Source organism: Kitasatospora nipponensis, from assembly GCF_039528135.1.
Classification (GTDB): Bacteria; Actinomycetota; Actinomycetes; order Streptomycetales; family Streptomycetaceae; genus Kitasatospora; species Kitasatospora nipponensis.
In genome coordinates this window covers 1-55,781 of sequence record NZ_BAAALF010000027.1, presented here as the reverse complement: position 1 = coordinate 55,781, position 55,781 = coordinate 1, and the positions used below count along the sequence as shown (strand labels likewise).

Sequence of the window (55,781 nt, the reverse complement as noted above, 5' to 3'; positions counted from 1 at the left end):
GTGAGCGGGGAGTTGGGCCGGCGCGCGGCGGAGGCCTTGGCGGGGGCGAGGTCACGGAGCAGCCGCCGGGTGATCGACGGGGAGATCAGGGCGTCCCCGATGCTGGCGGCCCGCACGGCGGCGGTGAACAGGGTGGGGTCGCCGTCCTTGAGGACGAATCCGAGGGCTCCGGCCTGGAGGGCGCCGTGGACGTACTCGTCGAGTCCGAAGGTGGTGACGATGACGACCCGGAGCGGGTCGGCGACGCCCGGGCCGGCGAGGGCGCGGGTGACGTCGATGCCGTCGAGGCGGGGCATGCGGATGTCGATGAGGCAGACGTCGGGCCGCAGTTCGCGGGCGAGGGCGACGGCCTCGGCGCCGTCGCGTGCTTCCGCGACGACGGTGATGCCGGGCTCGTCCTCCAGGATCAGGCGCAGGCTGGTGCGGATCATGGCCTGGTCGTCGGCGACCAGCACGCTGATGCTCATCGGTGGTCTCCGGCTTGCAGGGGCACGGTGGCGCGGACCGACCAGCCGGTGACGGGCCGCGGACCGGCGTCGAGAGTACCGCCCAGGGCCTCGACGCGCTCCCGCATGCCGACCAGGCCGTAGCCGCCGCGCGGGGAGGCGCGGATCGGGGGGTGCGGCGGAGCATCGTCACCGATCTCGACGGTGATGTCCGTGCGGTCCTGGGCGATGGTGACGGTGGCCGCGCGGGCGCCGCGGGCGTGGCGGGCGATGTTGGTCAGGGATTCCTGGACGACCCGGTACACGGTGCTGGTGACCACGGGCGGCCAACTCGGCGCCCCGGTGGGCAGCCGGAGGTCGACGGGCGGTCCGTGCTCCTCGAAGCGGCGGACCAGGTCGACGAGTTGCTCCGGTCCCGCGGTGAAGGCGGCGCCGTCCTCCACGTCACGGAGCAGGGCGACCACCCGTCGCATGGCGTCCATGGCGTCGATGCCCGAGCGTTCGATGTCCGCCAGGGCGGCGCCGAGGTCGTCGGGCCGCTTGCGCAGCATGATCTGGGCGGCGTGGGCGTGCATCACGATGCCGGAGACATGGTGGGCCACGAAATCGTGCAACTCCCTTGCCAGGGCCAGGCGTTCCTCTCGCCGCACCGCCTCGACGGCGGCCTGGCGACGATGCTCCAGGAGGCGCAGCACGAGCCCCGTGCCCAGGCCGACCAGCCAGCCCTGGACACCCGCGTGGAACGAACCGCCGGGAGTCGAGGTGGTCGCGAGCCGGCCCAGCGCCGTGACCGCCAGTCCGGCCGCGGCGACCAGGGCGGCCCGCCACGGCGGCAGCACCCGGACCGCCGAGCCGGCGAGGACGGCCAGCGCCAGGGACGCGGCGACGCCTGGCTGCCCGGTCAGGTACCCCGTGCCGGAGGAGGCCAGGGCGGCGGCAGCCACGACGGACAGGCCGACGGCCACGGCGGCCAGCCGGTGGCGGCCCCGCAGCAGCGCCGCGAGGCACACCACCGCACTGACGCCGCAGTCGAGCAGCCAGTCCCGGCGCCCCGCCTCGGCGCGGTGGTAGGCCGTGGCCGCCAGTACCGCCGCGAAGGCGAGCCCGAGCAGGACGTCGGTTCGTCTGGCGGCCAGTGCACCCAGTGCGGCCAGCCGTTCCCTCACACTCACGGCGCTCAGACTACGGAACCGGCCACGGCCGGTGAACCGGCCAAAAGGACCGCTCCGATCCGCCCGATCAGTACTTTCGGCCGGTCCCGGCCGCGGTCGACGCGAGCAGTGTTGACGGCATGCAACGAGACCTTGAGACACCCTGCGACGACGCGGGGCCCGCACGAGCCGGCAGGTGGACGTGAACCGGTCCACCTGGGCCCGCCTCCGTCTGGAGCTGCGGGTCATCGGCATCGCCGCGCCGGTGACAGCGCTGGCGGGACCGCTGGGCGGCGCGATCCTGGTGATCGTCATGCGGGCCACCGGGGCCGGCGCGGAGCACCTCGACCTCGCCGCCGGCGCGGTCCTGGCGGGCTTCGCCCCGCTCGGCACCGCCGTCGCGGCCTCCTCGATCGTGGGGCGTGACACCGGCGCCGAGCTGGTCATGACCTCGGGGGTCTACCGCCGGGTGCTGTTCCTGCGCGCCGGCCTGGTGGTGGCCCCGGCGGCCCTGGTCACCCTGTCGGACGCCGTCGTGTTCCGCGCCCTGAACGCCTGGCCCGTGGGGCAGGGCACGGGCGGTTACGTCCTGGTGTGGGCCCCGCCGATGCTCTGGCTGGTCGCCCTGGCGATGCTCGTCGCGATCGGCCTGCGCGGCCCGGCCGCCGCGAGCGGCCTGATCGGAGGCCTGTGGCTGGCCCAGTACCTGATGACGCGCGCCATCCGGGACAACACGGTGCTGCGGTCGCAGTACGTGTTCATGGGCGTCGCCACCAAGGTCCCGGCGCACGACTGGACCGTCAACCGGATCGCCCTGCCCGCCGTCGGCCTCGCCGCCCTCGTGGCGGCCGGCCTGCTCCTGGGGCGTCCCGAACGGTTCCTGGGGAGCGATGCCGCATGACCGCCGTCCTTCAGCGAACCGCTCCGCCGACGACGGCTCAGGGCTGGTGGGCCAAGACCGTCGCGGCCGCCCGCTACGAGTACCTGATGCAGGTGCGCCGCCCGGCCCTGTGGCTGGTCGTGCTCGGGCTGATCGCGCTGCGCTGCGCATCGCCCTTCCCGCCGGGTTTCACCAGCACCACGGACCACACCTTTCTGGTCGCGGACTGGGCCGGCAACTTCATGCTGTGCCCGATCGGCGTCGGCGCCGTCCTCGCCGACCGCGCCCGGCGGGAGGCCCGGCTGGGGCTGAACGACCTCCTGACCTCGACGCCCACCGGCATCGGCCCGCGCCTGTGGGGCAAGGCCGTCGGCGCCGGCGCGGCGAGCACCACCCCGGTCGCCGTCGCCTGGGTGGCCCTGCTCGGCTACCTGACCGCCCAGCGCGGGGCCGGGGTGATCCCGGTGGGCCTCGCGGCGTTCGCCGCCATCATCCTTCCCGGGCTGGTCTTCGTCGTGGCCTGCTCGGTCACCGTCCCGTACCTGACCGGGCCCGTGCTGTACCGGCTGGGCCTGTTCGGCTACTGGATCTGGGGAAACATGGTCGGCCCGCGCTTCGGGATCCCCACCCCCGCCGGCACGCCCTTCGAAGCCATCGGCGAGTACCCGGCCGGCGCCTGGTTCCACGGCACCCTGTTCGACGCCAGGCAGCGGGGCATCACCCCGACCGGCGGCGAGGCCGTCCTCAGCATCGCCTTCCTGCTGCTCACGGCGCTCGCCGCCCTCGTGATCACCCAACTCGTGCTCACCAGGAGGAGCCCGTCATGACCGCGCCCGACGTGACCATCAACGATCTGACCGTCACCTTCCGGCGCGGCGGGGTCCGCGCCCTCGACGGCATCAGCCTGCGCCTGCCCGCCGGCATGGTCGGTCTGCTCGGCCCCAACGGGGCCGGCAAGACCACCTTCCTGCGGGTCCTGACCGGGGTGCTGCTGCCGACCTCGGGCACCGTCGCGGTGGACGGCACCGAGCTCACGTCGCGCGGCCGACGCCGAGAGGTCAGGGCCACCACCGGCTACCTCCCCCAGGAGCTCGGCCTGTACCCGGACTTGACGGCCCGCCAGTTCCTCGACTACCTGGCCCTGCTCAAGGGCCTCACCGACCGGCGCGCCCGCCGCGCCCGCGTCGAGGAGGTCCTCGACCTGGTCTCGCTCGGCGAGGTCGCCAACCGGAAGCTGAAGACCTACTCGGGCGGCATGAAGCGTCGCGTCGGCATCGCCCAGGCCATCCTGAACGACCCACGGCTGCTGATCGTCGACGAACCCACCGTGGGGCTGGACCCCGAGGAGCGGCTGCGCTTCCGCAGCCTGCTCGCCACCCTGGCCGGCGACCGGACGGTGCTGCTCTCCACCCACATCGTCGACGACATCGTGCAGACCTGCCCGAACGTCGTGGTGATCGAGCGCGGGCACGTCGCCTTCCAGGGCGCCATCGGCGACCTCGCCGCCCGCGCCGAGGGCACGGTGTGGCACGTCACCCGGCCGGCCACCGCCCCACCGCCCGACCTGCCCACCGTCACCGTCACCCCCGGCATGACCGGCGCCACCTACCGGGTCATCAGTTCCGCTCCCCCCGCCCCCGATGCGGAGCCCGTCAGCGCCACCGTCGAGGACGGCTACATCGCCCTGATGCACGGCGCCGCCCCGCAGCGGGCCCAGCACCCCGGCTCCAACCTCCACGCCATCTGACCCCCGCCCCCTCGACACCCAAGGACCACACGATGCCCCACCGGCCACTCACCGCCGTCCTGGCCACCGCCGACACCACCGGCTTCCACCCCGGCCCCGCCTGGTTCGTGTTCTGGGCCCTGGTCATCGGCGCCGTCGTCGGCACTCCCGTCTACGTCGTCCGCCTAGTGCGCAACCGCCGCAACCGCCGCTGAACACCGCCTGAGCACACGATGGTGGCAAGCGGCGTACCCCCGGACCGACATCGTCGATCGACCGGACCGGCCCTAGCGTCGCCGGCAGCGGGTTGTGCCACGGCGCGCCGGCCGGCGCTGCAGCAGGCCCATCGCCATGCCGACCTCACCCGCGAGCAGTTCCAGCACCGTGGTGGTGGGGACCTTGGCCACGGTCAGGACCGAGGCGAGGACCAGGATGACGATCAGCACGACTTGGTCGGCCGACCCGAGTCGGCGGCCCGGCGGAGGAGGAACGGACGGCGGTGTCGGACGGTGGTGCGAGCGGGTCATGACGGGCTCCTCAGGGTTTCGTAGGGTGGGAAACGGCAGCGGCAGGCCACCGGGCGGCGGCGAAGGCCGGCGGAGCGGACGACGGCCGGCAGCGGACGACGGCCGGCAGCGGACCGCAGGCAGCGCGGCAGCGGACCGCAGGCAGCGCGGCAGCGGACGGCCGACGGATCGACTCAGCCGCCCGTGCGGCTCAGCAGATCCTCGACGGTCTGCGCGCGGCGCAACGTGGTGAATCGAACGATCCCGTCGGCCGTCACGGTGACCCCGTGCACGGCGGGCTCCAGCAGGCTGTTGTAGGAGAACGGGGTTGAGGCGTAGTAGGCCCCGGTGTCCAGCAGGGCGACCAGGTCGCCGGCGAAGCACGCCGGCCCTGCGACGTCCTGCTCGACCGGCTCCCCGCGCTTGGCCGTCCCGGTGGCGTCGTGCGCGGCGACCCGCAGCGGCCAGGATTCCGGGGCGAAGACAGTCCGGGCGGCCACCTGCACCCCGGCGAAGGTGATCGCGATCGCCCGGCCGCCGGAGTTCTTGGTGTATTCCACGTAGGCGGCGGTGAAGCCGTTCTTGGCCAGCACCGACCGGCCGAACTCGGTCACCAGCTGGAACTTCCCGGAGAAGAGGTCGGGCGCGTGCGCCCGCAGCCGCTCGACGTACTCCTGGTAGCCCGGGGTCACCTCGTCGCCGGCGAAGTTGACCGGCAGGCCGCCACCGATGTTCAGGCCCACCACCTGATCGCGGCCCAACTCGTCGTTGATCTCCCGGGCGAGGGCGACGGTCGCGGCCACCCCCTTCGCCATCAGGTCCAGCGGGCAGCCCTGGCTGCCGACGTGACAGTGCAGCCAGCCGAGCCAGGGTCGGTCCCGGAAGGCCTCGACCAGCCGCTTGGTGTTGCCCTCATCGGTCAGCGTGATGCCGAATTTGGAGGTCGCGGTGGCCGTGCTCATCGCTCCGATGGCGCCGGAGCCGATCTGCGGGTTGACCCGTACCCCGATCCTGGACCGGGTCCGTCGAGTCGTCAGCAGCTCGTCGATCCGGGCCAGTTCCTGCCAGTTGTCGACGTTGACCGCCACCCCGAGCTCCAGCGCCCGCGCCAGCTCACGGCGGGTCTTCGCCGGGGAGTCGAGGACGATCCGCGCCGGCTCGACCCCGGCCGCGAGCGCCTGGGCGAGCTCACCGGGACTGGCCACCTCGCACCCCATGCCCAGTTCACGCAACCGCTGCAACACCGGGACCAGGCTGTTGGCCTTGGTCGCGAAGGCGTGCAGCACATCGAGGGAGCCGGGGAAGGCCCGGTGCAGCGAGTCCACGGTCGCCGCCACGGCGTCCAGGTCGAGGAAGCCCGCGAGCTGCGCGTCCTCGGGGTGCAGCAACCCCTCGCGGACCGCCGCACGCAGGATGAGCTCGCGCCGCTCGGGGCTGTGCAGGGCATTCAGCTGATGGTTCGCCATGGTGGCACGCTCCGTCTGGTCGCCTCGATCGCACGACCCCGGACGCTCCGGCGGGCCGTACGACCAGAGTGCCCGCGGGCGACCAGCGCGTCTTCATCCCGCGACACGGGTTTGCGACGGAGCCTTGGTGCGAGGCGGCCTCGTACCGGAGCGGCAGCCATCCACCTGTGCGGTGTGGCGACAACACGCGGGCGGTCCTTGTGCCGCCGGGTGCCGCACGGCCGCGGCCCGCCCCTCCTCGTGCCGAACGACGAAGCCGGCGCGCCGTCCTCGTGCGGGGCGACGAACTCAGTCCTCGTCAGCCACTTCACCTCTGAGCAGCAGCAGTTGGAGCTGGGCCAGCAGCCGGGCGTCGGGATCGTCCAGGTCGATGCGGCTCTCCCGTACCACCGTCTGGTCCAGGCGGTACGCGTAGGTGGCGCCGGCCACTCCCATGGCCTTCGCGGCCTTGGCCTTCTCCCCCGGTTGGTCCAGATAGGCGCTCAGCGTGTCGACCAGCGAGACCCCGCCCTTGCGCGGGGACGTGAGAAGCCGGGTCACCGGTGTCTCCACCGGCAGGTGCCGCGCCGTGCGCAGCGCGTCGAAGAAGTGCAGCAGCGCCACGGCGCCGGCGACCTCCTCGACCCGGGCGAAGTCCGGTGAGTTCCGGCCGAACAGCAGGCCGCCCAGCGCCAGATCGGCCGTCCGGCGGGAGTCGGGCGCGCCGTCGAGCCGCTCCTGCACCTCGCCGATGCCGACCCGCACCCTCTGCCCCAGCTGCCGCGACAGCTCCCCGGCGAGCGAGCCGGCCAGCAGCCTCACCTGCTCCTGAGCCTGTGCGCGGTCCTTCGCCAGTCTGCCCAGCAGCACCAGGACACCCCTCGTCGAGGGCACCACCACCGACACCTCGCCGTGTCTGGTGCAGTGCTGGAACGATGCCTCGACCAGCCGGCCGCGCGCCTGGGCGTCCACCTGGCCGCCGCCGCCGACCGACAGCACCGCGCACCGCTGCGCCATCGGCAACCCGGTCCGTGATGCCAGCAGTTCGGCGGACCCCTGGCCGTCGAGAAGCACCCGGACCGCCTCCAGTAGCAGGTGGTCCCGCCCCTCCCGCCGCGCGCGGTCGTGCAACAGGTGGGGCGCGGCCGCCAGGGCCGCCACGCGCAGGACCTCGCGGTTGGCCGGCGTGTCGAGCGGCCGGCCCCCCTCGGCCGCCACCCAGATCGAGCCCAGCGGGATGCCACCCGCCCGGACCGGTACCACCAGGCGCTCGGGAGCCTCTCCCTGGGCCTTGCGGTACAGCACCTTGTCCGACCGCAGCAGGTCGCGGTCGAATCCGGCACTCCTCATGTCGTCGCGCCGCTCGACCGGCGGCTGCTGCCCCAGGATGGTCCAGATTCGGACCCAGTCCACGTCCTGGCCGGTGGGCGAGTAGGCAAGGACGTTGAAGGCCATGTCCTCGATCGTCACCGAACCGTCGACCTGCAAGGCGATCGCCTTGGCCAACTGGGGCAGGTCGCCCAGCAGCACACCGGCGATCCTGGGTTCGGGCACCATCGACAGTCCTGCGTGCAGGATCCCGATCACCGTCGGCCAGTCGGTCCACCGGCTGCGAAAGAGCACCGCCGTCCCCGCCTCGACGGCGACCTCGCCCAGCGCGTCGCTCCCGGAACCCGTCTCCACCGGGCGGAAGAGCACCCCCGCCGCTCCGGCCTCCCCCGCCCGGCGGACCAGGTCGATCGCCTCCTCGGTGTGCGGATCGACCCCGACCGCCACGAGCAGATCGTCCTGCGACACCGGGGGCTCCAGCTCGTCGAGCACGATCAGCCGACTCACCGGCCGCTCCAGCGCCCCTACCGCGAAATCCGTGACGACTGAGTCTCCCGCCAGCTTCAGCAGGCCTAGCAGGGTCGGCCTCGACCCGGGCCGATCCGCCTGTGGTTCCTCGGACATGGGCAACCCCTCCCCGGGCGCGCACCGAAGTGACCCTGCGTCAACTACGGTTGGCCATCCACCGATTCGCCTAGCGTAAGGCGTGCCGCTCGTGTGCACCTACGTCCTCGATCCGGCGAGCAGGTCCTACCGCGAGGGCGACGTGTCCGCGGGCACGGTCAAGGCCGTCGCGCCCTTGGCCGTGGAGATCGACCTCGGCAGCGACTGAGCGCAGCCGTCCACCGGGTCTCCACCCGTGGGTTGAGGTGGAGGATCAACCCGGTGGCCCACCCGGGGGCTGATGTCGTGGGGGTGGGGTGGGCGGGAAGCTCTTTCCATGAACACCACCGAGTACTGCGTGCAGCTGGTCCTGATCCTCCTCGTCGTCCGCCAGATCAAGGGGGGCCGCCTCGACCTGGCGGGTCTGGTGCTGCCGATCGTGCTGATCGCCGCCACGGCCGCCTACTACCTGCGGTCGATCCCCACCGGTGGCGGCGACCTCGCCCTGGAGCTCGGACTGGCGGCGCTGGGTGCCGGGCTGGGCATCGCGGCGGGGTTCACCACCCGGGTCTGGGCCACCCGGGACGAGGGGGTGCACGCCAAGGCCGGCCTGGTGGCCGCGGCGCTGTGGGTCGGCGGGATCGGTGCCCGTGTCGTCTTCGTGCTGGCCGCCGAGCACACCGGCTTCGGCACCGTGGTGGCCGACTTCAGCCGCGACCAGCAGATCACCGGCTCGCAGGCCTGGGTCGCCGCCTTCGTCCTGATGGCGCTGAGCGAGGCCGTCGCCCGCCTGGTCACCGTCCGGCTGCGGGCCCGCACCGCCCAGCGCAGGCTCGCCGCCCTGGACCTGGCCGCCTGAGGCCTGCCGGCCACCGGCCAACGACACCCGCCGCGCCGACCACCGACCACCGACCACCGACCACCGACAGCAGCCCGGCCACCCCGGCCGGGCCTGCGGTCTGTCCGCCGCCGGTGGGTCCGGCGGGCCGGGTGGGCTACCTCCGGGCCTGGACGGCGGGTGGGCGGGGTCCCTTGCCGCGCCAGGCGGCGTACATGATCGCCAGCGCGCCGCCTTCGGCGGTGACCGTCTGGGCGGACGCGTGTCCTGCGCGGGTGAGGAGCAGCAGGGTGGCGAGGGCGGCCAGGTAGGCCGGCAGGTCGTGGTGGTGCGGTGGCCTGCGGAGCGGTGGCCTGCGGAGCGGGTGGTTTCGACGGGGGGCGCGCATGGTCCTCGAACTTTCAGGGGCGGCCGCGTCCGGGTCGAACCCGCGTGTCGAGCAGGGCGCCTGGCGCCGGCTCTGGCTGCTGCTGATCCCGGGGCTGCCCCGCCGGCGCGACCTCCTCGGTCAGGTGCGCCGGCTGCGCGCCGACTGCGCCGAGGCCCGCGCCGAGCTGGAGACCCTCCGGGTGCGGCTCGAGATGGAGATCATCCGCCGGGAGGCGGTCGAGGCCCGCGTCACCACCTGACGCTCCGGCCTCCCGCGGTGGCGACCGCCCGGACCCGACCCGGCGGGTCAGCCGCCGAGGATGACCGGGTCGGTGGCCAGGTCGGCCAGCAGGGCGTCCAGTTTGGCGCGGTCGACGGAGGACATCAGGAAGACGTGCACGTAGCTGCGGCGGGTGCTCTCGTCGCCGGGGACGGTCAGCACGTCCTGCGAGGAGAGGGACCACTTGGCCACCAGCTCGGGGCTGGGCTTGCGGAACCGGACGGTGATGGCGCCGGGGGTGCGGGCCGGCCAGAGGTCGACGTCCTTCTCCAGCTCCAGCAGGCGCAGTTGCTGCTCCAGGTAGGCGGCCAGCTGCTGGGAGCGGCGGATCCGGTTCACCTGGTCCTGGTGGGAGTGGCGGGAGAGGTGGTCCCACAGGACCAGCGGGGAGAAGCCGTTGCGGGAGCCGGCGAAGGTGGTGTCGGGCGCGCCGGTGTACTCCGGCTGGGAGGGCGGTGCGACCTGGTACTTGACCTTCGTCATGTAGATGCCGCAGGGCCAGGGGGCACCGGGCCACTTGTGGCCGCTCATGGCGATCGAGGAGACCATGTCGATCTCGCCGAACTCCCGACTGGGCAGGGTGATGCCGAAGTCGAACTCCGGGAGTTCGGTGTCGGGGGTCCGGTCCGAGCCGGTCGCACCGCTGCCGGTCGCGCCCGTGTCGCCCATCCGGGTGAACGGCACGTAGCCCGCGCCGAGCGCGCCGTCCACGTGGATCCAGAAGCGGCGGCGCAGGTCCACCAGCGGTTCGCCGGTGACCCGGTCCCGGCCGTAGACCACCTCGCCGCGGACCAGGCCGTGCTTCTCGAAGATCGGCAGCAGGCGCTCGCACGCCCGCCGCACGTCGTCGTGGGCGCCCTTGAAGGTGCTGCCGAGGTTGAGGCTGACGAAGACCGGGTGCCCCTTGGCGGCGAAGAACTCCACCAGCGCCGCCAGCGCGTCGATGTCGATCTCGCCGGTGCCGTCCCAGGAGTGTCCCGAGGGGCCGCTGCGCGAGGGCACCTCGGTGGGCCACTCGCCCGGCTCCCCCGCCGGCCCGCGCAGCGGGCACTCGCCGGGGTACTGCTCGGTGCCCACCGCGTGGAAGGTCTCGACGCCCAGCACGTGCACGGCCTTGGCGAAGGAGTAGTGGGTGTCCTCGGAGTAGAAGGCCACCGGGCGGCGGGCGTTGGGGTTGGCCGGCCCGGACGCCGGGACACCGGTCGGCGGCTGGATCAGCGGCTTGCCGCTCAGGTAGTCCCGGGCGTTCCACAGGGCGTACATGTTGCCCTCGGTCGAGCCCATGGAGAGCACGTAGCCCCAGTACGACTCGGGGTTGGCCGGGTCGTGCGGCCCGGTGGCGTGCCACAGGTCCGCGTAGTAGTCGAGGACGGCGCACTCGACGGCCTTGGTGTTCGGCTTGTAGCCGCCGCTGCGGAACGGGTCGCCCAGGTTGTTGATGTTGTGCTGCATGAACCGGCCGAGGTCGAAGGCGCTGCCGCCCATCTCCTGGGTGGCCTGGAACCCGAGCAGGTGACGGCGCTTGCGGGTCAGGTACTCGTCCATCCGGTTGAGGGCGCGCAGCCGCTGCTCCTCGTCCAGCCCCCCGGCCGGTATCGCGAACTCGCGAGCGTCCGGCTCCAGCCGGGCGGGCTCGTCGTGGGTCGCGAAGGCGGGCGGGGCGTCGGTTCGGATCATGGCAGTCAGGATGGAACCTGTGGCGGCTCGGGGGGAAGAGTTCCGCAGATCATTCGGATCGGGGCCCGAATTTCTTGCGGATCGACGGTCCGGGCGGCCACCCTGGGTGCTGTGCCGAACATTCCTCACGCCCAGCGGGCGCCGATCGACGACGTGGACCGGGCGATCCTGCGGATCCTCGCCGAGAACGCCCGCACGCCGAACAACGCGCTGGCCGAGGCGGTGGGCATCGCCCCCTCGACCTGCCTGGCCCGGGTGCGCGCACTGCGCGAGCGCGGGGTGATCCGCGCGTTCCGGGCCGAGATCGCGCCGGCGGCGATCGGGCTGCCGCTGCAGGCGATGATCTCGGTCCGCCTGCGCGCCCACACCCGGGAGCAGAACGAGAGCTTCCGGGCCACCGCCCCCGATCTGCCCGGCGTGGTGGCGGTCTTCCACATGGCCGGGTCCGACGACTACCTGCTGCACGTGGCCCTCGCCAGCCCGGACGCCCTGCGCGACTTCGTGGTGGACCACCTCACCACCCACCCGGCGGTGGCCCAGACCCGGACCAACCTGATCTTCGAGCAGATCGCCGGCCGCCGGCAGCTCACCCCGGAGCTCTGAGCCGAGGTCCCGCGACCGCCGGACGGCCGGCTCAGCGGCGGCCGCCGAGCCGAGCCCGGCGGACGAGCTCGTCGACCTCGGCGCGGTAGAGCAGCCCGGGGTCGATGCCGGTGGAGACCAGGTGGTGGCCCAGTTCCAGGCTGATCACTCCGTGCAGCCTGGTCCAGCAGAGGAGCCCCAGGGTGAGCACCCGCACCGGCAGGTCCGGCATTCCGGTGCGCTCGGCCCAGGCACGGACCTGCTCGCCCAGCTCGGGGCCCTGCGGATCCCGGTCACCCTCGCCCCCCTCACCGTCCCCCTCGCCCTGCGCCGCCGCGGCGACGGCGGACAGCGCGTCCAGCAGGGCGCCCATGCTGCGCGAGGCCGCCGGAATGGTGCGTTCGGGAGCGAGGTCCTGGCCCGATCCGCTGGTGGTCTGGAAGATCAGCCGGTACGGGTTCGGGTGCTCCAGCGCCCAGGAACGGCTGGCGTGCGCCACCGCGGCGAGCCGCTGCTCCGGCGTGCCGGCGCCCCGGGCGGCGGCCTCCAGCGCGTCGGCCAGCGAGTCGTAGACCTCGACGACGAGGTCGGCCAGCAGCGCGTCGCGGTTGTCGAAGTACCGGTAGACGGCCGCGGGGGACATCGCCATGCTGCGCGCGATGCCGTTGAGCGAGACCGCGTCGGGGCCGCCGCCGGCGATCTGCTCCATGGCCAGCGCCTTGATCTCCTGCAGCGTCTGCTCGCGCCGCTGCTCACGCCGGCTCGGCCGGGCCGTCTCCGCCACCATTCGTGTCACCCTCCACTTTCTGCGATACCTATTCACTCTGTGACTGCCTTGACAGCGTAACAGTCCCTCCATACTGTGATGGCTATTAACTTTGCTACATGCGTTAGCGAAGCGGCGACGGGACACAGGACAGCAGAGGTGTGGGCCATGAACAGCCAGCAGCAGTCGAAGAGCAGCACCGGCACCACGGTCACCGGGGCCGGGACCACCACCGAGATCGTGCTCCCGGGCCTCGTCGAGCCGGACGGCCTGCTGGTCCGCCGGCGGCCGACGCCGGCACCGGCCGCCGGGCAGGCGCTGGTGCGGGTGGAGGCGAGCGGGGTCTCCTTCGCCGAGCAGGGGATGCGCCGGGGCCGCTACCCGGGCCAGCCGAAGTTCCCGTTCGTGCCCGGCTACGACCTGGTCGGCGTGGTCGCCGCGGTCGGTGCCGGCGTCGACCCGGCGCTGGTCGGGACCCGGGTGGCCGCCATGACCAAGATCGGCGGCTGGAGCACCCACGCCGTGCTGGCCGCCGACGGCCTGGTGCCGGTGCCGGCCGGGGTGGGGGCGGCCGAGGCCGAGACGGTCGTCGTCAACGGCCTCACCGCGTGGGGGATGCTGCACCGCAGGGCCAAGGTGCGCCGCGGTCAGACCGTCCTGGTGCACGGCGCGAACGGCGGCGTCGGCACGGTCCTGATCCAGCTCGCCCGGCACGCCGGGGTGCGGGTCATCGGCGTCGCCTCACCGCGCCACCACGACGCGCTGCGCGCCGCCGGCGTCGAGCCGGTCGACTACGCCGACCTGGACGCGCTGGTCGCCCGGGTGCGGGAACTGGCTCCCGGCGGGGTGGACGCGGTCTTCGACAACATCGGCGGGCAGACCGTGCTGCGCTCCTGGCAGTTGCTGGCCCCCGGCGGCACGCTGGTCAGCTACGCCATCGCGTCCTCGTCGCACGACAAGCGCGCGCTGCTCCCGCTCTTCTTCGCCCTGCTGGGCCGGCTCACCCTGTGGAACGTCCTGCCCAACGGTCGCCGGGCGGGCTTCTACGACGTCTGGCACGGCAAGCGGGTCAGCCCGGCCCGCTTCCGCGCCCGGATGCGCCAGGACCTGAGCGCGGTGCTGGGCCTGCTCGCCGACGGGGTGCTGACCGCCGAGATCGCCGCCAGCTTCCCACTCACCGAGGCGAGCGCGGCGATGCGGCTGGCCGAGTCGCACACCGTCCGCGGCAAGGTCGTGCTGGTCCCCTGAGACCCGCGCGACGGCGGGCCGGAGGGGTCCGTCAGCCGAAGCGGCCGTTGACGTAGTCGGCGGTGCGCGGGTCGGCGGGGTGGCCGAACATCGCGGCGGTGGGCCCGTGTTCGACGATCGCCCCGGGGGTGCCGTGCTCGGCCAGGAAGAACGCGCAGCTGTCGGAGACCCGGGCGGCCTGCTGCATGTTGTGGGTGACGATCACGATGGTCACCTCGTGCGCCAGCTCGCGGATGGTCTGCTCGATCCGGCGGGTGGAGGTGGGGTCGAGGGCCGAGCAGGGCTCGTCCATCAGCAGGACCCGCGGCCGGATCGCCAACGACCTTGCGATGCACAGGCGTTGCTGCTGCCCACCGGAGAGCGCGCCGCCGGGCTGGCGGAGCCGGTCGGCGACCTCGCGCCACAGGCCCGCCTTGGTGAGGCACTCCTCGACCAGCTGGTCCTTCTCGGCCCGGCCGGCCCTGGTGCCGGTGAGCTTGAGGCCGGCCAGCACGTTGTCGTAGATGCTCATCGCCGGGAACGGGTTGGGCTTCTGGAAGACCATGCCGATGTCGCGCCGAGCGTCGGTCAGCCGGCGGGCCGGGTCGTAGACGTCGGTGCCGTCCAGCAGCACCTCGCCGGCCAGCGAGGCGCCGGGGATCAGCTCGTGCATCCGGTTCAGCGTGCGCAGGAAGGTCGACTTGCCGCAGCCGGACGGGCCGATCAACGCGGTGACGCGGCCGGCCGGCATGGTGAGCGAGACCTGCTCCAGGACCTTGCGGCTGCCGAACCAGGCGGAGACGGCGAGCGCCTCCAGGGTGCCGGCCCGACTGGGCACGCCAGGAGCGGCGTTGGCCGCCGCGGCGGCGGCAGCGGCCACGGCGGTGGCCGGAACGGCGGTGGCCACGGCGAGCGGGCCGTCGGGCGGGGTGAAGTCCGGCAGGGTGGTCATGCGGGGTCCTCTTCGGTGGACGGGGAGCGGGCGGGTCAGATCAGGTTCGGCAGCAGGCGGGCGACCTGGTCGGCGACCGCGAGGCCGAACGCGGCCAGCACGGGCACCCCGACCACCCAGCTCTGCGCCCGGCCCCAGCGGGCCCGGAGCAGGGTGAGGCCGACCACCGCGAGCAGCAGGCCCTCGCCCCAGAGCACCAGCGGCACCCAGGCGGCGGGGTCGGTGCCCATCGACCGCTCGGCCGCCGGCAGGGCGGCGGCGGTGAGCGGGCGCGGATCGGCGTCCTGCACGTCGGTGACGAGGTCGGCGTCGACCAGCAGCACCCCGGACGGCTCGAAGGCCGGTCCGTCGCCGGTGACCAGCAGCAGCCGGCCGGCGCCGGCCGCCGGCGGGTCGGGCACGGGGTCGCCGGCGCGGCGCACGTCCAGCACCCGGAAGGTGTGCACGCCCTGACCGGTGGTCACCGTGAAGGTCTCGCTCGGCCGGAGCTGGCCGATCGAGCCGAACGGGCCGCCGAAGCCCGCCTGGCGGCCGAGCAGCACGCTGGTGCCGGCCTGGCCGGGCATCGGCGAGTCGCGCCGGTGGCCGGGGCCGGCGGCCAGCACGTCGCCGGCGGTGCCCTGGCGCACCACCTCGCGCAGGCCCAGCTGCGGGATCTCCAGCAGGGCGACGGGGGTCCCGGGGGTGACGGCCTTGCCGGTGTTGTCGCGCTGGCCGATCGGGGTGGTGCCCTTGGCCAGGGTCTCGCGCAGCTGCGCGTAGCCGGTGTCGTTGTCGCGCAGGTGCTGGATCGCGCCGACCGGGCCCAGGTCGAGGACCAGGCCGAGCAGCAGGGTGGCCAGGATGGTCAGCCCGGCGCCCACCAGCTGGGCGGTGTCGGGCCGGTGGGCGCCGCCCGGCCGCGGCCCGGGGGCGGGGGGGGGGGGGGGGGGGGGGGGGGGGGGGGGCCGGGACGAGGCGGGGGGCGCCTTGGTCAGGACGGTCGAGGTCACGCGTCGGCCTCCGTCCCCGCAGCCGCGGCGGCTCCGGCTCCGCGGCGGCGACCGCGCAGGTGGGGCAGGCCGATCCAGCCGAGCAGCAGGGCGCCCAGGCCCATCGCGACCCAGGCGGCGGTCGGGGTGCCCGACGCGGGGGCCGGACGGGCGGCCACCGGAGCCGACCGCAGCGCCGCCGCCGGGCCGGGCGCCGGCTCGGCGTTCGCCGCGTGGATCACGCCGTCGGGGGCGACGCTCGCGGTCTGCCAGGTGGTCGGCGTGTCGAAGTTCAGCACACCGGTGAAGTCCAGCACCGAGGCCGGGTTGACCCGCCCGCGGCAGCTGGCGGTCAGCGTGTAGGGGCCGTGCAGCTCGGTGACGCCGTGCCCGGTGGCCACCGTGCGCAGGGTCGTGGCCAGCGGCAGCACGTAGCCGCCGTTGGCCGCGACGTGGTAGATCGAGGCGGCGGCCGTGCCGTTCAGCGGGGCGCCCTCGGCGGGGAAGCCGGCACCGGTGATCCGGACCGTCAGGTAGTCGACCGTCGGGTGCGGGCACGGGCCGGAGGTGAGCAGGTCGACGGGGTCGTCGTCGTGGCCGGTCGGGTAGTCGAAGGCGAGCGTGCCCGGGAGGCCGGGGACCGCGACCACCGGCGCGGCCGGCGCCGAAGCGGCAGGTGCAGAGGCGGCCGGCGAGGCCGCCGGGGCGTCCGCGACGGCCCGCGGCCCGCCGGCCAGGCCCGCCGCCGTCAGCGCGAGCAGCAGCAGCGCCAGCGCCGCTCCCCCGGTGACCACCGCGGCCGGCGCAGCACCCGCAGCCGGCGCAACACCCGCGCCCGCACCCGGCGCAGCGTCCGGATCCGCACCCGGAGCAGCACCCACCCCGCCGCCGCCCGGGGCCGGCCGGCGGCGCCGGGGGGCGAACTCGGCCAGCGCCAGCGCCGGGACCAGCACCGCGAGCAGTGCCCACGGGATGCTGGCGAAACGGTGCTTCTCGGTGCTGCTGGAGAGCTTCGGGTCCCGGTCCCCCGCCACGGCCAGCGGGTCGACGGTGATGCCGGCGGTCGACCAGAGCGTGGGGTACGCGCCGGAGACCTCCAGGTGGTAGCGGACCGTGTTGCCGGGCAGCAGTTCCTGGAGGTCCGGCGAGCCGGCCGAGGTGGCCAGCGTGCCGAACGCGTTGGTGACCCGGACCGCCTGGCGCCCGGCGAGGCGCACGTTGCCCGCGTTGCGCACCGTGTAGCTGATGGTGGTGTGGCCGGAGTCGATCGGGTTGACGCTGGGGTGGTAGACGGTGCGCACGTCCTCGACCCGCAGGTCGGCCCGCAGGTCGCCGGAGACCCGCAGGTTGACCCGGGCGCCGACCCGTTGGTCGACCGTCACGGTGTTGCCCTTGGCGTCCTTGGTGTCGCGGCGCAGCGCCACCACGATGCCGGCCGGGTGGTCGCCGGGCGAGGCGTCGGCCGGCACGGCGAGGGTGAACGGGAAGACCTGCTGGCTGTGCGCGGGCAGGGTGAGCTGGTCGGTGCCGGTCCGCAGCCAACTGCCGGCCTGGCTGGAGGGCTTGCCGGCGGCCAGCACGTCGTAGCCGCCGGTGTCGGTGTTGAAGGCGTCGGCGGCGTAGAGCTGGAGGGTGAGCGGCTGGTCGCTGTAGTTCGCCACCGCGACCTGGTCCTTGAGCGTCGCGCCGGGGGTGGCGGAGTAGGTGAAGGCGCCGCGGGTGTCGGGCTGCCCGTCGGTGGCGGGCTGGATGCCGAAGGTCTGTGCGCTGCCCGGCTGTTGCGGCTGCGCGGGGGTGCCGCCGGCCGGCTGCGCGGCCGGGGCCGACGACGGGGCGGCCGGGGCCGACTGCTGCGGGCCGGGCGCCGCCGGGGTGCCGGGATCGTCCGCCCGGGCCGGGCCCGCGCCGGGGCCCAGGGCGAGCAGGGCGGCCGCCAGGGCCGCGGTCAGGGCCGGCAGGAGACGGTTCATCGGGGTACGGCGGACTCGCGGCATCGGCGGCACATCCTCGAACGGGTACGGAGGGGGTGGGCCCGGCGGGTCGTCACACGACGACCCGCCGGGCCGAGGGGGTGTCAGATCGCGGTCAGCGTCAGCACGCCCTGGTACGTCCCGGCCTGGGTGGAGGTCGGGGCCAGCAGGGTCAGGTCGGCGCCGAGCTTCGCGGTGCCCAGACCGGTCGCGGTGGCCAGCGTCCGGGAGGACTTGAGGCCCTGCGCGCCCGTGTCGCTCGCCTCGACCGCGTTGGCCGGGGCGACCTGGCCGCCGAGGTTGAGCTTGACGGCGTCGCCCTTGGAGACCAGGTTCGGCGCCCAGCCGAGGTTCTCCGCGTTGATGGCGTTGCCGTTCGAGGAGAACTGCGCGACCTGGCCGCTGACCGACCAGCCCGGCGCGCCGGCGCGGGTGTCGGTGACGGTGACGGTCTGCAGCGCACCGGCGGTGGCGAAGTAGGTGCTGGTGCTGTTGAGGGTCAGCGCCGGCAGCGTGACGTTGCCGTCCGCCACGCTGATCACCAGGCCGCCGGCGGCCACCGTGGTGGTGATGGTCTCGCCGACCGGGGCCGGCGGGGTGGGCAGGCCCGGGTTCGGCGGGAGCACGACCGGGGTGACCGCGAACGGCACCGCGGCCGAGGCCGAGGCGGCGAACGCGGTGGCGTCGGCCGGGGTGAAGGCGGCGGAGAGCTGGTGGTCGCCCTCGGTCAGCGAGGTGACGGAGAGCTGGGCGGAGCCGGCCGCCACGGTCACCGGGGCGCCGAGCGGGGCGCCGCCGTCCAGGAACTGCACGGAACCGGCGGCACCGGCCGTCACGGTCGCGGTCAGCTGGACGGCGGTGCCGTGGCTGGCCGAACCGGACGGGGACAGGGCGAGCGCGGTGGTGGTGGGGAGCGCACCCTTGGGGCTGACCGTGTAGGCGGTGGCCGCCGAGGTCGAGCCCGCGAACGCGGCGTCGCTCGAGGTGAAGACGGCCGACAGGCTGTGCGCACCCTGGGCGAGCGCGGCGGTGGTGAGCGCCGCCGTACCGCCCGCGACCGCGACCGGCGCGCCGAGCGCGGTGGTGCCGTCCAGGAACTGCACGGTGCCCGCGGCGGCCGGGGCGACGGTCGCGGTCAGCGTGACGTTCGCGCCGACGGTGGCCGAACCGGCGGGGGTGACCGCCAGCGTGGTGGTGGTGGCGGTGGCGACCGGCGGGGCCACCACGACGGTGCTGTACGCGGTGGGGCTGGTGAAGTTGATGCTGCCCACGAAGTCACCGAAGTACGTGGTGCCGATCTTGGCGCGGCAACGCAGGTGGAAGTCGTACTGGCCGGCGAGGGTGCTGAAGCCGTTCTTCTGCGCGAAGCTGCGCATGGTGTCGCTCAGCGGCAGGTTGATGTGGCCGTCCGCGTCGGGCGGGGTGGTGCCCTGCGACTGGTTCGGGGTGACGCCGTAGCCGTCGACCGGGAAGCCCTGGCCGAAGACCAGCACCTGGAGGTTGGTGCCGCCGGGGCAGGCCGCGGAGGAGACCACGTTGATCAGCGTGTCGTCCGCGCCGGAGGCGGGGTTGACGGTCAGGGTGCCGATGGTCGGGCTGGGCGCGTCGGCCTGGGCCGCCACCGCCGAGAGCAGGGTCACGCTGCCGGCCGCCAGCATGGTGGCGGCGCCGAGCGCGACGGTGCGCGAGATACGGGTGAGCTTCACGGTGGAACTCGCCTTCGGGACGTCGATGGGCTGAGCGGGGAGGGAGGAGGAGCGCGACATCAGCCGGTGGTCTTCGAGGTGTCGCCGCAGCTGGTGTGCACACCGAAGCCGTACTGCTTGATGATCGTGGACTGCTGGCAGACCAGGGAGTTGGCGCCGACGAAGGCGTCGCTCCACGGGCTGGTGCCGATCTTGCTGGTGGGGATCACGTTGTAGACGTCACGGGTCGCGGCCGCACCGGTGTTGAGCAGCAGCGAGGGGACGCCGTTGATGTTGCCGAGCTGCGCGGTGCCGCGGATGTCGGCCAGCGTGGTGGAGGCCTGGGCGATGTACTGCGCGATGGAGAACGGCACCAGCGAGGTGGTGTCCAGGACGCGGCCGTCGTGCTCCTCGATCGGCTTGCCGCCCTTGGTGTCGCTGATGCAGGGGTACTTCTTGGCCACCACGTCGGCCTCGGTGATGCCGACCACGCTCTCCCAGAACTTGCGGGTGCCCGAGCCGGCCTGCGGCAGCAGCGGGTGGATGCTGTAGTTCGGGCCGGCGCCGACGTAGCCGGGGTCGCAGCTGTAGATCGCGTGCAGGTCGGCGGTCGACAGGTCCATCGGCAGGCTGCTGCCGGCGCTGACGGCGTAGGTGACGCCGTCCACCGCGAACGGGACGTAGGTCAGCGGGACCGCGGCCGCGGAGAGGTCGAGGCTGGAGGAGCGCGAGAAGTCGATGCAGCCGCTGTTCTTGCCGAGCTCGGAGAGCAGCGCGGTGCGGCCCGCGCCCGAGCCGTTGGGCCGGGCCAGGTTCTGGCAGGCGGCGGCGGCCTTGGTGTTGATGGTGGCCGAGCCGGTGGCGTCGTAGGAGCCGAGCACCTTCTGGCCGTTCAGCACGGCGGCGTTGGCGATCGCGTTCATCACGCCCTGGGTGGTGTCCGAGCCGACACCCGCCAGCGAGCGGAAGGTGGGCGCGCCCGACGGGTCGGCCTGCGCGGTTCCGGCACCGGCCACGAGCAGGCCCAGACCGGCGGCGACGGCGAGGCACTTGGTGACGGAGTGCTTGGTCCAGTTCTTCTGCACGGTTTTCTTCCTTCGAGGTGGTTCGAGGTGAGCGGTGGAGTGAGACGAACCGTGGTGCGGGCCGAGCCGGTCGGTCCGCTCCTGACTGGCCGTCAGGAGCGCTTGCCGCGCATCAGCCGTGGAACCGCGAACCCCCCGGCCGCCGCGAGCAGTCCGGCGACCAGGGCGCCGAAGAGCACGTAGCGGAGGCCGCCGACCGGGGCCCGCACGGTACGGGCGGCCGACTGGGCCCGTACGGTCGGGGAGAGCGTGACCACCGAGTGGGTCGGACTCGGTGCGGGGCTGCCCGGCGCGTCCTGCGCACCGGCCGCGGGGGCGGCGGCCGCGAGGGGCGCGGCGGGCAGGCCGGGGCAGGCCTCGGGGGGGGGGGGGGGGGGCGGCGAGTAGAGCTGGACCGGCACACCGCCCTGCCCGACGGTGCCGGTGGTGACCGTGCCGTTGGTGACCGCGGTGGTGGTGGCCGGGGTGGCGGCGCCGCTCGGCGCGGTCACCGGGGTGGCGATCGAGGAGGGCGGCGGGCCGGTGGGCGCACCGGTGGCGCCCGGGTCGGGCTGCCCGGCGCCGTCCTGCACGGCCTGGGCCGCGGCGGCCAGCCGGTCCCGCATCGCCTGCGGCAACGGCGCGTAACCGTCCGGCAGTTGCCCGGCCGCGACGCCCGTCTGCTGGCCGGGGCCCGCCGCGTAGCGCAGCAGTTCGGCGTAGGAGGCGCCGTCGCTCGCGCTGAGCGCCGAGGGCACCGTCGCGGCGTAGGTGATGGTGGTCAGCGGGTAGCCGTCGGTGACCTTGGCGGTCGGGTCGACCACCGGGACCCCGCCCGGCTCGGCCGGGGTGGCGGCGGCCGCCTCGGCGAGCATCGCGTCGGTGTCCGGGCCGACGAACTTCCCTGCCGGGTTGAGCAGTTTGGCCGTGTTGAGGCCGAACCGGTCGGCCAGCGCGGTGGTGGTGACGGCCATCACGCCCCGCAGCCCCTGGGCCTGCGGCGCCCCCTTCTTCAGCGAGCCGGGGGTGGTGGTGGCGTCCCAGACGGACTTGGCCAGGGTGTCGCCGCGGGCCGAGGCCCGGGCGCCCTCGAGCATGGTGGCCGAGAACGGGTGCGAGTCGAAGGTGCACCACGGCGGGCGGCCGTTCGGGTCGTCCGGGAAGGGCTGACAGTAGCCGTCCGCCTTGGGAAAGCTGTCCCGGTTGAAGTCGACCTTGCCACCGAGGTAGTTGGGGTTGATCGAGTCGTGCCACTGCGGGCTGACCTGGCCGCTGAGGAAGGCCTTCGCGTCCGGGTCGGCCAGCAGCCACTGCCAGACCGCCGTCGCGGTGTCGGAGTTGGTCGAGGGCAGCAGCAGGTCGGGGATCCGGGAGGGGAAGTAGAGGCCCGCGAACTGCGGGTTGAGGGCCAGGAATTCGGGGTCGGAGGTGAGGTCCAGCGGGTTACCCTTGGGCACGTCCGGGTCACCGGGGCTGACCGCGTACTGGTAGCTCTGGGTCAGCAACTTGGCGACCAGCCGGGGCGTCAGGCTCATCTGCGGGATCCGCTGGCCGTCCAGCTTGCGCTTGTCGTCCGGGGTGAGCGAGTAGGACTGGCTCTCGATGTCGAAGGCGATGGTCAGGCCGGAGATCGTCAGCGGCGCGTAGAGGGGGGTGCGCCCCGGTGTCTGGTCGGCCTTGGCCAACGGCTTGCCCAGGTAGACCAGTCCGGGCGAGCCCAGATCGGTCAGCTTCCGCCGGGCCATCGTGTCGGGCAGCATCAGGTAGTTGAAGAGCCGCCCGGACTGCTGGCAGAGCACGGGCTGCCAGCGGGAGACCGCCTCGGAGGCCACCTCGGTGCCCAGCGTGGGCCGCTCCGAGCTGCCGATCGGGCAGGAGACGCCGATCGGCTCGAAGTGCAGCGGGACCACCAGGCGGTTGTTCCAGTTGGTGGTGGACAGCGGCGAGGACTGCAGCATGCTGGAATTGCCCACCGGCGGCTTGCCGTCGACCTCCAGCTCGCCGCGCGGCACGATCACCAGCCAGCACGCGCGGCCCTCGGTGAACGGGCCGCTCCGGCCGACCGGGGTCTGCCCGCAGCCCAGGCCCGGGGCCTCCTGGCCGGTCTGCATCTCGAAGAAGAGCTGCCCGGTGCCGTCCGAGCGGGTCGGCGCGAAGGGCACCTCGTTGGTCGCCTGGGCGTCGAAGTAGGCGCTGTTGGCGCCGGTCTCCGGCGGGTCCCCGGTGACCGGAGCGAACGGCACGTAGACGTTCTGCGCCGGGTCGGTCTGCTTCAGTGGCTCGGCCGGATCGCTCAGCGTGCGACCGTAGTTGAGCTGCCGGCTGGGCACGTAGCCGCCGCCCCGCCCGTCGCCCTTCAGGCCGCCGTACTGGCACTGGGTGCGGTCGGGCCCGGTCGGCGCGTCACCCCAGCACTGCATGACCTCCAGGAAGTCCTGGCCGAAGCTCATCGGGCTCGGCTTGGTCTGGGTGCCGCCCTTCCAGCTGACCGCCACCACCTGGTCGACCAGGTGGGTGGTCTGGGCGACCGTCACCTCCAGGTTGGCGAAGGCGCCGCTGCCCTTGACCGTGACCGGCACCGGGGCGCTGTCCGCGGCCGGCGCGGCGGTGGTGCCGGTGGCGCCGCCGAGCGGTACGGGCGTGCTGGTGACCGGGTCCACCGCGATGGACGGGCCGGCCGAGCCGGTGGCCGCCACCTGCTGCGGCGGCTCCGGCGAGCCGCCCGACAGCGCCACGCCGGCCGCCGCGGTGAGCACTACGGTCAGCGTCAGCGCGGTCCGCAGCGCGCGCCGGGCCAGCGAGGCCCGGGGACGGGCGGGCGCGGTGCGGCGCCCGGTATCGGTCGAGGTGCGGCGCGTCATCGCTGGTCCCCCCGCCCCGAGAGCCGGCGGGCCAGCAGCGGCGGCAGCACGATGACCGCGCCCAGCAGCAGCGCCGAGATCACCATCAGGGTGTGCTGCAGACCGCTGCCCGCCGCCGCCCCGATCGCCACCGGGTCGCCGGTCAGCCGCGGCGCGCCCGCGCCGCCCTGCCCGCCGGTGCCGCCGCCCGAACCGTCGCCGGCCAGCGCCGGGTCCGGCGCCGGGTCGCCGCCCGTGCCACCCGCCACCGCACCGCCGGTGCCCGCCGCGCCGCCGCCGGAGCCGTCACCCGCCTGGGCGCCGGTGCTCCCGCCGCCGGTGCCGCCGACCGCGCCGGTGCCCGCTCCGGTGCCGCCGGTGCCGACGCCCGTCGCGGTGCCGGTCGCGGCGCCGGCGGTGGCGGTCTTCGCGCCGGTGGTCCCTCCGGTGGTGGTCTTCGCCCCTGTGCCGGTCCCGCCGCTGGCGGCGCCGCCCCCCGACCCGCCGCTGGCGGCCGCCCCGGTGCCGCCGGTGCCGCCCGTCGTACCGCCGGTGACAGCCCCGGTCGACCCGCCCGAGACCGGGGTGTCGAACCGGGCGCCGCCGGTGCCGGTGGCGCACTGCGTGGCGCCGCCCTTCTTGTCACAGCCCGGTGGTGTCGGGGCGCTGTCCGCGAAGGGGTTGTGGCCGTCGGCGGAGAAGGTCGGGTTGCTGCACTTGCTCCGGTCGAAGGCGCGGCCCTCGCTGCCGGGGATCTTGGCGAGTTGCTGGAACCCGGACTCGACCAGGTTCGCGGTGAGCGGCGAGTACCCCAGGCTGTCCGCCTGGTTCTGCCCCTCGCAGAGGAAGTAGTAGCCGAAGGCGGCCAGCGTGTGACCCTTGGCCGGGGTGAAGGTGGTGCCGTCGGTGGAGGTGTGCACCAGCATGTAGCTGTAGCTGGAGAGCGGGTAGGAGCGCGGGTCGGGGTTGTGGTAGACGGCCTGGAGCTTCTGCGTCAGGTCGGGGTTGATCTGCACCTTCTCCAGCGCGACCGAGACGCTCGGCCCGGTCGGCTCGACGTAGTAGCCCGCGTCGTTGAGCAGCTTGACCACCGGGTAGTTGTTGCCGCGGGCGTAGGAGTACTCGACGTAGGTGATGGTGCCGACGTTGGCGTCCTCGGCCACCGTCTTGGCCACCGCCACCGAGGTGCCGAGCGCGGGCCAGTTGCTGCCCGGCAGCAGCGGGTAGAACGAGGTGAAGCCGCAGGGCGCCGAGCGGCCCGAGCGCCCGCAGTAGTCGTTCCACAGGGCCGGCTGGCTGTCGGCCATCCAGGCGGTGAACTGCGCGGTGGTGCCGGAGCCGTCCGAGCGGACCACGGGCCGCACCGGGATCGCCGGCATCTTCAGGCCCGGGTTGTCGGCCTGCACCGCGGGGTCGTTCCAGACGGTGATCTTCCCGGTGAAGATCTTGGTCAGGGTCTCCGGCGAGAGCCGCAGGTTGGTGACCTGGCGCCCGCTGATCCGCAGGTTGTACATGAACGAGGTGCCGCCCGCCACGATCGGCAGGTACGCCATGTCCCAACTCGGCTTGGGGTCGACCTGACCCTGGTCGGTGAGGCCGTAGGGGATCTCGGAGACCCCGAAGTCCACCGCGCCGGCCTTGAACTGGGCCCGGCCGTATGAGGATCCCTGCTCGTCGTACTCGACCGTCATGCCGTACTGCTTGACGTTGCTGGTCCAGGCGTCCAGGGCGTTGCCGCTCCAGGTGGAGCCGGCGCCGGTGATCCGGAAGTAGTTGTCGGCGGCGGCCCGCGGGGCGCTGCCGAGCAGGATCGAGGCGGCCAGGATGCCGAGGACGGTGAAGAACGCGAAGAGGCGCGGGCGCGGGCGCTGGCTGGGCACCGGGGTTTCCTTCCGTACGGTTCCGGGCGGCGACGACGGCCGGAGGTGGGCCTGGTCGGCGGCGGACTGCCGCATGCGGTGCTGGTCGGCGGCGGACTGCCGCATGCGCACCTGGTCGGCGGCGGACTGCCGTGCCCGGCGGGCGAGTTGGCGGCGGGAGAGGTCGCCGGGGGCGCGCCCGCCGAGCGCCCTGGCCACCGCGAAGAGCAGCAGCACCAGGGCCAGCAGCAGCGCGGCCGCGCCGAACCCCCGGGCCACCTGGGCCGGTTCGGGGGACTTCACCAGCGTGAAGGCCATCAGCGGCAGCGACGCCTGCGGGTTGTGGAACAGGTCGAGGTTGAGGCTCTTGCCGTAGCCGGAGCAGAGCAGCACCGGCGAGGTCTCGCCGATCCCGCGCGCGGCGGCCAGGATGATCGCGGTGGCCAGCCCCGAGCGGGCGCTCGGCAGGGTGACCGTCCAGACCGTCCGCCAGCGGCTCGCCCCCAGGGCGTACGAGGCCTCCTTGAGCGAGGCCGGCACCAGGCGCAGCACCACGTCGGCGGCCCGGATCAGGATCGGCAGCATCATCACCGACAGCGCGACGCCCGCCACGAAGCCCGAGCGCGGGCGGTCCAGCGCCAGCACCACGACCGCGTAGACGAAGAGCCCGGCGAGCACCGAGGGCAGCGCCGTCATCGCCTCCACCACGGTGCGCACCAGGGTGGCGAACCGGCCGGGCACCTCGCCGAGGAAGATCGCGCAGATCAGCCCGAGCGGGATGGTGATGGCCAGCGCGATGGTGATCTGGCAGAGCGTGCCGGCCAGCGCGTGCAGCGCGCCGCCGTGGCTCAGCGGGTCGAGCGGGCCGGTGATCGAGAGGTCCTGGGTGTAGAAGTTCACGTGCCGCAGCGCCTTGAAGCCCTGGAGGAAGATGTAGCCGACCATCCAGACCAGCACGCCCAGCAGCAGCGCCGCGATGCTGTGCACCACGGCCGCGGCCAGCCGGTCACGCACTGCGGGACCACTCTCATCACGGGAGACCACCAGCGCGTACAGCGCCAGGAAGGTCACCCAGCTGCAGATCACGAACCCGATCGCGCCGTCGAACGGCGCCAGGCGCTGGAACAGCAGCGCGTTGGCGGCCAGCGAGCCGGCCAGCGAGCCCCAGAGCGCGTACCGGTCGCCGGGGCGCTGCCCGCCGGTGCGCCGGCGCGGCGCGGTGGCGAGCGCCTGGGCCCCGGCGGCGGGGCGGGGCACCACGGTGGTGGCGGCCGGGGGCTCGACCCGCTGGGCCGGCATGGTCCGGTCGGTCTCATGGATCGTCACGAGGCGGCTCCCGAACGGCTGCGGGCGACCACCGCGGCGGCGGCGAAGTTCACCACGAGGGTCAGCAGGAAGAGCGAGAGCCCGGCCGCCATCAGGGCCGAGATCGCGAACGGTGAGGAGTCCCCGTAGCGCAGCGCGATCAGCGGCGCGACCGCGCTGCCACCGGTCTGCAGCACGTGCAGGCGGATCTCGAAGTGCATGGAGAGGATCAGGTAGACCGTGATCGTCTCGCCGAGCGCGCGACCCAGGCCCAGCATCGTGCCGCCGATCACGCCACCGCGGCCGAACGGCAGCACGACGGAGCGGATCATGCCCCAGCGGGTCGCGCCCAGCGCGTAGGCGCCCTCGCGCTCGCCGGGCGGGGCCTGGTCGAAGACCTCGCGCATGATCGAGCACATGATGGGCGTGATCATGAAGGCGACCACCGTGCCGGCCATCGCACTGGAGGCCACGTAGAGCGTGGGCGGGTTGAGCGGGTCGTCCGGGTCCGCGCCGGTCACCCGCAGCAGCGGGATCCAGCCGAGGTACTCGGAGACCCAGCGGGCCAGCCCGGCCAGCTTGTACTGCAGCAGGACGAAGCCCCACAGCCCGTAGACCACGCTGGGCACCGCGGCCATCAGGTCCACCAGGCCGATCAGGGTGCGCTTGAGGCGGCGGGGCGCGTACTCGCTGATGTAGAGCGCGCTGCCCAGCGCCATCGGCAGCGCGAGCGAGACGGCGATGCCGCCGATCAGCACGGTGCCGGTCAGCACGGCGGCGATGCCGAAGTGCCCGTGCCCGGCGTCCGGGTTCCAGCTCTCGGTGGTGAGGAAGGACAGGCCCGCGGTGCCGAGCGCGTCGCTGGCCCGCAGCGCGAGGTACCCGCCGAGCGAAACCATCACCAGCAGCACGAAGGCGCCGCCGGACCGGGCGACCAGCAGGAAGAGCCGGTCCGCCAGCCCCGCCCGGGTGACCAGGGCGCGCGGCCGGTCGGTGGCCGAGGCGGGGTCGGGCTGCGGTCGGACGGTGCCGCTGTCCACGGGCGCGCTCAGCGGCCCCTGCGTGCTCACAGGCCACCGCGCCGGGCCCGCGGGAGCATCCGCGCCCCCGAGCGGTTGCGGGGCGGCTCGCCGGTGCACGCCCCGGCGAGGAAGCCCGCCAGGTTGTACTGGCACTCGCGCTGGCGACGGTAGGGGCGGGCCGAGACCGCCAGCACCTGGCCGTCCAACTCCAGCCGCCAGACCCAGAGCTGACCGCTGTCCACGGCGTGCAGCGTCGGCTTGCACTGGGCCAGCCGGTTGACCAGCCGTCGGATCGCCGCCTGGCAGGAGGGAACGTCGCCGAAGGAGCCCTGACTCTGGCCCAGGCTGCGGTTGTTGGCGCCGACCAGCCGCCAGACCGTCTCGGTGCGCCAGGCCTCGTCCGGCGCCGGCCCGTCACAGCGCGCCGGTCTGCTGACGATCAGAAATCTCGGCTGTCCCATGTCGCAGTCCGCCCTCCGCGCCCGGATTCGGCCTCGCTACGCGCGTCGCCGCACTCCGCGTGCGCGCCCAGCGTTGCCGGAGCGGGTGCTCCGTGGCCGGAAACGAACGGTCCCGGCCACGGGCGGACTTCCAGGTTCCGTTAAGCAAACGCCGGACACCACGCTCATGAACGAATGGTGGCCCAGGAGCGCATAAGATGTGCACGCGACAACTGGTTCTGATGAACCGTCAGCTAAGATCTCGGCGATGCCACACCGGCCTCTCGCGCACCAGCCCGCGCCAGCACTGAATCACCCGCGCCGTTCACCGCGCGACGGGCCCGTTCGCCCCACGTCACCCTGCGCTTTACCTTCGTCGGTTCCCTCCCGAGCCGGACGAATGCGCACCTCATGAGAGTTGCCTCGCAACCTGAATGCCAGCTCCCAGGACCCGCGCCGCTCGAAGCCCTCCAGTACGCCCAGCTCCGCCTCCGGCTGCGACAGCACGCACCCGAGCCAGGCGCGCTCGTGACGGTCCAGTGGGAGCAGTTGCAGCGAACGCCACGCGGCGGCCAGCGCGTCCGGCACCCGCGCGAACGCCGCGGGCTCCGCGATCCCCGTCAGCTCCACCGTCACCGGCCCGACCACGGGACCCGTCGACCGCCCGGTCACGCGGCCTCCTCCGTGCCCTCGCCCGCCGCCGGACCCACAACCGCCCAGACCCGCTTACCCACCCCCGGACGCGCGCCGCACCCCCACGCCAGCGCCAACCCGTCCACCAGCCGCAGCCCCCGACCGGACTCCTGGTCGGCGGCGGCCTCACCCAACTCGGGCTTGCCGCCACCCGCGTCGTCGACCTCGATCACCAGCCGGTCCGCGTCGAACCCGAAGCCGACCCGGATCAGCCGACCCGTTCTGGTGCCGTGCCGCCAGGCATTGGTGACCAACTCGGACACCAGCAGCTCCCCCACCTCGGCGAACCGCCCACCACCCTCGACGCGCGCCAGGAACTCCCGCAACCGCCGCCGCGCCAACCCCGGCGAACGCCGGCTGCACGGCAGCCAGATGTGGTCCACCCCCGACGGGTCAGTTGGTCTGTCGAGACTGTCGGACATGGCCAAGCTCCCTTGCGGTACGGCGAATTGGACGCGCTGATCAACGGTCGGCAGGCTCTGGCGTTCGGCAACAGGACGAGACCGGGCGACATCACGCCCGGTGGTACGGCCTGGCGATCAGCCGCATCGAGCAGGGGTTCGATGTGAAGCCCAGCGACACGTAGAGTTCTCTGCCCGCGTCACTGGTCGCGAGGTTCAGCAGAGTGCAGCCCTGGCCGGTCAGCCACTCCACCAAGGCACAGGTGACCGCTCGGCCATAGCCACGCCGGCGGAACGGCTGCTCGGTGACAACCGTCTGTACCTGCCCGAAGACTCCGACGTGGTCGGGGCCCGGCAGGCCCTGGTGAACGACGCCGATCGCGCAGGCGGCGAGACCGCCTGCCGGGGCGTCGATCACGAACGCGGCGACCAGTTCGCCTCCCAGCCGCTCACGCAGATGGTCGGCCAACCGGTCTCGCCATGGGCCGGCGATGTCGACGCCCACCATCTCGGCGTGGATGCGGGCGAGTTCGGCGGCGTCGGCAGGGGTCCCAGGCCGTACGTTCAGGTGGTCACCCCGGTCAGCCGGTCGGCGAGATCATCAGCCGTGGGCCGCTCGGCGGCGGGCGCGATGAGCACGTCGGCAAGCACGGCTTGGAGCTGCGGCCACGGCCGCCCGACGGTCAGGGGGATGCCGGCGGCGATCGCCTTCCTCAGCTCCGCCGGGCTGGTGTCCTTCACTCCTATCCCGGCCGCGTCGTAGTCCAGCGGCCACCCGCCGGTAGTGCAGGTCCACAGGACGCCGGCGAGTGCGTACACGTCCGCCGCCTGCGACGGTTTCACCGGCTGCGGTCCGGTGGTGATCCATGCTGCCAGTTCCGGGGCGACCAGGTGTGTGATGCCGCCATTGAACTCCCGCCACGGGTCCGTTCCCATACGCCACGACCACGCGAAGTCGATCAGCTTCACGCCGCCGGCGGTGTGGATGCCGTGGGCCGGCTGCAGGTCACCGTGGACCCAGCCGCCGGCGTGGAAGGCCGCGACCGCGCGGCAGAGCGCGACCGCCCCGGCGAGAGCGGTGCTCCGGACGTCGGAGCCGTCCCGTACCGGCCGGAACAGCTCCCAGGTAGAGAGGCCTGCCAGCCACGGCGTGACGTACCAGACATCGGGGCCGGAGCGGCCGGCGGTCACGGTGTACTCCGGCAGGGCATCGAGAACGGCGGCCTCGCGCGCCGTGATCTCCGCGCCCTCACCATCGGCGCCGTGCCCCAGCTTGATCGCCACCGCGCCGAGCGGCCCGGTGGCCTTCCACACGGCCGAACCACGTCGGTCGGTGATCTCTCTCAACTCCACGGACCCGCAGCAGGCCTGCGCTGCCATCACTGCCTCAGGGGGACAGGGAGCGAAGTCGCCCATGCCCGCACCGCCTTCCAATCGCAGGGGATGTGCTGGAACACGTCCCGGCCGTCGTCGTCGGCCACCGCCACTGCCCGCGCCAGATCGGGCGTGTCCGACAGGAAGTATGAATCGCGGGCGCGCACAGCGGCACGCACCGGCAGGAACGAGAACGGCGGTGGCGGGATGTTCCGCCCGAACCTGTCGCGCTCATGGGCACCCTGGGCGAACTTGCCGAACATCACGCCCACCGGCCCGTACAGGTGCTTCAACGCCCAGTGCGGCCAGGCCATCAGCTCGCGGTGCTCGGCTTCCGGAAGGGCGCCCGTAATGACGAGGTTCTCGCAGACGAGCGCACCATGCGGTCGACCCATCAGCGGCCGGATCCACTCCGCCGCCTGAACGCCGGCATGGAACAACTCGGCCTCGACCGCGCAGCGGTCCGCGCCTGCTCCGATCTCGTACACCGTCCATCCGGTGCTCCCATGCAGGATGGACGATTTGAGGAACGGGCAGTGGTCGAACATCGAGACGGAGTAATCGGTGACGTCCACGGTGCTTGGGTGGGACGTCCGGGGCTCGACAAGGCGGAGCGCCCCGGCGGTGGGGCGGGACGCTCCGTCGGCATGCGTGGCGATCAACAGGTCACCGGGCTGCCTTGACCGGCATGTTGCCGTCGTCGTCACCGGGGGCCGGCGAGCAGTTCCACTCGGCGACGACGCGCCCGGTCTCTCGGTAGGCGGCCAGCGCGGCCACGTCGACAGTGCCGTTCGCGTCGGCGAACCACACCTCCGGCAGCGGGCCGTACGCCTCCTCATAGCCGGCGACCCACGCGACGTGCCCGCGCCCGGACGTCTCGACGTGGACGATCTCGCGTCCGGCGTACTCAGCGGTGAACTCGCTGTGCGCCTGCGGGTCCTCGGCGAGCTGGTGCCACACGGCGTCGATGGCCGTGCTGAACATCTCGGGCGCACTCTGCCCGGTGTCGAAGCGGCGAGCGGTGATCTTGAAGAACCTTCCGAGCTCGATCAGCTCCATGCTGAGTGCGGTTGCGGTGTCCATGCGCCCCTCCTGTGGGTTGGCGATGTCCTCCGGCCGATGGCCGGCGACTGCACTCAGTGAACCGTCGATTACGCAACAGGAGTACGGTTGGACACTGGGAACCGTGTTCAAAGCGTTCAAGATCCAACCCAGGGGAACACCTTGACGGAAAGCCAGACACCCGATCAGCAAAGACTCACACTGGGCGTAGTGGTGTTGACCATGGGGGACCGCCCCAAGGAGTTGCACGCTCTTCTGGCGTCGGTGGCAGCACAGGAGGGCGATCCCGCGAAGGTCGTCGTACTGGGCCAAGGCGTGCCCCTTCCCGAACTGCCCTCGGGAATCGCAGCCGTGGAACTTCCCGAGAACCTCGGCATCCCCGGCGGCCGGAACAAGGGCGTGGAACTGCTGCGCGAGAGCGGCGGCGTGGACGTGGTCGTGGTGCTGGACGACGACGGCCTGCTGCCCCGCACCGACTCCTTCCGCCTCGTCCGCGAGGCTTTCGCAGTCAACTCCCGGCTGGGTGTGGTGAGTTTCCGGATCGTGGACGAGGAGGGGCTGACCGCGCGCCGGCACGTCCCCCGCCTGGGCGCCTCCGACCCACTGCGCTCGTCCGAGGTCACCACGTTCCTGGGTGGCGCCCACGCCATCCGGATGAGCGTGATCGACCAGGTCGGGGACTTCCCCGCGCCGTTCTTCTACGCGCACGAGGAGACGGACTTCGCCTGGCGCGCGCTGGATGCCGACTGGGAGATCCACTACCGGGCCGACCTGGTCCTCAGGCACCCCCGCACCGACCCGGCCCGGCACGCCACCTACTACCGGCGCACGGCCCGCAACCGGGTCTGGCTGGCCAAACGGCACCTGCCCGCCGTCCTGGTGCCGGTCTACCTCGCCTCGTGGACCGCCTACACCCTGGCCCGCAGGCCACCCCTGCCCGGCCTCCGCGCCTGGTGGGCCGGCTTCTTCGAGGGGGTGCGGACTTCGTGTCCGCCACGCCGGCCGATGCGCTGGCGCACGGTGTGGCGGATGACGCGCCTAGGACGGCCTCCGGTGATCTGACAGCCGGCCACGAGCGCCCAATTCGTTCAATCTGTTCAAGATCGCTTCAGGGGGTCGGAGTTGGCAGCTCGCAGGGAGCCGAACGAGCGGCTGGCGGCCGTCATCGCGGAGGCCGGGTGTACGTACGAGGCGCTGGCCAAGCAGGTACGGACCACCGCCACCGAGGCCGGCGAGACACTGCACACCTCGCGGTCGGCCGTCTTCTCCTGGGTGAACGGCGGCACTCCCACCGGCAGTACAGCGTCCTACCTCGCCGAGGCGCTGAGCAGATTGGCGAAGCGAAGGGTGACGGTCCCCGAGATCGGCCTAGGCTGCGACGGGATCGGGGAGGAGATGAGTGCTGATCCGCTGGCCGCTGCCGCAGACCTCGGGAGATTCGCCATGCTGCACCGCAGGGACTTCCTGACCACCACCTTCACAGTTGCCGCTGTCGGCCTGCCCCTCACCTACGACCACCGCGCTGTCGCTGCCACGCTCAGGGCAGCCAGAAGCGGCGGCAGGATCGGTGCCGAGGAGGTCTCCTCCGTCCGTCAACTCACCGAGATGTTCAGGATCACGGACGACCGGCTCGGAGGTGGTCACGGCTTGACTGCGGTCACCGTGTACTTCTCCGACACCGTCATCCCCTTGCTCTCCTGCCGGTTCCCCAGCGACCAAGTCCGCCGTGAGGCCTACGGCGCAGCGGCCACCCTGGCCTGCCTGGTCGGTTGGAAGCACCATGACCTTGGGCGCGAGGGCGCTGCCCAGCGGTTCTACCTCCTGGGCTACCAACTGGCCTGCGAGTCCGAGCCGGACGGGCACGGGGCATGGATGATGCGGGCGTTGACGCACCAGGCCCTCGACGTGCGGCAGCCCGCGCACTGCATCGAGTTGGCCGAAGCGGCACTGTCCCGGGCGCGGGGAAAGGTGGACCGGAAGACGGAGGCGCTGCTGTTGGTGACAGCCGCTCGGGCCTACGGCGCCCGTGGCGAGGGAGAGAAAGCCGCCTCCGCACTGATGTCAGCAGAGGACGCCATGCTCGCCACCGACGATGCTGTCCCGTCCTACGCCGCCGCTTCCGGACCGGTCGCAGCCACGGTCGCCTCGCACACGGCCAAGACTCTGACCGAGCTGCGCGACCACCGGGCTGCCGAGCGTCACTACCGCATGGCGCTGGCGGACCGCACGCCTGAGACGTACCAGCGCGTGCACGGCCTGACGATGGCGAACCTCGCGAAGTCAGTGGCAGCCCAGCGGCGCCACGACGAAGCCCTGGAGCTGTGGAGCCGGTCCCTCGACTTCATGGGCGGTGTCGCCTCCGACCGGAACAGGAAGGAGCTCACCATCATGCGGTCGGTGCTGGTCGGCTACCGGCAGCGCGGAATCCCCGGCGCCGCAGCCCTCGACCAGCGGGCGGCGGGCATGCTCCGAGCGATGGCGTAGCACGCGGAAGCGATGTCGCCGTCCAGGGCAATGTTCGTCCATTGCCGAGGCCCGCAGCCACCTCACACGCGTTCTCGATCATGCCCACAGGAACGTGACTCTGACGATCACCATTCGACAGGGTCGACAGGAAGCAGTGACGATCGACATTCACGAGTACCCGCGCCTGAACCGGCTCGCGGAGCAGATCGAGGAGTCCTGGCTCAACCAGTTGGCCGACGAGGCCGAGTCCGAAGGAACCGAAGGGTCGGTCTCACTCGAAGAGATGGTCGCCCTGCTCCGTTCCCGCCACAGCTGATCCCCGTGGGATGCACCCGTGTCCATCACAACCTGAGGACATGGCAGGCATTCCAGCCGGACCGGTGGAAGCCGAGCAGCCTCGCACCGGATGAGAGGAACACCCCGTGAGCCGGCTGGCACATGACGGAGTCCACCTCATCCCTCGCCCTGAGCAGACCCCCGCTGCACTCAAGGCTGCCCTGACCCTGGTCGCCGCGGACCGTCTTCCGGAGATGATCGACGGGCAGACCCAGGCCATGGCCGAAGCCATCGCCAGCGGCGGTGTCCAGCCGATTCGCAGCTTCGTCACCCACTGGGCGGCCGTCGTCGAAATCGAACGTCGCCCGGCCACCGCTCAGGCCTACCACCGGGCGAACTACCTCGCGAACCACGGCGAGAGCGTGCTTGAGTGCCGCGAGTACGCTCTCATCGTGGCCGAGCTCTACCGCGAGGCCTTCGAAGCGGTGAGCAGGTGACCTGGACCTGGGAGTACCTTCCCAGCGCCGAGCACCTGAGCATCCGCACGTGACGACGGTGCCAGCAGTCGGGAGTCCAGGTTTGACCGAGCAGCGCACGCCCTTCCTCTACGTCGTCGTCTGCGCTTCGGGCATCGCCGACGGTGTGGGCACGCTCATCACCGCCGCCCACCGCGACGGCTGGAAGGTCGGCGTGGTGGCCACCCCCACCGCGCTCGGTTTCATCGACCGGGACGCCGTCGAACTCCAGACCGGCTACCCCATCCGTTCGGCCTGGCGCACGCCCGGTGTCCCGCAGCCGCTGCCGCGGGCTGACGCCATCGCGGTCGCGCCCGCCACCTTCAACACCATCAACAAGTGGGCCGCCGGCATCTCGGACACCCTCGCGCTCGGCATCCTCTGCGAGGCGTACGGGCTGGGCATCCCCACCGCGGTCCAGCCGTACGTGAACTCCGCCCAGGCGGCCCACCCGGCCTACGGCGAGAGCCTGACCCGGCTCCGGGCGATGGGCGTCCTGATCGGCGACTCCGTGCCGCACCAGCCCAAGGCGAACGGCAGCCGTGACACCTACAACTGGACCCACGTCCTGGACCTGCTCCGCCCAGTGGTGCGGTCGAGCACGGAGCAGTAGACCGGCAGTGGACTGACGCAGAACAGCGGCCCGGGTGCACGGGACGTGGCGACCGCCGTGGGCCTGCGCGACTTCCGCGGATGGATGGCCGCACTGCGACGCGTTCACGGGGGTCAGGGCAGCGAGTAGGCGTCGGCAGCGTGCCCCCGGGCCGGGTCCGCAGCCAGCTGGCGGAAGCCCTCGATCATGCCCGCAGGGGCGAGTTCCCGACCGTCACGCCACGGCGCGGCGGGCAGGAAGCCGTGGTGATCCACGGCAGCCCCGGCCGGGTCGCCCGGCCGGGGCTGCCGCTCTCTCTGAGCTCCGCTCAGCTCAGCTCAATCACCCTCACGGGTACGACACCACCGCCGACGGGGTGGTCGTGGTGCCCGAGGTGGGGGCGCCCGTGGTGTTGACGACGTGGGCGAACTGGCCGTCGCCGCCCAGTGAGACCACCAGCGCGTCGTGCAACTTCACTCCCGCCGTGGTGGGCACCTCGAAGCCGTGGTCCACCACGATCGTCGGGTCGACGTTGAAGTAGCAGTAGCTGCCCACACCCCACGCCTCGTGGGTGATCACCGAGTCGTCCACCTTGTAGGCCGCCCAGCCGCGGGTGGCGCCGTTCTGCACGGCCGCCTGGTTGGGGGCGTCGTAGGCGATCTCGTTCTGGAAGAAGATCGTCCGCCCGCGCTCGCCGGACCACTCCACGTCGTACTTCTGGAAGTGTTCGACGAACAGGCCCGTGGTCAGCACGTCGTTGCCGTGCACCACCAGGCCGTAGTCGGCCGGGTTGACGGTCCAGCCCACGCCGGTGCCGTGGTCGGCGCGCCAGATCCAGGTGTGGTCCACGATGGTGTTGGCGCTGTTGACCTCCACCGCCGTGCCGGCCGAACCGGCGCCCGCGCCGCCGACCCGCACGAAGACGTCCTGCATGGTGGTGGGGTCGGCCGCGTGGCCCGCCGAGGCGCCGGGCTGGCCGATCTGCAGCAGCACCGGCGACTTGACCCCTCCGGCGTCGATCAGCAGTCCGGCCAGCCGCACGCCGTCCACGTCGGCCACCTTCATCGCGCTGACGCCGTTGTCCGGCACCACGGTGGCCAGGCCCAGGCCCAGCACCACGGTGTCCGGGCGGGTGATGTTGATCGGCTGGTCGACGTGGTAGACGCCGGGTGTGAAGAGCAGGTTGAGGCCCTGGGCCAGCGCCTGGTTGATGGTGGCCGCGGTCGCGCCCGCCTTGACCAGGTAGAACTGGCTGAGCGGGAGCGAACTGCCGGGCGTGGCACCGTTCGCCCAGGAGGCGCCGCTGGCGTTGGTGCGCAGGCTCGGCACGAAGACCCGGTAGCCGGTGGCGTCCTGGTAGAGGTAGGGCTTCTCACGGGACTCGGGCGTGCTGGGCAGCGTGGTGTACGGCGGGTTGGGGAAGCTCTGCGCGGGCGCGCCCTGCACGCCGGAGAAGACCTGGTTCCAGACGCCGTTGGAGAATCCGCCGATCGAGCTGTCCCGGGTGTACCACTGCTGCTGCGAGTAGTTGCCCACCGAGCCGTCGATCCTGCTGTCGGCGATGTACCCGCCGCTGGCCCAACCGTAGCCGGACGGCGCCAGGTTGAGGCCGCCCTCGATGTGCATCCGGCGCAGCGGCGCGGCCTGCGCGACCGCCCAGCGGTCGGTGCCGTTGGAGGGCCGCACCGCCAGGTTCTCCGCCGAACGCCAGAAGTTCTGGGTGGCGTTGCCGTTCGCCCAGCCGGCGTCCACGGTCACGTCGCCGTTGATGGTGGTGTCGTCGGGGTTCAGGCCCAGGCCCGCGATCGAGGTGTAGAAGCCGATGTTGGCGTTGAGCCCGTTGTAGGTGCCGGGCTTGAAGAGCAGCGCGTAGCGGCCGGTTCCGAACTGCGCCGACTCCTGCTGTTGGAAGACGCTGTCGAGGCTCGCCTGGATGGTGGCGCTGGGCGTCGACGGGTCGAAGACCAGCACGTTCGGACCGAGGTCGCCGCCGCCCTGGACCGGCGGCACGCCGGAGCCGGTGTGCACGGCCAGCTCCCAGAGCGAGTAGCCGTAGGCGGTGCCGCGCGCGGTGGCGTTCAGCCGCAGGTAGCGGCCGGAGCCGGTGACGTTGAGCGTCTCGGTGCCACCCGTACCGCTGCCGGTGGCGTACACGGTGGTCCAGTTGCTGCCGTCGTTCGAGGTCTGCAGCTGGTACGCCTTGCCGTACGCCGCCTCCCAGTCGAGCACCACCTGGCAGATCTGCTGGGTGCTGCCGAGGTCGACCTGCAGCCACTGCGGGTCGCTGAAGGCGCTGGACCAGCGGGTCCCGGTGTCGCCGTCCACGGCGGCCGAGGCCGGGGTGCCGGCGCTCTCGGTGGAGGAGGCGGTGGCGGGCCGGCCCTGGGCGGCGTCCGCGGTGCCGCAGGTCGGCTGGGTCGCGCCGGGGGTGCCGTAGACCTGGAACTCCCAGAGCGAGTAGCCGTAGGCGGTACCGCGCGCGGTGGCGTTCAGCCGCACGTAGCGGCCGGAGCCGGTGACGTTCAGCGTCTCGGTGCCACCCGTACCGCTGCCGGTGGCGTACACGGTGGTCCAGCTGCTGCCGTCGTTCGAGGTCTGCAGCTGGTACGCCTTGCCGTACGCCGCCTCCCAGTTGAGCACCACCTTGTCGATGCTCGCGGCGGCGCCGAGGTCCACCTCCAGCCACTGCGGGTCGCTGAAGGCGCTGGACCAGCGGGTCCCGGTGTCTCCGTCCACGGCGGCCGAGGCGGAGGTGGTGGCGCTCTCGGTGGACGAGGCGGTGGCCACCTTGCCCTGCGAGAGCAGGGTGTCGGCGGCGTGCGCGGTGGTGGCCGGCAGGGCGAACAGGGCGCCCGAGAGCAGTGCCAGGCCGAGCAGGGCGGCCGGCCCGCGGCGACGCGGACGGGTGCCGAACAGCGCCGAACGGCCGTGGGGGGCCGGACGGGGGCGTGCTGAAGTGAGCCTCATGCGGCTTCTCCTGCGGGTGGGGGTGGGTACTGCAGGTGGTGAGGGTGGTGAGGGTGGGGTGACGCGGATGAGATGGTGCGGGTGGTGCGGGAGCGCGCGCGGAGACGTCGGCGGGTGGACCGGCGATGGGGCGCTGACCTGACGCGGCGTGACGACGCCGAGGGGCACGGGTGTCGTGGAGCAGTCGTCGGCGGTTCCCGCCGAGGCTCGAAGAGCACTCCCAGGTGGAGTCTCGGGGCCCCGCTTCCCGGCTGTCAACCCCCACGACTTCGCTTCCGATGCGAAGCAACCACACTCACCCGCACGGCGTCTGACGCCACATCACCGCACATCTGCGCAGCTCAGGACCATCGTCCGACCGGCCTGGACAGGCTCACGTCAGCGCGCCACCGCCACCGCCGTCCCGCGGCGCGCCAGCTCGCCGCCGGAGTCCAGGAACTGCGAGAGCGGCAGGGTGGCGGCGCCGAGGGTGACCGCGTCCGGACCCAGCCCGCTGAGCTCGATCACGGTCTGTGCCCGCGGGAAGGTGAGCGCGTACTCGGTGGCGGCCTGCCGGATCCCCGGCAGCAGCTGCGGGCCGAGCAGCAGTCCGGCCCAGCCGCCGATCAGGATCCGCTCGGGGTTGAAGAGGTTGATCAGGTCCGCGATCGCCGCCCCGAGGTACTCGGCCGCCTCGCCCAGCAGCGCGACCGCGGCCGGCTCCCCGGCCCGGCCGGCCGCCAGCAGGGCGGCCAGCCCCGCCTTCTCGCTGCCGCCCAGCGGCGCCCGTCCCCAGCGCTCCACCAGCGCCTCGGCGCCGACGTACGCCTCCAGGCAGCCGCGCGCCCCGCAGCGGCAGCGCCGCCCGCCGACCTGCACCTTGGTGTGGCCCAACTCGCCCGCGCTGCTGGTGGCGCCCCGGAAACGCACGCCGTCGACGATCACGCAGGCCCCGACGCCGGAGCCGAAGAGCACCACCACCGCGTGCCGGGCGCCGCGTCCGGCACCGAACCACATCTCGGCCTGGCCGAGCGTCTTGGCGCCGTTGTCGACGAAGAGCGGCAGGTCGGTGCCGGCCCGCAGCAGCCGGCCCAGCGGGACCGCGTCCCAGGCGATGGTCTGCCCGTGCACCACGGCGCCGGCGCCCTGCTCCGCCCCGCCGGCCTCCCCCGCACCCCGCTCCGCCGCGCCCGACCCGACCGCACCCCGCGCTCCCGCGCCCGCTCCCACCGAGCCCTGCTCGACCACGCCCGGCACGCCGACCCCGACCCCGAGCACCGCGCCCTGGTCCACGCCGGTGACGGCCAGCACCTCGGCCAGCCCCGCCAGGATCGACTCCACCACGTGGTCGACGTCGTGGCCGCAGTCGGAGAGCGGGTGGTCGCTGGCGGCGAGCTCGGTCAGCGCCAGGTCGAAGAGCGCGACGCGCACCTGCGTCTCGCCGACGTCCACGCCCACCAGGTACGCCAGCCGCGGCGCCACCCGCAGCAGGATCCGCGGCCGCCCCCCGTCGGACTCCACCGAGCCGCACTCCTCGACCAGGCCCTCGGCCAGCAACTCCCCCGTCACATTGCTGATCGATCCGGCGCTCAGCCCGCTGATCCGGCCCAGTTCCTGACGGCTCAGCGGACCCTCGAAGTACAGGTGCCGCAAGAGTGCCGCCCGACTGCCCCGGCGCAGGTCACGCACCGTCCGTCTGCCTCGCTCTGCCATGGGTTCTCCCTCCTGGGAAACGAATCTAGCCGTGCACGGGGTCTTGACGCCAGATTTTCTCACGCGTTAAATCACGCCGTGAACTAAAGCGTGGCCAGGGCGGATCGCCCCCGTCGCGACCGCCCGCTGCCGTGCGCCCACCCTCGCCGACCCGCAGCGTCCTCCACCCACACTCCCGCAGCCCGAGAGGGACAGGTCCATGCGCACCTACCGCCTTGCCGCCGCCACCGCCCTGGTCGCCGCACTCACACTCACCGCCACCGCCTGCGGCGGCGGCTCGACCGGCGCCGGTGGCGCGAGCGGCGGCAGCCCCAAGACGCTGACGTACTGGGCCTCCAACCAGGGCACCAGCCTGGACAACGACAAGCAGGTGCTGGAGCCCGAGCTGAGAAAGTTCGAGCAGCAGACCGGCATCAAGGTGAACCTCGAAGTGGTCCCCTGGTCCGACCTGCTCAACCGCATCCTCGCCGCCACCGCCTCCGGCCAGGGCCCGGACGTGCTGAACATCGGCAACACCTGGTCCGCCTCGCTGCAGGCCACCGGCGCGCTGCTGCCCTTCGACGACGCCACCTTCGCCAAGATCGGCGGCCGGGACCGCTTCCTGCCCGCGACCCTGGCCTCGGCCGGCGCGGCCGGCAAGGACCCGGCCGCCGTCCCGCTCTACTCGATGGCCTACGGGCTGTACTACAACAAGAAGCTCTTCCAGCAGGCCGGCATCGCCACAGCGCCCGCCACCTGGGAGGACCTGGTCGCCGACGGCAAGAAGCTGACCACCGGCTCGACCTACGGCCTGGCCGTCGAGGGCGGCAACATCTCGGAGAACGTGCACAACGTCTTCGCGCTGGGCCGCCAGCACGGCACCGGTTTCTTCGACGCCGCCGGCAAGCCCGCCTTCGACAGCCCGGCGGCGGTGGCCGCCGTGAAGCAGTACGTCGACTTCATCGCCACCGACAGGATCGCCGCGCCCGGCGACGCCGAGTACGCGGCCAACCAGTCGGTCACCGACTTCGCCACCGGCAAGGCCGCGATGCTGATGTGGCAGTCCGCCGGCGCCAACCTCAAGTCCCACGGCATGAACCCGGACGACTACGGGGTCGTCCCGGTGCCGGCGCCGGCCGGCGCCTCGGGCGAGACGGCCATCAGCTCGATGGTGGCCGGCATCAACCTCGCGGTCTTCAAGAACACCCACAACCTGGGCGGCGCGCTGGACTTCGTGAAGTTCATGACCGGCGACGACGAGCAGAAGCAGCTCAACGCCAGCTACGGCTCGCTCCCGCCGGTGCGCGCCGCGCAGGCCGATCCCGCCTTCGCCACACCGGAGTTGAAGACCCTCGCGGGCGTGCTGGCGACCAGCGCCGCGCCGCTGCCGCAGGTGCCCGCGGAGAGCCAGTTCGAGACCCTGGTGGGGACGGCGGTGAAGAACCTGCTCGCCTCGGCCGCCGCCGGCAAGCCGGTCGGCGACGACGCGGTCAAGGCCGAACTGACCAAGGCCCAGCAGCAGATGACGGCCAACTGAGATGCTCCAACGCTCCCCCACCCGAACCCGGCAGGGCCCGGCCGGCCGTCCCGCGAGCCGCCGGGGCCTGCGCCGCACCGCACTGCCCTACCTGCTGCTCCTACCGGCGCTGGCCCTGGAACTGCTGGTCCACCTGGTCCCGATGGTGGTGGGCCTGGCCATGAGCTTCACCCACCTCACCCAGTTCTTCATCCGCGACTGGTCCACCGCGCCCTTCACGGGCCTGGCCAACTACCGTCTGGCGCTGGACTTCCACGCCCCGGTCGGGCAGGCGCTGCTGCACTCGTTCTGGGTGACCTGCGCCTTCACGGTGCTCTCGGTGGGCCTGTCCTGGCTGATCGGCACCACCGCCGCGATCATGATGCAGGACGCCTTCCGCGGCCGCGCCCTGCTGCGCGCCGCCTTCCTGCTGCCGTACGCGCTCCCGGTGTTCGCCTCCGTGATCACCTGGTCGTTCATGTTCCAGCGGGACACCGGCCTGATCAACCACGTGCTGCACGACCAGCTGCACCTCACCTCCGGCAAGCCGTTCTGGCTCATCGGCGACAACAGCTTCACCGCGCTGCTGACCGTATCCGTCTGGCGCTCCTGGCCGTTCGCCTTCCTCACCCTGACCGCCGGCCTGCAGAACATCCCGCGCGAGCTCTACGAGGCCGCCGCCATGGACGGCGCGGGCGTCTGGCAGCAGATCCGCCGGATCACGCTGCCCTCGCTGCGGCCGGTCAACCAGGTCCTGGTGCTGGTGCTCTTCCTGTGGACCTTCAACGACTTCAACACCCCGTTCGTGCTCTTCGGCCGGGCCGCCCCGCCGGCCGCCGACCTGATCTCCCTGCACATCTACCAGTCCTCCTTCGTCACCTGGAACTTCGGCTCCGGCTCGGCGATGTCCGTGCTGCTGCTGCTCTTCCTGCTGCTGGTCACCGCCGGCTACCTGTTCGCCACCAACCGCCGTGGGAGCGCCGATGATTGAGCAATCCGTCGGCTTTCGCCGGCTGCGCCGGGCGGTGCTGCTGCTGCTCGCCGTCTTCACCCTCACCCCGGTGGCGGTGATGGTGAGCTCCTCGCTCAAGCCGCTGCGCGACGTCCAGGGGCCCTGGCGCTGGCTGCCCAGCCACCTCACCGTCCGCCCCTACCTGGACATCTGGACCACCGTCCCGCTGGCCCGCTACTTCACCAACTCGCTGATCGTGGCCGGCGGCGCGACCGTCCTGTCGGTGCTGGTGGCGGTGCTGGCCGCCTACCCGGTCAGCCGCTACCGCTTCCGCGGACGCAGGCTGTTCACCGTCACCGTGCTCTCCACCCAGATGTTCCCGGGCATCCTCTTCCTGCTCCCGCTCTTCCTGATCTTCGTCGACATCGGCAACTCCACCGGCATCGCGCTCTACGGCAGCCGCGGCGGCCTGATCCTGACCTACCTGACCTTCTCGCTGCCGTTCTCGATCTGGATGCTGACCGGGTACCTCGACTCCATCCCGCGCGACCTGGACGAGGCCGCGGCGGTGGACGGCTGCGGTCCGCTGCGCACGCTGCTGCGGATCATCGTGCCCGCCGCCCTGCCGGGCATCGTCGCGGTCGCCGTCTACGCCTTCATGACCGCCTGGGGCGAGGTGCTCTTCGCCTCGGTGATGACCGACGACCAGACCCGCACGCTCGCCGTCGGCCTGCAGGGGTACGCCACCCAGAACGACGTGTACTGGAACCAGGTGATGGCCGCCTCGCTGGTGGTGAGCGTCCCGGTGGTCGCCGGCTTCCTGCTGCTGCAACGCCACCTGGTCGCCGGACTCACCGCCGGGGCCGTCAAATGACCCTCCTCGAAAGGCTCACCGTGAACGACCTGCGTGCCCTGCCCGACGGCTTCCGGTGGGGGGCGGCCACCGCCGCGTACCAGATCGAGGGCGCCGCGGACGAGGACGGCCGCGCCCCCTCCATCTGGGACACCTTCGCGCACACCCCCGGCGCGGTGGCCGGCGGCGACACCGGCGACACCGCCTGCGACCACTACCACCGCTGGCCCGAGGACCTCGGCCTGATCGGCCGGCTCGGCCTGGACTCCTACCGGTTCTCGATCGCCTGGCCGCGGGTGGTGCCGCAGGCCGACGGCCGGGTCAACGCGGCCGGGCTGGACTTCTACGACCGGCTGGTGGACGCGCTGCTGGCACAGGGCGTCACCCCCTTCCCCACCCTCTACCACTGGGACCTGCCGCAGGCCCAGCAGGACCGCGGCGGCTGGCCCGAGCGCGCCACCGCCGAGCGCTTCGGCGAGTACGCCGCGGTGGTCGCCGACCGGCTCGGCGACCGGGTCACCCACTGGGCCACCCTCAACGAGCCGCTCTGCTCCGCCTGGATCGGCCACCTCGAGGGCGCCATGGCCCCCGGGCTGCGCGACCTGACCGCCGCCGTGCGCGCCTCCTACCACCTGCACCTGGGCCACGGCCTGGCCGTCCAGGCGCTGCGCGCCGCCGTCCCGGGCGCCCGGATCGGCATCGTCAACAACCTGAGCACCATCACCGCGGCCAGCGACAGCGAGGCCGACCGGGCGGCGGCGGTGCGCGCCGACGGCCACGTCAACCGCTGGTGGCTGGACCCGGTGCACGGCCGCGGCTACCCGCAGGACATGGTCGAGCTCTACGGCGTCGACCTGCCCGTGCGGACCGGCGACCTGGAGCTGATCGGCGCCCCGCTGGACTGGCTGGGGCTCAACTACTACTTCCGCCAGATCGTCGCCGACGACCCGGGGGGCCCGCTGCCGCGCTTCCGCCAGCTGCCGGGCCCCGGGCCCGAGCGCACCGCGATGGACTGGGAGGTGCACGCCCCCGGGATCGAGCAGCTGCTGCTGCGGCTCACCGAGGAGTACGGCGCGCGCGAGCTCTACGTCACCGAGAACGGCTCGGCCTACCCCGACACCGTCACCGCGGACGGCCGCGTCGAGGATCCCGAGCGGACCGCCTACCTGGAGCAGCACCTGGCGGCCTGCGCCCGCGCGGTCGCCAAGGGCGCGCCGCTGGCCGGCTACTTCGCCTGGTCACTGCTGGACAACTTCGAGTGGGCCTACGGCTACGACAAGCGCTTCGGGCTGGTGCACGTCGACTACCCGACCCAGCGGCGCACCGTGAAGGCCAGCGGCCACCGCTACGCCGAGCTGATCAGCGCGCACCGCGCCCGCTGACCGCCGGCCGCGGCCGGCCACCGCGGGCTACTCCTTGGGCTGCTCCGGCTCCTCGGCGAAGTCGATCCGCTTGAACTGCGAGTTCATCGACTTCAGCAGGAACCAGGTGGCCACGCCGAGCGCGGCGAAGACGACGAAGCCCAGCAGGCCGGGCGTCACCTTGGTCTCGTCCAGGGCCAGGGTGGCGGCGGCGTGGGTGAGGTTCACGGGGGTGCTCATTCCTCCATGGTGACCCGGCTCCCTTCGGGCCGGGCCACCGGGGTGGGGCGTGTCGCGTGCGACCCGCCCCACCTGCGATCGGCTACTTGCTGGGCTCGCCCGCCAGGCTGGCGGCGCGCAGCCCGGCGAACAGGTCGTCCTCCGGGAGGTCGGTGTCGACCAGCGAGCGGGCCAGCTCGTAGTCCTCGGTCGGCCAGACCTCGCGCTGCACGTCCAGCGGCACCCGGAACCACGGGCCGTCCGGGTCGATCTGGGTGGCGTGCGCGATCAGCGCCCGGTCCCGGGTCTCGAACCAGTCGCCGGCGTGCACCCGGGTGGTGATCTCGCGCTCGGCGCGCCCGCTCTTCTCCCAGCCCGCGATCCACTCGCCGTAGGGCGAGTCGAGACCGTTCTCGGTGAGGTAGGCGTGCAGGGCGCGGATCCGGCCCATCGGGAAGCCGTGGTTGTAGTAGAGCTTCAGCGGCTGCCAGGGCTCGCCGGCGTCCGGGTAGCGGTCCGGGTCCCCCGCGGCGTCGAAGGCCAGCATGGTGATCTTGTGGGTCATGATGTGGTCGGGGTGCGGGTAGCCGCCGTTCTCGTCGTAGGTGGTGATCACCTGCGGCTTGAACTCGCGGATCAGCCGCACCAGCGGCTCGGCCGCCGCCTCGACGTCCAGCAGCGCGAAGCAGCCCTCGGGCAGCGGCGGCAGCGGGTCGCCCTCGGGCAGGCCCGAGTCGACGAAGCCGAGCCAGGCCTGGTCGACGCCCAGGATCGCCCGCGCGGCGTCCATCTCCTTGCTGCGGACCTCGTGGATGTTCTCCTCGATATACGGGTCGCCCTGGAGCTTGGGGTTGAGCACAGAGCCGCGCTCCCCGCCGGTGCAGGTCGCGACCAGCACCTCCACGCCCTGGGCGACATACATGGCCATGGTGGCGGCACCCTTGCTGGACTCGTCGTCCGGGTGCGCGTGCACCGCCATCAGTCGCAACTGCTCAGTCAACGCCTGTTCCTTCCGGGAATGTCCGGGCTCAGCATCGTCCCCCTATAGTGACGGACTGGAAGGCCCGCGCATTCCCCGCTCCAACCCGTGGATCCGCGCCCGATCGCCGCGGCCTGCCGGGAAGGACTGATCAGCCATGGCCGCCACCAGCAGCAAGGCGCCGACCGGCGTGCCCGAGGGCCGCTACGGCGGGCGCACCGACCAGGAGGCGGACCGCAGGCTCAAGGTGGCCGGCGCCGTCTGCGCGCTCCTGGTCCTGGGCCTGGTCGCCTGGCTGGGCGGCTCCTACCTGCTGCGCGAGACCAAGCTGAACGGCACCGTGCCGACCTTCCAGGTGGTCTCGGACAGCGAGGTGCAGGCCCAGCTGTCGGTCACCAAGGACTCCGGCACCGGCGGCGTCTGCACGGTCCGCTCGCAGGCCGCCGACGGCTCGGTGGTCGGCCAGCTCGACATCCCCGTCCCGACGGCCGGCAGCAGCTTCGTCCAGGTGGTCACGATCCGCACCACCGCCCGCGGCACGACCGCCGAGCTGCTGGGTTGTACGCCGACGAAGTAGCCCGACACGACGGCCCCCCGTCACCCGTCCCGGTGGTCCGCCGGGCGCATGAGCGTGCTCCACGGCGGGCACTGCATCACAAACAGGCCGTTAACGCACCACCAACGGCACTCCCGTCCACGCCCGGACATTGTTAGGCTCGTGGTTTCGCCCCCTCCGCGCCGGACGGCTCGCAGGCGGGCGTTGCTTTGTAGAGAGCTCCGGCTGCTCTGCGCGGCACCAGCACCACCCGTACCCCTCCTGCTGACGACAACCCTCAGCACCGCCCAGCACCGACGAGGAGCACCCGTGACCCAGACCAGCGAGAACGTGACCTGGCTCACTCAGTCCGGCTACGACAAGCTGAAGGACGAGCTGGAGCACCTGACCGGTCCCATGCGCATCGAGATCACCCAGAAGATCGAGGCCGCGCGCGAAGAGGGCGACCTCAAGGAGAACGCCGGCTACCACGCCGCCCGCGAGGAGCAGGGCAAGATGGAGCTGCGGATCCGCCAGCTCACCCAGCTCCTGGAGCGGGCCAAGGTCGGCGAGGCCCCCGAGGACTCCGGCGTGGTGGCCCCCGGCATGCTCGTGACGGTGGCCTTCGACGGCGACCCGGACGACACCATGGTCTTCCTGCTCGGCTCGCGCGAGGTGGCCGGCGACGGCCTGGACGTCTACTCGCCGCAGTCGCCGCTCGGCCGCGCCATCGACGGCAAGAAGATCGGCGAGGACGCCGGCTACGAGCTGCCGAACGGCAAGAAGGCCAGCGTGCGGATCCTGGAGGTCAAGCCCTACACCGGCTGACCCGGCCCGTTCTGCCTGCCTGCATGCCTGCCTGCCTACTGGACCGCGGAGCGACACCTTTTCACTGGACCGCGGAGCGACACCTCTTCACTGGACCGCGGAGCGGTACTTGCGCACCGAGAGCCAGGAGAACAGCGCCAGGATCAGCAGCGAGGAGACGATCGACACGCCGACCGCGTGCTGCATCGGCCAGGCGGAGTCGACCGGACCGATCTGGTTGCCGAAGAGCGTGCGACAGGCCTGCACCGTGGCGCTGAACGGGTTCCAGTAGGCGATCGGCTGCAGCCAGCCGGGCATGCTGCTGATCGGCACGAACGCGTTGGAGACGAAGGTCAGCGGGAAGAGCCAGATCAGGCCCGCCGAGGTGGCCGCCTCCGGGCTGCGCACCGACAGGCCGATCAGCGCGCCGATCCAGGAGAACGCGTACCCGAGCAGCAGGAGCAGCCCGAAGGCGCCGAGCGCCTTCCAGAAGCCCTCGTGGATCCGCCAGCCCACCCCCAGCGCCACCAGCGCCAGCACCACCAGCGTGAACGCGGTCTGCACCAGGTCGGCCACGGTCCGGCCGACCAGGACCGCCGAGCGGGTCATCGGCAGCGAGCGGAAGCGGTCCACCAGCCCCTTGGTCATGTCCTCCGCGATGCCCGCCGAGGCGCCCGCCACCGCGAAGGTGACGGTCTGCGCGAAGATGCCGGCCATCAGGAACTGGGTGTAGACCGACGAGCTGGCCCCGGCCATCGGGATCTCGATCGCGCCACCCATCACGAACGAGAAGAGCAGCACGAACATCACCGGCTGCATCAGCCCGAAGACCACGATCTCGGGGATCCGGGTCATCCGCCGCAGGTTGCGCCGGGCCACCACCCAGGAGTCGTGGGCCATCGCCGCCACGCCGTGGCGCTGACGCGGGACGAGCGCGCCGATGGCGTGCTCGGTCGCACTGGACGCACTCATCTCAGACCTCCCTGTCGCCGGCACCGCGGACCACGCGCTCACCGCGGTCGCCGCGATCACGGCCGTCGCCGCCGCCGCGATCACCGCTCTCGCCGTTCGTCCCGTTCCCCCCGTTCCCCCCGTTCTCCTCGCCCTCCTCGGCCGCGGTCGCGTGACCGGTCAGCGAGAGGAAGACGTCGTCCAGGGTGGGCCGCCGCAGGCCGATGTCGTCGATCTCGATCCCCCGGCCGTCCAGCTCGCGGATCACGTCCGCCAGCACCCGGGCGCCGCCGCTGACCGGGATGGTGATCCGGCGGGTGTTCCTCTCCACGCTGGGCTCGCCCACCGCGAACCCCTTGAGCGCCTCCACCGCGGTCGCGATCAGCTCGCGCTCGTGCACCACCACCTCCACCCGCTCGCCACCGATCTGCGCCTTCAGCTGGTCGGCGGTACCGCGCGCGATCACCCGACCGTGGTCGACCACCGCGATGTCGTGCGCGAGGCGGTCGGCCTCCTCCAGGTACTGGGTGGTCAGCAGCAGCGTGGTGCCCTGCTCCACCAGGGTCTCGATGACCTCCCAGAGCGCGAGCCGGTTGCGCGGGTCCAGCCCGGTGGTCGGCTCGTCCAGGAACATCACCGGCGGCCGGACCACCAGCGCGGCCGCCAGGTCGAGCCGGCGCCGCATGCCGCCCGAGTAGGTCTTGGCGGTGCGGTCGGCGGCCTCGGCGAGGTTGAACCACTCCAGCAGCTCGCGGGCCCGGGCCTTGGCGTCCCGGGTGCTCATCTGGTAGAGCTCGCCGACCATCTGCAGGTTCTCCCGGCCCGTCAGGTACTCGTCGACGGCGGCGTACTGGCCGGACAGGCCGATCAGGCTGCGCACCCGGTTGGGGTGGCGCAGCACGTCCACCCCGGCCACCACCGCGGAGCCGGAGTCCGGGAGCAGCAGGGTGGTCAGGACCCGCACCGTGGTGGTCTTGCCGGCGCCGTTGGGCCCCAGCAGGCCGAGCACCGTCCCCTCCGGGACGTCCAGGCTGACGCCGTCCAGGGCGCGGACGTCGCCGAAGGTCTTGACCAGGTTCTCGGCTTCGATGGCTGGGGCCATGGGCCGCCTCATCTCTCGCGGGTCGGGCAGGGTGCAGGAACCCACTCTGTCCCGATTCGTCCCGCCCAGCCACCGGGCTCGGCGGCACCCCGCGGGCCGGGTCCGAGGCCCGTCCGACGCCGGTCCGAGGCCCGCCGGAGGCCCGTCGGACCCCGCCCTACCGCGAGACCACGTACCCCGCGTCGCCCAGCTCCCACAGGACCGCCTGGCAGTGCTCGGGGCCCTTGGTCTCCAGGTGCAGGTCCACCTCGACCTCGGCCAGCCCCAGCGCGGGGTCGGTGCGCACGTGGGCCACGTCCAGCACGTTGGCGTCCACCGCGGAGAGCACCCCGAGCAGGGTGGCCAGCGCACCCGGACGGTCCGTCAGGCGCACCCGCAGCGAGAGGTAGCGACCGGCCGCGGCCAGCCCGTGCCGCAGCACCCGCTGCATCAGCTGCGGGTCGATGTTGCCGCCGGAGAGCACCGCCACCACCGGGCCGGCGAAGTCCTCCGGGTGCTCCAGCAGCGCGGCGATCGGGCTGGCCCCGGCCGGCTCCACCACCAGCTTGAGCCGCTCCAGGCTCAGCAGCAGGGCCCGCGAGAGCGACTCCTCGCTCACCGTGCGGACCCCGTCGGCCAGCGTGTTGACCAGCTCGAAGGGGATGTCGCCGGGCCGGCCCACCATGATCCCGTCGGCCATCGTCTGGAAGGCCGGCAGGGTGACCGGCCGGCCGGCCGCCAGCGAGGGCGGGTACGCGGCCGCGCCGGCGGCCTGCACGCCGATCACCCGGACCTCGGGGCGCAGCGGCTTGATCGCCGCGGCGATGCCGGCCAGCAGCCCGCCGCCGCCCACCCCGACCAGGATGGTGCGCACCTCCGGGCACTGCTCCAGGATCTCCATGCCCACGGTGGCCTGGCCGATCACCACGTCCACGTGGTCGAAGGGGTGGATGAAGACCGCGCCGCTCACGTCGGCGAAGCGCTGCGCCGCCTCCAGCGCCTCGTCCACGCTCGCCCCGTGCAGCCGGACCTCGGCGCCGTAGTCCCGGGTGGCCGCCACCTTGGGCAGCGGGGCGGCGCGCGGCATGAAGACGGTGGCACGCACCCCGAGCAGCGAGGCCGCCAGGGCGACGCCCTGCGCGTGGTTGCCGGCGCTGGCCGCCACCACGCCGGCGGCCCGCTCCACCGGCGAGAGGCCGGCGATCCGCACGTAGGCACCGCGCAGCTTGAAGGAGCCGGTGCGCTGGAGGTTCTCGCATTTGAGGTGGACCGGCGCGCCGACCAGCGCGGAGAGGTGCCGGCTGCTCTCCATCGGGGTGACCCGGGCGACCCCGGCGAGCATCTTGTGGGCGCCGCGGACGTCGTCGAGGGTGATCGGCCAGCTGTGCATGGGGCCAGACTAGGGCGTGCGCACCGTCAGGCCCGGGGGTGCGGGGCGCCGCGAGGATCCGCGGCGCCCCGCCGGGACGCGCCAGGGGCCGGACAGGCCCTAGCCCAGCGCCTGCGCCAGGTCGGCGACCAGGTCGTCGGCCGACTCGATGCCCACCGAGACCCGCACCAGGTCGGCCGGCACCTCCAGCAGCGAGCCCGCCACCGACGCGTGGGTCATCCGGCCCGGGTGCTCGATCAGCGACTCCACGCCGCCCAGCGACTCGCCCAGGGTGAAGACCCGGGCCCGGTTGCAGACCTCGACCGCCGCCTGCTCGCCGCCGGCGACCCGGAACGAGACCATGCCGCCGTAGGCCTTCATCTGCTTGGCGGCCACCTCGTGGTTCGGGTGCTCGGCCAGCCCCGGGTAGTACACCTGGGTGACCTTGGGGTGCCGGGTCAGCAGCGCGACGATCTGCTCGGCGTTGGCGGTGTGACGGTCCATCCGCACCGCGAGCGTCTTGATGCCGCGCAGCACCAGCCAGGCGTCGAACGGGCCGGAGACCGCGCCCATCGCGTTCTGGTGGTAGGCCAGTTCCTCGCCGAGCGTGGCGTCCGCGGCCACCAGGGCGCCGCCCACCACGTCCGAGTGCCCGCCCATGTACTTGGTGGTGGAGTGCACCACCACGTCGGCGCCCAGCGCCAGCGGCTGCTGCAGGTACGGGCTGGCGAAGGTGTTGTCCACCACCAGCAGCGCACCGGCCGCGTGCGCGATCTGCGCGACGGCGGCGATGTCGGTGATGCCGAGCAGCGGGTTGCTCGGGGTCTCCACCCAGACCGCCTTGGTGGTCGGCCGCAGCGCCTCGCGGACCTTGTCCGGGTGCTGGGTGTCGGCCACCGAGTACTCGACGCCCCAGCGCTGCAGCACCTTGTGGAAGAGTCTGAAGGTGCCGCCGTAGGCGTCGTTGGGGATCACGATGTGGTCGCCCGGCTGCAGGATCGTGCGCAGCAGGGTGTCCTCGGCGGCCAGGCCGGAGGCGAAGGCCAGCCCGCGCTGCCCGCCCTCCAGCGCCGCCAGGCACTCCTCCAGCGCCGTGCGGGTCGGGTTCGCGGAGCGGCTGTACTCGTAGCCGCCGCGCAGGCCGCCGACGCCGTCCTGCTTGTAGGTGGAGACCTGGTAGATGGGGGGGACGACGGCCCCGGTCCGGGGGTCTGCTTCCTGGCCCGCGTGGATGGCGAGGGTCTCGAAGCCCTGAGGGTGCTGGTGCTCAGTCATGGGCCCGAGCGTAGTGCCCGCCAGGAATCCCCCGCTCCTGCAACGCGTTGTCCAGGACATGCTCTTCCACCGCGCCAAGACCGAGCTCGTCACCGCCGACCGCGCCCTGCCCGGCCGCGCGGCGCCCGGCTACGCCCTCACCGAGCCGCACACCGTGCTCGGCCACCCGCTGACCGGCCCCTACCCGGACGGCCTGGAGGTCGCCGACTTCGGCCTCGGCTGCTTCTGGGGCGCCGAGAAGGTCTTCTGGCAGCTGCCGGGAGTCTGGACGACCCTGGTCGGCTACCAGGGCGGCCACACGCCGAACCCGACGTACGAGGAGGTGTGCAGCGGGCAGACCGGCCACACCGAGGCGGTCCGGGTCGTCTTCGACCCCTCGGTGATCTCCTACCCGAGCCTGCTCAAGGCCTTCTGGGAGGCGCACGACCCGACCCAGGGCCACCGCCAGGGCAACGACGTCGGCACCCAGTACCGCTCCGCCGCCTACACCCACTCCGCGGCCCAGCTCGCCGCCGCCGAGGCCGCGCGGGACGCCTTCCAGCCCAACCTGACCGCCCTGGGCCTGGGCCCGATCACCACCGAGATCGCTCCGGCCGGCCCGTTCTACCCCGCCGAGCCGTACCACCAGCAGTACCTCTCGGACGCCAAGAACCCGAGCGGCTACTGCGGCCTCGGCGGCACCGGCGCCGCCTGCCCGATCGGCGTCGCCCGGACCACCGGCTGACCCACGCACGCCCCGGCCGACAGGCTCCGCGAGGCGGTGGCCGCAGCGGTGCGGGCGTTCATGAACGGCCCGCTGCTCGCGAACCCGCAGCGGGTCGGCAAGCGCCTACAGCCGCCACTGGACGACCGGCACAGCGCTCGCCGCGGGACGTACCGGGTGATCTACCGGATCGACGAGCCGAACGGGACCGTCACCGTCGTCGACGTCGACCACCGCCGGGACGCGTACCGCCTGTAGGGCGTCGTCCGGCCGGCCGCACCGGGCGAAGCATCCGGCTCGGCACCCGGGGCCGTGCGGGCGCGGCACCGTTCAGGCGCGGCGGACCTCGTGCTGGAAGCAGCCGAAGCCGACCGCGCGGACGTGCACCAGGGCGACCTCGGGGTCGCTGAACATCGCGCTCAGCACCTCGTCGGCGATCGGGGCGCCGGGGTCGGTCTCGTCGTCGGGCTCGACCAGCACCCCGCGCAGGATCCGGCCCCGGCGGTCGTAGGCGCGCAGGACCCGGTCACCGCGGTGCAGGGCGACGGGGTACCGGGGACCGGGCTCGGCCCCGGGGCAGTCGGCGGCCTCGGCGTGCACGAAGACCGGGCCCACCTCGTCGTAGGGGCCCGGGTCGGCGCCCGTCTCGGCGGCCCACCGGCGCAGCGGCGCGTAGCCGAGCAGCGCGATCTGCGCGCCGGGCAGGGCCCGGGTGAGGCAGCAGCGCAGCGGGGAGCCGCCGCGCTCGTCGACGGAGTGCACCGGCTCCCGTCCGGCGTCGTCGCGCCGGCGCAGCTCGGTGAGGACCTCGGGGGCGATCGGGCGGACTTCGTACACGGCGAGGGAAGTGGTCATGACGCCAGCCTGCCGCGCCGGCGGCGGGCGGGCTGGCGTCATTCGGACATCGCGATCGGCCCCCGGAGCAGCCGACCCGGTGACCTTCAGCCGGCCCGCAGGGCGTCGGTCAGCCAGCCGAAGGCCGGGCCGAGGGCGGGCTGGGCCGGCCAGCCGTTGATCACCCCGATCAGCTGCCAGTACCGCTCGTAGCGCGGGTCGTTGCCGCCCTCCATCCGCTCCAGCAGCCAGCCGCGGAACTCGGCGCCGTCGGTGCGGCCGAAGAACCCGGCGAAGGCGCCGGCGAGTTCGTCCAGCACCGGGCGCGAGCGCGGGTCGGTGGGCGTGATGCCCGAGGCGAGCGCGGCCTCGCCGCGCAGCCGGACCAGGTCGACCAGTCGCCGGTTGGCCTCGACGTCGACCGGCGTCCCCTCCGCGAGGTCCCGGGCCTGGTGGGCGGCGGCCCGGCGGACCCCGGCGCGGAAGTCCGGGTCCTGGACGAGTTCGGCCAACTCGACCCAGGCGTCCGCCTGTTCGGGCGTCGGGTCGTCGGGCAGCGCGGGCATCGCACCGCGCATCTTGGCCACGAACTCGGGCCCCACCTCGAGGCCTTCGAAGGCCTCGTCGATGAAGTCGTCGATCAGGCGCCGGCGTTCCCGGTCGGTGAGCTTGGCGAGCTTGTGCATGAGTTCCATCTCCTGTGGGGTGGATCCCCGCCGGGCGACGGCTCGCAGCACGGCCCGGCGCAGCCGCAGGGTGCGGATCTGCACGTCCAGGGCCTCGGCGTGCGCGGCGGCGACCTCGGCGACCGTGACCTCGCGGGCCAGCACCTGCTGGATGGTGGCGAGGTCGATGCCGAGTTCGCGCAGCGTGCGGACCAGGTCGAGCCTGGCCAGCGCGTCGGAACCGTAGAGCCGGTAGCCGGCGGGGGTTCGGGTGGTCGGCGGCACCACGCCCGCGTCGGACCAGAACCGGATGGTCTTGACCGTCAGACCGGTCAGCCGGGCCAGGTCCCCGATGGTGCGCAGGGTGTCGTCGTCCATGTCCGCCACCTTGGAGCCTCCCGTCGCTGGAGACTCAAGCCCAGCGGTTGCGACAGTACCCGCCGCGCGGTCCGCCCTCGGCTTGCGAGTGAACTCTCACCTCGCGATCCAGCCATCAGCTTGCGAGGCATCCCCCAGGTCGCGCCGCTACCCCCAGCACGCGCTGCCGCCCTCAACACGCGCCACCGCTCTCAGGCCGCGCTGCCGCTCTCAGCACGCGCCACCGCCCTCAGAGCGCGCTGCCGGCCTTCCAGTCGGCCCAGGAGAGGTTCCAGTCGCCCAGGCCGTTGGCCGGGTCCACCGTGCGGTCACCGGAGTTGACCACCTCGACCACGTCGCCGGTGATCGAGCCGGCGAAGAACTGCGCGGCGTCGGTGCCCGGGTCGCCGCCGCCCTGCACGTCCCGCAGGGCTATGCAGCCGTGACTGAGGTTGGCCCGGCCGTAGGCCGAGGCGGGCGACCAGTAGTTGCCGTGGATGAAGGTGCCGGAGGCGGTCAGGCGCTGGGCGTGCGGCACGTCGGGGATGTTGTACTCGTCGCCGAGGCCGACGGTGGCGGAGTCCATCTTCGTCTGCGCGAAGCGCTCCGAGATGACCATCTTGCCGGCCCAGGTGCGGTGTTCGGGCGCGCCGCCGATCACCTTGTAGACCGCGCCGACCTGGCCGTCGGTGGTCACCGTCAGGGTCCCGGCGGCGAGGTCGGCAACGCTGGTCCGGGCCCGGCCGACGGTGAAGGTCACGTCCTTGGACTGGGTGCCGAACACGCCCCTGGCGCCCTGTACGTCCTTGAGCCGCAGCTTGAGGGTGACCCGGGTGCCCTTGGCCCAGTACTGCTCGGGGCGGAAGTCCAGCCGGGTGCTGGAGTACCAGTGCCCGACGACCTCCACGCCCGGGTCCGCGACCACGGTGATGGCCTGCTGGACGGCCCTGCGGTCGGTGACCGGCTTGCTGAAGGTGATCGAGACCGGCATGCCGACGCCGACCGTGCTGCCGTCCTCCGGCGTGAAGTAGCCGACGAAGGTGTTGGCGGGGGTGGCGGTGGTGAAGGAGGTGTCGGCGTCGGCGGTCAGCCGGTCGCGGTCGGTCGCCGCGGCCGACACGGTGTACCGGGTGCCGCTGCTGAGCGGCTCGGTGCTGGTCCAGCTCAGCGCGTCGGGCGCGAGCCGGCCGGCTATCTCCCGCCCGGCGGCGTCGGCGACCCTGACCGTGCCCAGCGTGCCGGCGGCCACGGTGACCTGGACCGGGGCGGCGAACGGTGCGCCCGTGGTGCCGTCGGCGGGCGTGACGGTGATGGTGGCGGCCGAGGTCCGCGGCGAGGCACCGCCCGCACCGCCCGCACCGCCCGCACCGCCCG

At 72.9% G+C, this 55,781-nt stretch carries 55 protein-coding genes and 1 pseudogene (1 of these 56 running past the window's edge); 21 read left to right on the top strand and 35 right to left on the bottom strand.

Annotation, left to right across the window (positions count from 1 at the left end; all coding sequences use genetic code 11):
* Together ABD323_RS10920 and ABD323_RS10915 are read right to left on the bottom strand one after the other, a co-directional pair.
* A protein-coding gene (locus tag ABD323_RS10920; protein WP_344441116.1) for a response regulator crosses the window boundary here: on the bottom strand, positions 1-467 show its 5' portion. The gene continues 214 nt to the left of window position 1, outside the view; 467 of the gene's 681 nt are visible here — the first part of the coding sequence; it begins with the start codon at positions 465-467; the stop codon falls past the left edge of the window.
* Positions 464-1,618 carry a sensor histidine kinase gene (locus ABD323_RS10915; RefSeq protein ID WP_344441115.1) on the bottom strand — a complete coding sequence of 385 codons (1,155 nt, stop codon included), beginning with the start codon at positions 1,616-1,618 and terminating at the stop codon, positions 464-466. The genes ABD323_RS10920 and ABD323_RS10915 overlap by 4 nt, the downstream gene beginning before the upstream one ends.
* 175 nt (positions 1,619-1,793) lie before the next feature.
* Between ABD323_RS10915 and ABD323_RS10910 the strand changes: the two genes are divergently transcribed.
* Genes ABD323_RS10910 through ABD323_RS10895 form a run of 4 tightly spaced genes read left to right on the top strand, consistent with a single transcriptional unit; the run spans position 1,794 to position 4,418 of the window.
* Positions 1,794-2,498: a hypothetical protein gene (locus tag ABD323_RS10910; RefSeq protein WP_344441114.1), complete on the top strand. Its 705-nt coding sequence runs from the start codon at positions 1,794-1,796 to the stop codon at positions 2,496-2,498.
* Positions 2,495-3,304 (top strand): hypothetical protein, encoded by an 810-nt coding sequence (locus ABD323_RS10905; RefSeq protein WP_344441113.1) that lies wholly within the window; start codon positions 2,495-2,497, stop codon positions 3,302-3,304. Before ABD323_RS10910 ends, ABD323_RS10905 begins: the two co-directional genes overlap by 4 nt.
* Complete coding sequence (locus ABD323_RS10900; RefSeq protein WP_344441112.1) at positions 3,301-4,224, top strand: ATP-binding cassette domain-containing protein; 924 nt, start codon at positions 3,301-3,303, stop codon at positions 4,222-4,224. The genes ABD323_RS10905 and ABD323_RS10900 overlap by 4 nt, the downstream gene beginning before the upstream one ends.
* Positions 4,225-4,256: 32 nt before the next feature.
* The gene (locus ABD323_RS10895) at positions 4,257-4,418 is read left to right on the top strand and encodes a hypothetical protein (protein ID WP_344441111.1); all 162 of its coding nucleotides are present in this window, start codon (positions 4,257-4,259) and stop codon (positions 4,416-4,418) included.
* Between the two features lie 72 nt (positions 4,419-4,490).
* On the opposite strand, the gene ABD323_RS10890 is transcribed toward ABD323_RS10895, so the two are convergent.
* The 3 genes from ABD323_RS10890 to ABD323_RS10880 all read right to left on the bottom strand — a co-directional run bounded on the left by ABD323_RS10890 (position 4,491) and on the right by ABD323_RS10880 (position 7,990).
* On the bottom strand, positions 4,491-4,730 hold the full coding sequence (locus ABD323_RS10890) for a hypothetical protein (protein WP_344441110.1): 240 nt from the start codon (positions 4,728-4,730) through the stop codon (positions 4,491-4,493).
* A gap of 173 nt (positions 4,731-4,903) precedes the next feature.
* A complete protein-coding gene (locus ABD323_RS10885; RefSeq protein ID WP_344441109.1) occupies positions 4,904-6,175 on the bottom strand; it encodes a type III PLP-dependent enzyme domain-containing protein in 1,272 nt (423 codons plus the stop codon).
* 288 nt (positions 6,176-6,463) lie between these two features.
* Positions 6,464-7,990 carry a PucR family transcriptional regulator gene (locus tag ABD323_RS10880; protein WP_344441108.1) on the bottom strand — a complete coding sequence of 509 codons (1,527 nt, stop codon included), beginning with the start codon at positions 7,988-7,990 and terminating at the stop codon, positions 6,464-6,466.
* 433 nt (positions 7,991-8,423) lie between these two features.
* Here ABD323_RS10880 and ABD323_RS10870 point away from each other — a divergent pair, with 433 nt between their 5' ends.
* The gene (locus ABD323_RS10870) at positions 8,424-8,945 is read left to right on the top strand and encodes a hypothetical protein (RefSeq protein WP_344441107.1); all 522 of its coding nucleotides are present in this window, start codon (positions 8,424-8,426) and stop codon (positions 8,943-8,945) included.
* A 136-nt stretch (positions 8,946-9,081) separates the two neighbouring features.
* Here ABD323_RS10870 and ABD323_RS10865 read toward each other — a convergent pair whose 3' ends face one another.
* Positions 9,082-9,312, bottom strand: a complete 231-nt coding sequence (locus ABD323_RS10865) for a hypothetical protein (protein ID WP_344441106.1) — start codon at positions 9,310-9,312, stop codon at positions 9,082-9,084.
* On the opposite strand from ABD323_RS10865, the gene ABD323_RS10860 reads away from it, so the two are divergent.
* A complete protein-coding gene (locus ABD323_RS10860) occupies positions 9,311-9,553 on the top strand; it encodes a hypothetical protein (protein WP_344441105.1) in 243 nt (80 codons plus the stop codon). The genes ABD323_RS10865 and ABD323_RS10860 overlap by 2 nt on opposite strands.
* Before the next feature lie 47 nt (positions 9,554-9,600).
* Here ABD323_RS10860 and ABD323_RS10855 read toward each other — a convergent pair whose 3' ends face one another.
* Positions 9,601-11,250, bottom strand: a complete 1,650-nt coding sequence (locus ABD323_RS10855) for a PLP-dependent aminotransferase family protein (RefSeq protein ID WP_344441104.1) — start codon at positions 11,248-11,250, stop codon at positions 9,601-9,603.
* A 111-nt stretch (positions 11,251-11,361) separates the two neighbouring features.
* Between ABD323_RS10855 and ABD323_RS10850 the strand changes: the two genes are divergently transcribed.
* A complete protein-coding gene (locus tag ABD323_RS10850) occupies positions 11,362-11,853 on the top strand; it encodes an Lrp/AsnC family transcriptional regulator (RefSeq protein WP_344441103.1) in 492 nt (163 codons plus the stop codon).
* Positions 11,854-11,884: 31 nt separating this feature from the next.
* On the opposite strand, the gene ABD323_RS10845 is transcribed toward ABD323_RS10850, so the two are convergent.
* Complete coding sequence (locus ABD323_RS10845; RefSeq protein ID WP_344441102.1) at positions 11,885-12,619, bottom strand: TetR/AcrR family transcriptional regulator; 735 nt, start codon at positions 12,617-12,619, stop codon at positions 11,885-11,887.
* Between the two features lie 147 nt (positions 12,620-12,766).
* Between ABD323_RS10845 and ABD323_RS10840 the strand changes: the two genes are divergently transcribed.
* Positions 12,767-13,846: a medium chain dehydrogenase/reductase family protein gene (locus tag ABD323_RS10840; protein WP_344441101.1), complete on the top strand. Its 1,080-nt coding sequence runs from the start codon at positions 12,767-12,769 to the stop codon at positions 13,844-13,846.
* Between the two features lie 31 nt (positions 13,847-13,877).
* Here ABD323_RS10840 and ABD323_RS10835 read toward each other — a convergent pair whose 3' ends face one another.
* The 15 genes from ABD323_RS10835 to ABD323_RS10765 all read right to left on the bottom strand — a co-directional run bounded on the left by ABD323_RS10835 (position 13,878) and on the right by ABD323_RS10765 (position 31,484).
* The gene (locus ABD323_RS10835; RefSeq protein WP_425555943.1) at positions 13,878-14,663 is read right to left on the bottom strand and encodes a phosphate ABC transporter ATP-binding protein; all 786 of its coding nucleotides are present in this window, start codon (positions 14,661-14,663) and stop codon (positions 13,878-13,880) included.
* A 149-nt stretch (positions 14,664-14,812) separates the two neighbouring features.
* The gene (locus ABD323_RS10830) at positions 14,813-15,640 is read right to left on the bottom strand and encodes a sortase domain-containing protein (protein WP_344441099.1); all 828 of its coding nucleotides are present in this window, start codon (positions 15,638-15,640) and stop codon (positions 14,813-14,815) included.
* A 125-nt stretch (positions 15,641-15,765) separates the two neighbouring features.
* Positions 15,766-17,718, bottom strand: coding sequence for a WxL protein peptidoglycan domain-containing protein (locus ABD323_RS10825; RefSeq protein ID WP_344441098.1), 1,953 nt, complete (start codon positions 17,716-17,718; stop codon positions 15,766-15,768).
* A gap of 104 nt (positions 17,719-17,822) precedes the next feature.
* A complete protein-coding gene (locus tag ABD323_RS10820) occupies positions 17,823-19,424 on the bottom strand; it encodes an Ig-like domain-containing protein (RefSeq protein ID WP_344441097.1) in 1,602 nt (533 codons plus the stop codon).
* 59 nt (positions 19,425-19,483) lie between these two features.
* Positions 19,484-20,488: a substrate-binding domain-containing protein gene (locus tag ABD323_RS10815; RefSeq protein ID WP_344441096.1), complete on the bottom strand. Its 1,005-nt coding sequence runs from the start codon at positions 20,486-20,488 to the stop codon at positions 19,484-19,486.
* Positions 20,489-20,580: 92 nt separating this feature from the next.
* A complete protein-coding gene (locus ABD323_RS10810) occupies positions 20,581-23,328 on the bottom strand; it encodes a type 2 periplasmic-binding domain-containing protein (RefSeq protein ID WP_344441095.1) in 2,748 nt (915 codons plus the stop codon).
* Positions 23,325-26,492: a phosphate ABC transporter permease PstA gene (gene pstA / locus ABD323_RS10805; RefSeq protein ID WP_344441094.1), complete on the bottom strand. Its 3,168-nt coding sequence runs from the start codon at positions 26,490-26,492 to the stop codon at positions 23,325-23,327. The genes ABD323_RS10810 and pstA overlap by 4 nt, the downstream gene beginning before the upstream one ends.
* A complete protein-coding gene (gene pstC, locus ABD323_RS10800; RefSeq protein ID WP_344441093.1) occupies positions 26,489-27,541 on the bottom strand; it encodes a phosphate ABC transporter permease subunit PstC in 1,053 nt (350 codons plus the stop codon). Before pstC ends, pstA begins: the two co-directional genes overlap by 4 nt.
* The gene (locus ABD323_RS10795; RefSeq protein ID WP_344441092.1) at positions 27,538-27,954 is read right to left on the bottom strand and encodes a hypothetical protein; all 417 of its coding nucleotides are present in this window, start codon (positions 27,952-27,954) and stop codon (positions 27,538-27,540) included. Before ABD323_RS10795 ends, pstC begins: the two co-directional genes overlap by 4 nt.
* A 291-nt stretch (positions 27,955-28,245) precedes the next feature.
* A complete protein-coding gene (locus ABD323_RS10790) occupies positions 28,246-28,569 on the bottom strand; it encodes a hypothetical protein (protein ID WP_344441090.1) in 324 nt (107 codons plus the stop codon).
* Positions 28,570-28,601: 32 nt separating this feature from the next.
* Entirely contained in the window at positions 28,602-29,048 is a 447-nt protein-coding gene (locus ABD323_RS10785) for an ATP-binding protein (protein WP_344441089.1), read from the bottom strand.
* A 91-nt stretch (positions 29,049-29,139) separates the two neighbouring features.
* Positions 29,140-29,535 carry a GNAT family N-acetyltransferase gene (locus tag ABD323_RS10780; RefSeq protein WP_344441088.1) on the bottom strand — a complete coding sequence of 132 codons (396 nt, stop codon included), beginning with the start codon at positions 29,533-29,535 and terminating at the stop codon, positions 29,140-29,142.
* Positions 29,536-29,591: 56 nt separating this feature from the next.
* Complete coding sequence (locus ABD323_RS10775) at positions 29,592-30,380, bottom strand: protein kinase family protein (protein WP_344441087.1); 789 nt, start codon at positions 30,378-30,380, stop codon at positions 29,592-29,594.
* Between the two features lie 26 nt (positions 30,381-30,406).
* Positions 30,407-30,976 carry a hypothetical protein gene (locus ABD323_RS10770; protein ID WP_344441086.1) on the bottom strand — a complete coding sequence of 190 codons (570 nt, stop codon included), beginning with the start codon at positions 30,974-30,976 and terminating at the stop codon, positions 30,407-30,409.
* A gap of 91 nt (positions 30,977-31,067) precedes the next feature.
* Positions 31,068-31,484: a hypothetical protein gene (locus ABD323_RS10765; protein ID WP_344441085.1), complete on the bottom strand. Its 417-nt coding sequence runs from the start codon at positions 31,482-31,484 to the stop codon at positions 31,068-31,070.
* 201 nt (positions 31,485-31,685) lie between these two features.
* Here ABD323_RS10765 and ABD323_RS10760 point away from each other — a divergent pair, with 201 nt between their 5' ends.
* The 5 genes from ABD323_RS10760 to ABD323_RS10740 all read left to right on the top strand — a co-directional run bounded on the left by ABD323_RS10760 (position 31,686) and on the right by ABD323_RS10740 (position 35,333).
* Positions 31,686-32,525 (top strand): glycosyltransferase family 2 protein, encoded by an 840-nt coding sequence (locus ABD323_RS10760; RefSeq protein ID WP_344441125.1) that lies wholly within the window; start codon positions 31,686-31,688, stop codon positions 32,523-32,525.
* A gap of 60 nt (positions 32,526-32,585) precedes the next feature.
* A complete protein-coding gene (locus ABD323_RS10755) occupies positions 32,586-33,947 on the top strand; it encodes an NsdA family TPR-like regulatory protein (RefSeq protein WP_344441084.1) in 1,362 nt (453 codons plus the stop codon).
* A gap of 136 nt (positions 33,948-34,083) precedes the next feature.
* Positions 34,084-34,245 carry a hypothetical protein gene (locus ABD323_RS10750; RefSeq protein ID WP_344441081.1) on the top strand — a complete coding sequence of 54 codons (162 nt, stop codon included), beginning with the start codon at positions 34,084-34,086 and terminating at the stop codon, positions 34,243-34,245.
* A gap of 106 nt (positions 34,246-34,351) precedes the next feature.
* Complete coding sequence (locus ABD323_RS10745; protein ID WP_344441079.1) at positions 34,352-34,702, top strand: hypothetical protein; 351 nt, start codon at positions 34,352-34,354, stop codon at positions 34,700-34,702.
* A gap of 82 nt (positions 34,703-34,784) precedes the next feature.
* Entirely contained in the window at positions 34,785-35,333 is a 549-nt protein-coding gene (locus tag ABD323_RS10740) for a flavoprotein (protein ID WP_344441078.1), read from the top strand.
* Between the two features lie 113 nt (positions 35,334-35,446).
* On the opposite strand, the gene ABD323_RS10735 is transcribed toward ABD323_RS10740, so the two are convergent.
* From ABD323_RS10735 to ABD323_RS10725, 3 genes are all read right to left on the bottom strand, one after another.
* The gene (locus ABD323_RS10735) at positions 35,447-35,587 is read right to left on the bottom strand and encodes a hypothetical protein (protein WP_344441077.1); all 141 of its coding nucleotides are present in this window, start codon (positions 35,585-35,587) and stop codon (positions 35,447-35,449) included.
* A gap of 73 nt (positions 35,588-35,660) precedes the next feature.
* The gene (locus tag ABD323_RS10730) at positions 35,661-38,279 is read right to left on the bottom strand and encodes a discoidin domain-containing protein (protein ID WP_344441076.1); all 2,619 of its coding nucleotides are present in this window, start codon (positions 38,277-38,279) and stop codon (positions 35,661-35,663) included.
* 378 nt (positions 38,280-38,657) lie between these two features.
* On the bottom strand, positions 38,658-39,971 hold the full coding sequence (locus tag ABD323_RS10725) for an ROK family transcriptional regulator (protein ID WP_344441075.1): 1,314 nt from the start codon (positions 39,969-39,971) through the stop codon (positions 38,658-38,660).
* Between the two features lie 199 nt (positions 39,972-40,170).
* Between ABD323_RS10725 and ABD323_RS10720 the strand changes: the two genes are divergently transcribed.
* Genes ABD323_RS10720 through ABD323_RS10705 form a run of 4 tightly spaced genes read left to right on the top strand, consistent with a single transcriptional unit; the run spans position 40,171 to position 44,653 of the window.
* Entirely contained in the window at positions 40,171-41,487 is a 1,317-nt protein-coding gene (locus tag ABD323_RS10720; RefSeq protein ID WP_344441074.1) for an ABC transporter substrate-binding protein, read from the top strand.
* 1 nt (position 41,488) lies between these two features.
* Positions 41,489-42,457 (top strand): carbohydrate ABC transporter permease, encoded by a 969-nt coding sequence (locus ABD323_RS10715; RefSeq protein WP_344441073.1) that lies wholly within the window; start codon positions 41,489-41,491, stop codon positions 42,455-42,457.
* Entirely contained in the window at positions 42,450-43,292 is an 843-nt protein-coding gene (locus tag ABD323_RS10710; RefSeq protein WP_344441072.1) for a carbohydrate ABC transporter permease, read from the top strand. Before ABD323_RS10715 ends, ABD323_RS10710 begins: the two co-directional genes overlap by 8 nt.
* Positions 43,293-43,312: 20 nt before the next feature.
* Complete coding sequence (locus ABD323_RS10705; protein ID WP_344441071.1) at positions 43,313-44,653, top strand: GH1 family beta-glucosidase; 1,341 nt, start codon at positions 43,313-43,315, stop codon at positions 44,651-44,653.
* A gap of 27 nt (positions 44,654-44,680) precedes the next feature.
* On the opposite strand, the gene ABD323_RS10700 is transcribed toward ABD323_RS10705, so the two are convergent.
* Both ABD323_RS10700 and mca read right to left on the bottom strand, forming a co-directional pair.
* A complete protein-coding gene (locus ABD323_RS10700; protein ID WP_344441070.1) occupies positions 44,681-44,872 on the bottom strand; it encodes a hypothetical protein in 192 nt (63 codons plus the stop codon).
* An 82-nt stretch (positions 44,873-44,954) separates the two neighbouring features.
* On the bottom strand, positions 44,955-45,851 hold the full coding sequence (mca, locus tag ABD323_RS10695; RefSeq protein WP_344441069.1) for a mycothiol conjugate amidase Mca: 897 nt from the start codon (positions 45,849-45,851) through the stop codon (positions 44,955-44,957).
* Between the two features lie 136 nt (positions 45,852-45,987).
* Between mca and ABD323_RS10690 the strand changes: the two genes are divergently transcribed.
* A complete protein-coding gene (locus ABD323_RS10690) occupies positions 45,988-46,407 on the top strand; it encodes a DUF4307 domain-containing protein (RefSeq protein ID WP_344441068.1) in 420 nt (139 codons plus the stop codon).
* Between the two features lie 288 nt (positions 46,408-46,695).
* The gene (greA, locus tag ABD323_RS10685; protein ID WP_344441067.1) at positions 46,696-47,193 is read left to right on the top strand and encodes a transcription elongation factor GreA; all 498 of its coding nucleotides are present in this window, start codon (positions 46,696-46,698) and stop codon (positions 47,191-47,193) included.
* Positions 47,194-47,280: 87 nt separating this feature from the next.
* Here greA and ABD323_RS10680 read toward each other — a convergent pair whose 3' ends face one another.
* The 4 genes from ABD323_RS10680 to ABD323_RS10665 all read right to left on the bottom strand — a co-directional run bounded on the left by ABD323_RS10680 (position 47,281) and on the right by ABD323_RS10665 (position 51,848).
* Positions 47,281-48,144: an ABC transporter permease gene (locus ABD323_RS10680; protein WP_425555941.1), complete on the bottom strand. Its 864-nt coding sequence runs from the start codon at positions 48,142-48,144 to the stop codon at positions 47,281-47,283.
* Between the two features lies 1 nt (position 48,145).
* Complete coding sequence (locus ABD323_RS10675; RefSeq protein WP_344441066.1) at positions 48,146-49,225, bottom strand: ATP-binding cassette domain-containing protein; 1,080 nt, start codon at positions 49,223-49,225, stop codon at positions 48,146-48,148.
* Between the two features lie 157 nt (positions 49,226-49,382).
* Positions 49,383-50,594: a threonine ammonia-lyase gene (ilvA, locus tag ABD323_RS10670; RefSeq protein WP_344441065.1), complete on the bottom strand. Its 1,212-nt coding sequence runs from the start codon at positions 50,592-50,594 to the stop codon at positions 49,383-49,385.
* A 99-nt stretch (positions 50,595-50,693) separates the two neighbouring features.
* Positions 50,694-51,848 (bottom strand): cystathionine gamma-synthase, encoded by a 1,155-nt coding sequence (locus ABD323_RS10665; protein ID WP_344441064.1) that lies wholly within the window; start codon positions 51,846-51,848, stop codon positions 50,694-50,696.
* A gap of 58 nt (positions 51,849-51,906) precedes the next feature.
* Here ABD323_RS10665 and msrA point away from each other — a divergent pair, with 58 nt between their 5' ends.
* Positions 51,907-52,572, top strand: coding sequence for a peptide-methionine (S)-S-oxide reductase MsrA (gene msrA / locus ABD323_RS10660; protein ID WP_344441123.1), 666 nt, complete (start codon positions 51,907-51,909; stop codon positions 52,570-52,572).
* A 27-nt stretch (positions 52,573-52,599) separates the two neighbouring features.
* Positions 52,600-52,809, top strand: a pseudogene (locus ABD323_RS10655) (type II toxin-antitoxin system RelE family toxin); the annotation flags it as partial.
* A gap of 72 nt (positions 52,810-52,881) precedes the next feature.
* On the opposite strand, the gene ABD323_RS10650 reads toward ABD323_RS10655, so the two are convergent.
* From ABD323_RS10650 to ABD323_RS10640, 3 genes are all read right to left on the bottom strand, one after another.
* Entirely contained in the window at positions 52,882-53,406 is a 525-nt protein-coding gene (locus ABD323_RS10650; RefSeq protein WP_344441063.1) for a DUF1203 domain-containing protein, read from the bottom strand.
* A gap of 86 nt (positions 53,407-53,492) precedes the next feature.
* Positions 53,493-54,428, bottom strand: coding sequence for a MerR family transcriptional regulator (locus ABD323_RS10645; protein WP_344441062.1), 936 nt, complete (start codon positions 54,426-54,428; stop codon positions 53,493-53,495).
* Positions 54,429-54,657: 229 nt separating this feature from the next.
* On the bottom strand, positions 54,658-55,781 hold a 1,124-nt coding region (locus ABD323_RS10640; RefSeq protein ID WP_425555940.1), incomplete at its 5' end, for a L,D-transpeptidase family protein.

Coding starts and splice junctions, on each gene's coding strand:
- ABD323_RS10765 (WP_344441085.1), bottom strand. CDS start 31,484: ATGGACACCGCAACCGCACTCAGCATGGAGCTGATCGAGCTCGGAAGG.
- ABD323_RS10865 (WP_344441106.1), bottom strand. CDS start 9,312: ATGCGCGCCCCCCGTCGAAACCACCCGCTCCGCAGGCCACCGCTCCGC.
- ABD323_RS10855 (WP_344441104.1), bottom strand. CDS start 11,250: ATGATCCGAACCGACGCCCCGCCCGCCTTCGCGACCCACGACGAGCCC.
- ABD323_RS10680 (WP_425555941.1), bottom strand. CDS start 48,144: ATGAGTGCGTCCAGTGCGACCGAGCACGCCATCGGCGCGCTCGTCCCG.
- ABD323_RS10760 (WP_344441125.1), top strand. CDS start 31,686: ATGGGGGACCGCCCCAAGGAGTTGCACGCTCTTCTGGCGTCGGTGGCA.
- ABD323_RS10675 (WP_344441066.1), bottom strand. CDS start 49,225: ATGGCCCCAGCCATCGAAGCCGAGAACCTGGTCAAGACCTTCGGCGAC.
- ABD323_RS10720 (WP_344441074.1), top strand. CDS start 40,171: ATGCGCACCTACCGCCTTGCCGCCGCCACCGCCCTGGTCGCCGCACTC.
- ABD323_RS10780 (WP_344441088.1), bottom strand. CDS start 29,535: ATGGTGGGCGTCGACATCGCCGGCCCATGGCGAGACCGGTTGGCCGAC.
- ABD323_RS10730 (WP_344441076.1), bottom strand. CDS start 38,279: ATGAGGCTCACTTCAGCACGCCCCCGTCCGGCCCCCCACGGCCGTTCG.
- ABD323_RS10785 (WP_344441089.1), bottom strand. CDS start 29,048: ATGTCCGACAGTCTCGACAGACCAACTGACCCGTCGGGGGTGGACCAC.
- ABD323_RS10795 (WP_344441092.1), bottom strand. CDS start 27,954: ATGGGACAGCCGAGATTTCTGATCGTCAGCAGACCGGCGCGCTGTGAC.
- ABD323_RS10715 (WP_344441073.1), top strand. CDS start 41,489: ATGCTCCAACGCTCCCCCACCCGAACCCGGCAGGGCCCGGCCGGCCGT.
- ilvA (WP_344441065.1), bottom strand. CDS start 50,594: ATGCACAGCTGGCCGATCACCCTCGACGACGTCCGCGGCGCCCACAAG.
- ABD323_RS10895 (WP_344441111.1), top strand. CDS start 4,257: ATGCCCCACCGGCCACTCACCGCCGTCCTGGCCACCGCCGACACCACC.
- ABD323_RS10845 (WP_344441102.1), bottom strand. CDS start 12,619: ATGGTGGCGGAGACGGCCCGGCCGAGCCGGCGTGAGCAGCGGCGCGAG.
- ABD323_RS10810 (WP_344441095.1), bottom strand. CDS start 23,328: ATGACGCGCCGCACCTCGACCGATACCGGGCGCCGCACCGCGCCCGCC.
- ABD323_RS10890 (WP_344441110.1), bottom strand. CDS start 4,730: ATGACCCGCTCGCACCACCGTCCGACACCGCCGTCCGTTCCTCCTCCG.
- ABD323_RS10690 (WP_344441068.1), top strand. CDS start 45,988: ATGGCCGCCACCAGCAGCAAGGCGCCGACCGGCGTGCCCGAGGGCCGC.
- ABD323_RS10860 (WP_344441105.1), top strand. CDS start 9,311: ATGGTCCTCGAACTTTCAGGGGCGGCCGCGTCCGGGTCGAACCCGCGT.
- ABD323_RS10870 (WP_344441107.1), top strand. CDS start 8,424: ATGAACACCACCGAGTACTGCGTGCAGCTGGTCCTGATCCTCCTCGTC.
- ABD323_RS10905 (WP_344441113.1), top strand. CDS start 2,495: ATGACCGCCGTCCTTCAGCGAACCGCTCCGCCGACGACGGCTCAGGGC.
- ABD323_RS10700 (WP_344441070.1), bottom strand. CDS start 44,872: ATGAGCACCCCCGTGAACCTCACCCACGCCGCCGCCACCCTGGCCCTG.
- msrA (WP_344441123.1), top strand. CDS start 51,907: ATGCTCTTCCACCGCGCCAAGACCGAGCTCGTCACCGCCGACCGCGCC.
- ABD323_RS10900 (WP_344441112.1), top strand. CDS start 3,301: ATGACCGCGCCCGACGTGACCATCAACGATCTGACCGTCACCTTCCGG.
- ABD323_RS10665 (WP_344441064.1), bottom strand. CDS start 51,848: ATGACTGAGCACCAGCACCCTCAGGGCTTCGAGACCCTCGCCATCCAC.
- ABD323_RS10645 (WP_344441062.1), bottom strand. CDS start 54,428: ATGGACGACGACACCCTGCGCACCATCGGGGACCTGGCCCGGCTGACC.
- ABD323_RS10725 (WP_344441075.1), bottom strand. CDS start 39,971: ATGGCAGAGCGAGGCAGACGGACGGTGCGTGACCTGCGCCGGGGCAGT.
- ABD323_RS10710 (WP_344441072.1), top strand. CDS start 42,450: ATGATTGAGCAATCCGTCGGCTTTCGCCGGCTGCGCCGGGCGGTGCTG.
- ABD323_RS10840 (WP_344441101.1), top strand. CDS start 12,767: ATGAACAGCCAGCAGCAGTCGAAGAGCAGCACCGGCACCACGGTCACC.
- ABD323_RS10650 (WP_344441063.1), bottom strand. CDS start 53,406: ATGACCACTTCCCTCGCCGTGTACGAAGTCCGCCCGATCGCCCCCGAG.
- ABD323_RS10825 (WP_344441098.1), bottom strand. CDS start 17,718: ATGAACCGTCTCCTGCCGGCCCTGACCGCGGCCCTGGCGGCCGCCCTG.
- ABD323_RS10885 (WP_344441109.1), bottom strand. CDS start 6,175: ATGGCGAACCATCAGCTGAATGCCCTGCACAGCCCCGAGCGGCGCGAG.